Below are 57671 nucleotides of genomic sequence, written 5' to 3'. Positions count from 1 at the left end.
GCCTTGTATCTGGCTACTTTTGAGGCTACGAAAAAATGGACTACCACCATCCGTGATTGGGCTCAGGTTTATGGAGAACTGAGCATTATGTACGAGGGACGCTTACCCGAGTAAGCAAAAGAAAGGTTAAGAAGACAGGCGGGAAACCGCCTGCTCTTGACATGCTCGTAAGTAACTGTTATATATAAAACAAGAACGACAAGCCTGATTCACAAGCTTATCGCTCTTAATTATCATAGAAGAATCTTATTTACAGAGATTTTCTCATACTCTCAATAAAACCAGAAGATCCATAAATTAATTTCCTCCTTTTCCCATCTTTGCTGCCTGCTTCTGCTGATACTCTTTCTCCATAGCCTCCAAATCAATGGTCGGTTTGGAAGCGCCCAGACGTTTTTCATCCTCATGGATCAGCTTTTTGATATCTGCTAACAGTTTAATGGAAGAAACAATCAGAATGAACGGAATCAACCAGTAGGTGATTGCCTTCGGAATACCAAGAATCGGGGTTTTTGAGGTTCCGATACTTTTTATGAGTTCCAACAGCGGGAAAATCAGATACAGGTTAAACACAATAAAAATAACATCGCTGATAATCAGCAGCGCTTTTTTCACTTTAAACGGCACTACATTCAGTAATGCATCAATACGCAGGTTTTTCCGGTAGGTTACCGCACTGGAAACGCCGGTGTAGGTCATCCATACAAACAGAAGAATGGATAATTCCTCCGTCCAGGTGAAAGAATGATGGAACACATAACGGCTGACTACCTGCAAGAACAGCAATACCATAATCACAATGAACAATATTGCACTGATATACTGGTCAATGTTTACAAGAAACTTTTTCCAGTCTTTGTTTTCCCTATCCATAATGGTTTCCTTTCTTTTAGGAAGGCGGCAGCTTTTATTTACCGCTGCCGCCCTTAAAGCGTCTTACTTGCCAAGTACTTTCATCAGTGCATCATAACGCTCTGCACCCATGATCTCTTTTGCCTGATCCCAGCAGGAGCTTGCTGCATCCTGGAAGCCCTTCATCTCTTCGTCGGTAGGAGCATAGATGGTCATGCCGGCATCGGTCAGGAGCTTCTCATACTCATCATCTGCAACAGCTGCTGCATCCTTGGAAGCCTTCATAGCTGCCTCGTTTGCTTTCTCAACAGCTGCCTTCTGGTTATCAGATAACTTATCATAGACGTCTCTGTTCATGAATACGAAAGTGGAAGTATAGGAATGGTTGGTTAAGCAGCAGTACGGGTTTACTTCATAGAACTTGTTTGAGTAAATGGTGGAAAGCGGGTTCTCCTCTGCATCTACCATCTTGGTCTGCAGTGCGCTGTACAGTTCGCTGATCGGCACGGAAGTAACGGCACATCCCATAGCCTCCATAGCTGCAATCTGCAGTTTATCATTCATGGTACGGATTTTTAATCCCTTCATATCTGCAACTGTCTGAACCGGCTTGGAAGCAGTTACGTTACGGAAGCCGATATAAATGTATGCTAACGGTTTTACTCCGTTTACATCCTGTTCCAGACGGTCTTTCATCTGCTGGCCGATATCGCCCTCCAGTACTTTCGCAACGTCATCGTAGTTGCTGAATAAATACGGTACATTTAACTCAGCAAATGCGTTGGAATACTCACCCCAGTTACTGGTGGTGAAGTGAGCAACCTCAAATGCGCCGCTGGTAATACCATTTACAATGGCGTCGGTTCCAGATGCCAGCTGACTGTCCGGGAATAAGTCGATGCTAATGCTTCCACCTGACTCTTCCTGTACGGTATCGATCCAGGTCATCAGACCTGCTGCCATACCAGTTTTACGCTCATTTAACTCGTTACCGGATACAACAGAAGCCATACGGAGTTTTACCGGTGTATCATCAGAAGCAGCTGGTGCTGCATCATCTTTCTTTTCTCCTGATGCCTCAGCTGCTTTGGTCTCAGCTGTCTTGTTTGCACTACTGCTGCCAGAACCACCACATGCAGTCACAGATGCCATCATTGCTACACACATTCCTAATGATACAACACGTTTCATGCTTTTTCTCATAGTTTGTTTCTCCCTTTTTACATTTTTAAGTTTTGTTTTGGTATTACTTATTCTTGTTCTTGGTATTTCTTACGCTATATTTCAGTTGTATTCCTGTCTTCCTGTTATACAAGTACATTAACACCTTTCTATACAAAAATCAACATCATTTTCACAGAGTTTTTATATTTCTTCCATATTTCGGCATTTTATACGATTATCTTTTTGTAATTTTGACTAAATCTAACGATTGACTTCAAATTATCTGTATGATAGTATACTTGTACAATAACTTGTGTATGATTTCTATCCTGTCTTCCCTGTCAAAAAAATTAACAGGAGTGTACGATCATATGAAAATTACAAGTGTTAACGTTATTGAATGTAAACCGAATGTTATGGGCAAAGTTGTTTGCGTACGAATCAACACTGATACCGAGATTTACGGTTACGGAGAAGTAGGTCTTTCCTATGGAGTAGCTCACTACGCAGCAGTTGGTATCGCGAGAGATTACGGACAGCTTATTATAGGAATGGATCCGTTAAAACCGGAGCTGATCTGGGAGACCATCTTCCGATCCACCTTCTGGGGCATGGGCGGTGGTACCGTAATCAACGCTGGTATGAGTGCCATTGATACCGCTCTGTGGGATATTACCGGCAAAGCATACAACATGCCTGTATATCAGCTGTTAGGTGGCAAGACCACTTCCAAAATCCGCGCTTACGCTAGCCAGCTGCAGTTCGGCTGGGGGCCGGAACATTTATTTTTAACTGATCCGGATGATTATGCAAAAGCAACCGAGGATGCTCTGGCAGATGGCTACGATGCTATCAAGGTGGATCCAATGGGTGTTACTTCTGATGGTAAATGGGCTCGTGAAGCTATGAACCCGAACTGGAAGATGCGCGGTAAACTCAGTGAGAAGATGTTAGACACCTGCTACAAACGTACTGAAGCCATGAGAAAAGTTGGCGGTAAGGATCTTGATATTATCATCGAAACTCACTCCTACCCGGATATGAACACCGGTATTCAGTTGGGTGAGCGGCTTGAGCCTCTTGGCATCTACTACTACGAGGAACCATGCAACCCATTAAACGTTGACAATATGCTGGAAATTCACAAAGCACTTCCGCGTATTGCGCTTGCCAGCGGCGAGCGTATCTACACTAGATGGGGCTTCCGTCAGTTTCTTGAGAAACATGTCCTTCAGGTTATCCAGCCTGACCTTACCATCTGCGGCGGTATCTCCGAAACCAAAAAGATCTGTGATATGGCCAACATTTATGATGCAGCCGTACAGCTCCATATCTGCGGTGGCCCAATTGCTACTGCTGCCAGCCTGCAGGTTGAGGCTGTTATCCCGAACTTCTTAATCCATGAAGTTCACGAGGGTGCAATCAAGAAAGATATGCGTGACCTTGGTATGTACGAAGACATCAAACCGGTTAATGGTGCTTACGAGGTTCCAGATCGTCCTGGTATCGGACAGGAGCTTTCCAAGAAAGCACTGGATGAGGCAGTCAACGTTTACACCTGTCAGTAATCCATTTATTTCGTAACCCTTTAACATAGGAAGAAGTTCATGTAATATGTTAAGCCAACGCGCAAAAGATTTGTTCGCAAAACTAGAGCTGGAGTATGAGCCGGTTGCATTAAAATATGAAGCAGTTCGTCCGGTCGGCATCAAACAACACCCAGGGCACTATGCATTTTGCGAATACGTTAGAGAAGTTCAGAAAACTAAAGAAACATTCTATATTACCAAAGATAACGATGCATGCTACGGCAGAATGGCACTTGGCATGATCCCGAAGCCTCCGGTAACCGCCAGCGGCCAGGCCGGAAAAGACTTTGAAATGTACCGCACCACCTCTGCATGCAGAAAGCTTTACCAGGAACTGCCAGTCATTGAGCCAGGCACCATCAATTAAGTGATATTTTCCCCGGTAAAAGACTGTAATTTTGATCCAGATCTGATTCTGTGCATCGCAGGCACTGAAAAAGCAGACATCCTGATGCATGCCACCAGCTATATCAGCGGCGACTTTTGGGAGTCCAAATCGTCCCCCGTTATCAGCTGTGCATGGATGTATGCTTATCCGGTCATCACCGGCAAGGTAAACCACATTACCACTGGCTTCTATCACGGTTTAAGGCGCCGTAAAGCTTATCCAGCAGGCCTTCGCATGATTGCTATCCCGTTCCAGAAGATTGATGAGGTTGTACAGGCATTAGATGAGATGCCATGGACTGCGATTGCATTCCGTGAGGATGAAGAAAGCAAGGCTGAATTAAAGCGCAGAATGGATCATTGGCAGGAAATGGCACAAGAACTCAACAGTACGGTAGATTTGCACTAAGAAATCAAATGGGCTGCCACAAAATCATCTCGTATGGATGATTTTGTGGCAGCCCATTTTCAAATCTCTCTGTTAAGCACTAATAACCTGACGTTTCTTTTTTGATTTTTCTTTTACAAACACCTTATAATCATCTGTCATTGGTTTATAATCGAATCCTTCTGTGAATGACAATCCGTTTGCGCAACAGAGTTCTGTATTCCCAAAAGAAAAAATCCATGTTGCTTACGTTCACACGCAAACAACATGGATTTTTTCTTTTCTATTTTGTTTTTTAGAACACGTTATGCCTGCTCCGGTGCTTCCTGTGCCTCTGCCCGGTCTTTCAGGATCTTATCAATGCTTACGATCTTCGTACACAGTGCGAACAGATCCATTGCCAGGATCAGATCACTCAGCGGCGGATAGGACGGTGCAATACGGATATTGGTATCATGAGGATCCTTTCCATATGGATAGGTTGCTCCGGCACCGGTCATAACCAGACCGGCTTTCTTACAGCGCGCTACGATAGCCTTTGCACAGCCATCCAGGGAATCGAAGGCGATAAAGTAGCCTCCCTTTGGCTTGGTCCAGGTTCCGATACCAAGACCGCCAAGCTCACGCTCCAGGGTATCAATGACTGCCTCAAACTTCGGACGCAGGATATCCGCATGCTTGCGCATATGCTCTACCATGCCATGGATATCACCAAAGTAACGGACATGACGCAGCTGGTTTACCTTATCATGGCTGATGGTCTGGAATTTCAACTGCTTCTCAATATCCTCCAGGTTGTTGCGGGAGGTTGCGATGGCTGCAATACCGGAACCCGGGAAACTGATTTTTGAGGTGGAAGCGAATTTGTAAACCATATCCGGGTTGCCGGCACGCTTACACTCTGCCAGGATCTCGATCAGGTGGTCCTGATCGTGATCGTATAAATGATGTACGCCATAAGCATTATCCCAGTAGATACGGAAATCCGGAGCGGCCGGTTTCAGTCTTGCAAAACGGCGGACGGTCTCATCGGAATAGCTGGTTCCTGTCGGATTGGAATACTTCGGCACACACCAGATACCCTTAATGCTGTCATCCTCTGCCACAAGTCTTTCCACCATATCCATGTCCGGGCCATCCGGAGTCATCGGAACATTGATCATCTCAATGCCGAAATACTGGGTAATGGCAAAATGACGGTCATAACCCGGTACCGGGCAAAGGAACTTCACTTTATCTAATTTGCACCACGGAGTACATCCCATTACGCCGTGAGTCATGGAGCGGGATACGGTATCGAACATAACATTCAGGCTGGAATTGCCGTAAATGATGATGTAATCCGGAGCTACCTCCATCATGTCTCCGATCAGCTCTTTGGCTTCCCTGATTCCGGTCAGTCCACCATAGTTACGGCAGTCGGTTCCGTCTTCACAGGTTAAGTCATCGCTGCTGCTTAATACATCCATCATTCCCATGGAAAGATCCAGCTGCTCTACACTTGGCTTACCTCTGGACATGTCCAGTCTTAAATCCTTTCCCTGAAACTCTTTGTACTTGGCAGAAAGCTGCTTTCTGAGCTCCTGCAGTTCCTCTGTGCTCATCTCTGCATATGGCTGCATCTTCTTTTTCCTCCTCATCAGCTGTGTACTCCCTTTCTTCACCCAGGCGCTGACACCCGGGATTCTCGGTTTGCATTCCATTCTACACGATATATATCGGTATTACAATCGCATTTTTCACAAATTTAATAGAATATATATTCTATTTCTGTCTCTGGTTTCCCTGCAAAGACATCTGAGTGAAAACTGTCTTTTTTACCGGGACATGAGTTCTCTTACCAGCTGGTTTACCACAGCCGGGTCTGCCTTGCCCTTCATGGCCCGCATGGTCTGGCCCACGATGAAGCCCATGGCTTTCTCTTTTCCTGCCTTGAAGTCTGCAACGGACTGCGGGTTCTTCTCCAGCAGATCTTCAATGGTCTTTGACAGCGCGTCCGTATCATTGACAACCTTTAAGCCGTGTTCCTCAACGTAACGTTCCGGATCCACATCTTCCTTAAAGACAGCCTCAAATACATCCTTCGCCACCGTACGGTTGATGACGTTCTTCTCCACCAGGCTGATGAGCTTTGCCAGATTCTCCGGGGAAAACTTCATGTCTTCCGGCTCCTGTTCCTGCTCTTTTAACAAACGCATGGCCTCGGTCATGAGCCAGTTGGAAACCTCCTTCGGCTTGCCGCAGAGTGCTACCGTCTGCTCAAATACATCGGCCAGATGCTTGGAACCGGTCAGGATTTCCGCATCGTACTGTGGCAGTTCGTACTCGCTCTCATAGCGTGCCAGCTTCTCGGTGCGAAGCTCCGGCTGTGCTGCCTTCACCCGCTCAATCCACTCGTCCGGGATCCATACCGGAACCAGGTCCGGATCCGGGAAGTAGCGGTAATCCTGCGCGTCTTCCTTGGAACGCATGGCATGGGAGGATTCCTTGTTGTCGTCCCAGCGGCGGGTTTCCTGAATGACCTTCTTGCCATCCTCAATCAGCTCGATCTGGCGGGTACGCTCGCCCTCAATGGCACGGGCAATGGCCTTAAAGGAGTTTAAGTTCTTCATCTCCGTTCTGGTGCCGAACTCCGGCGCACCCACCTCGCGGACGGACAGGTTGACATCAGCACGCATGGAGCCCTCCTGCAGCTTGCAGTCAGACGCGCCCAGATACTGGATAATCAGGCGGAGCTTCTCCAGATAGGCAATGACCTCATCGGCACTGCGCATATCCGGCTCGGATACGATCTCGATTAACGGCACACCGCTTCGGTTGTAGTCTACTAAAGAGCAGTCCTCCCACTCGTCATGGACTAACTTTCCGGCATCCTCCTCCATATGGATCTCATGGATGCCAATCTTCTTTTTGCCTGCGGCGGTGTCAATCTCCACCCAGCCGTCATGGCAGATCGGCAGATATAACTGGGAGATCTGGTAGTTCTGCGGGTTATCCGGGTAGAAGTAGTTCTTCCGGTCAAATTTGCAGTACTGGTTGATGCCACAGTTGGTGGCAAGGCCTACGGCCAGCGCATATTCTACCACCTGTTTGTTCAGGACCGGGAGGGAACCCGGCATACCGGTGCAGACCGGGCAGGTGTGGGTATTCGGTGCTCCACCAAATTCGGTGGAACATCCGCAGAAAATTTTGGTTTTGGTGGCCAGTTCTACGTGAACCTCCAGACCAATGACGGTCTCATACTGTTTGCTCATGTTACTGTGCCTCCTTTTCTGCCCGTTTTGCCAGTTCCGGCTCTTCGTAAGTTCTGCTGCACTCGTAAGCGTAGCCTGCGCGGATGATATTTTTCTCCTTGAAGCAGTCTCCGATCAGCTGCAGGCCAATGGGAAGGCCCTTAAAGTCTTTCCCACAGGGAACGGTCATACCCGGAAGTCCTGCCAGGTTTACGGAAATGGTATAAATATCGCCCAGATACATCTGAAGCGGATCGCTTAAGGACTCGCCAAGCTTCGGCGCAGTGGTCGGAGCTGCCGGTCCAAGAATGACATCGTATTTTTCAAAGGCCTGATCAAAGGCTTTCTTGATGAGCGCTTTGGTGCGAAGTGCCTTTAAATAGTAAGCATCGTAATAACCGCTGCTGAGGACGAAGGAGCCCAGCATGATGCGGCGCTTTACCTCCGGGCCGAAGCCCTCGGAACGGCTCTTTTTGTACATGTTGTGAAGGCCTTCATATTCTTTCGTCCGGTATCCGTATTTCACACCGTCGAAACGGGATAAGTTGGAGCTGGCCTCTGCGGAAGCAATAACGTAGTAAGCCGGAATTGCATATTCTACCAGGCTTAAATCAAACTCCTCCACAATGGCGCCCTTCTCTTCCAGAACTTTGGCTGCCTTTAAGATGGCATCCTTTACTTCCGGATCCAGGCCCTCACCAAAGTAATCGCGCGGAATGCCGATGTGCATGCCCTTCACATCATCCACCAGGGCAGAGGTAAAATCACAGTCCTCACGCTGGATGGAGGTGCTGTCCTTTTTATCATAGGAAGCAATGGTTTCCAGAATGGTGGCACAGTCGGTTACATCCTTCGCCACCGGTCCGATCTGGTCCAGGGAAGAACCGTAGGCAATCAGGCCGTAACGGGAAACGGTTCCGTAGGTCGGCTTAATACCTGTGACGCCGCAGAAGGAACTTGGCTGGCGGATGGAACCGCCGGTATCGGAACCCAGAGCGAAGAAGCACTCATTGGCTGCTACTGCCGCGCAGGAACCGCCGGAGGAACCGCCCGGCACATGCTCGGTGTTCCAAGGGTTTTTGGTCTCGCCGTATGCAGAAGTCTCGGTGGTGCTTCCCATGGCGAACTCGTCCATATTGGTCTTGCCCAGGATGATGGCGCCTGCTGCTTCCAGGTTCTTGACAGCCTCTGCCGTATAGGTTGGCTTAAAGTTATAAAGGATCTTGGAACTGCAGGTGGTTAACAGTCCCTCGGTGCACATATTATCTTTGATGGCTACCGGAACACCAGCCAGAGGGCCTGTCAGGATTCCATCTTCAATCTGTTTCTGTACTTCTTCGGCACGCTTCAGTGCGCCCTCTTCATCTACGGTCACGTAGCAGTTTAAAATCGGCTCCAGAGCTTTGATCTGGGCCAGCGCTGCCCTGGTGGCTTCCACCGCCGTGATCTCGCCTGCTTTGATCTTTTTTCCAAGCGCTACCGCTGTTAAATCCAGGATACTCACGTTGTTTCCTCCATTCATGTCTGCTGTTTTCCACAGCTTTTTCTAAATCCATCCGGATTCTCCACAGTTTTTCGTTTTCTATCCGCTTATTCCACAGTCTTCGGAACCTTAAAGGCTCCATCCTTCTGCTCTGGCGCGTTCAGTAGGATCTTGTCCCGCTCATCTCCATTGGTCACCATATCTTCCCGGAATACGTTGGTCATCGGGAATACATGGGACATGGGCTCTACCCCGCTGGTATCCAGTTCATTTAACTTGTCAATGTAATCAAGCATCCGGCCCATATCCTTCTTGGCCGCCTCTTTTTCCTCGTCTGAGAGTTCCAGCTTTGCCAGAATTCCTACATATTCGATGGTCTCATCACTGATGATATTTGCCATGATTTCTTTCCTTTCCGTGTTCTTTTTCACTGCCCCGGCGGCGGGCCATGCTGCTGTGCTGCACGTGTCAACCGGCCCTGCCGCCTTCAAACAGGCATATTTTCATTTTCCTTACGGTTCCAGTCTGGTCACATCACGCGGGAACAGGGAAGTCTCGCGGACGTTCTGCTCATCTAAGAGGCGCATGGTCAGACGCTCCAGGCCAATGCCCAGGCCACCGTGCGGCGGCATGCCATATTTGAAGATCATCAGGTAATCCTTGATGTCCTCCGGATCCATTCCACGCTTTGCCATCTTCTCCAGGATCATCTGATAATCGTGGATACGCTGGCCTCCGGTGGTGATCTCCAGACCCTTGTAAAGCAGGTCAAAGCTTAAGGTAAAGCGGGCATCTGCCGGATCATCCATGGCGTAAAACGGTCTCTTCTTGGACGGATAATGAGTGACAAATACGAAGTCGCTGTCGTACTCTTCCTTGAAATAACGGCCAATCAGTACTTCCTCCTCCGGCTCCAGATCGAATGGGTTGCGAATCTTGCGGTTGTACTTTTCGGATACCAGCTGCTTGGCTTCATCGAAGCGTACCTGCGGGATCTGGCTGATAGACGGAAGGTCGATGCCCAGCATGGACAGTTCCTTTTTGTAATCCTTCTTTAACAGCTCCATGGTATATTTTAAGAAGCCGGTCTCCATGGCCATGACATCCTCAAAGCTGTCGATGTAGCCCATCTCGAAGTCCAGGCCAATGTATTCATTTAAGTGACGAGTGGTGTTGTGCTTCTCGGCACGGAACACCGGAGCCACCTCGAATACCCGGTCAAATACGCCTACCATCATCTGTTTGTAGAACTGCGGGCTCTGTCCCAGCTCTGCTTTTTTGTTGAAATAGTTTAATTTGAAGACGTTCGCGCCGCCCTCTGCGCCGCGGGATACAATCTTCGGCGTATGAACCTCGGTGAATCCCTGGGAGGATAAAAACTCACGGAATCCTCTTACGATTCCCTCCTGAATTTTGAATTTCGCACGTTCCCGGACGTTTCTTAAGGATACCGGGCGCAGGCTCAGTCTTGTCTCCAGGGAGGTGTTCATCTTCCATTTGTTGATGGCGATCGGCATGGTCTCCGCCGGCTGAGACAGCACCTGGATGCCGGTAAGACGGAGTTCAAAGCCCTGCGGCGCACGCTCTTCCAGCGCTACCACACCGGTGACTTCCACTGCGGATTCTTCCTTCAACTCCTTTAAATCGAAGTCGGTTTTGCCATCTTCATATACACACTGCACCAGGCCCTCTGCTTTTCTGAGGATCACAAACGCAAACTCGCCCATATCACGGATGTTATGGACTACGCCGTTCATTTTGACGGTCTTTCCCACATAATCCCCGCTTAAAATCTCGCTGACACTGACTGTTTCCTTCTCCTTGACACCTGTTAAAAATTCCATGCTGCTCTCTCCTTACCTGAATGTGAAGTTTTTCATATTCCGGGGTCTTTCGGGAATAAAAACAAAAATCCCGTCCACGGAATACGGTTACATATTCCGGGACGGGACACTCTACTCTTGTTATGTTCCGCGGTACCACCCGCATTGAGACCTGCCTCCTGCTCCCCTTTGAGCAAAAGCGGCTCCACTCTTTTAAGACACGTAACGTGTGCCTGACGGATACCCCTACGCACTCAGCCGATTCTTAAGCCTGTGTGTTTCGAAATACCGGCTCCGGAGTGTTCCCTGTGAGCCAGAGTCCAACCTGACGGCGCTCTCAGTCGGTGACGCCCTCTTCCTGTCGAAGTCCTGCTGGCAAGAGTCTCCTTCACTGCCTTTCTATGGTTAAGATTCAGAGATATCTCTCTGAAAATTGTCATCATAATAACACATGTTTTTTCGGTTGGCAAGACCCAAATTTTATTTTTTCTGCTGAATTTTTTTCAGAGAACAGCCATTAGCAGGTTCTTTTTACGCTCAGAATTCTCATGTCCAGGATAGATTTCCCTCCGGTTTTTCGCATAAAATTCCACGTTCCAGACAAATTTTCAGGATTTTTCTCCGAAGTCTCATCACCCTCATGGCAATGGCGCTTTCCCTAAGACGGCTCCGCTTTGCAATCTCCCGGTAGGGCAGTTTCTGTACAAAAACCTGACGCAAAAGTTCCTGTTCTTCGGTACTCAGAAGAGCGAACGTACCCGTCAGGTTATTCTCAAAGTCCAACTGTTCCACTACAATTGTTTCTGCGCTGCTGCTCTCTGTTTCCAGCCTTTTCTCATATCGTTTCTGCATTTCCAGATATGCCCTGCGGCGCTTTTCCCGCCGGACTACGTCGATCAGGCGATGCCGCAGGCAGGACGCAAAATACGCCTTTGCCTCCTGCTCCGTGAGGCCTTCAAACTTTGTCCGCTGTTTCTCGTCTGCTATCATATTCACCACAACATCGTGAATGATGTCTTCCGCATGAAACGCAAGTCCCATTCCACTTATGTTTCTGCTTAATTTCCGGTAATAATACTGCTTATGTTTCTCATAGAATTCGCCTAGATCCATAGCAAAACTGCCTTTCTTTTTCTCTGGCTCTGTGCCCTTTTTCTATGAAATCCAATATAACATTTCTCTTTTTTCTCAACTACAAAAGTGGCATATTCCACCGCAATTTTGGCGAAATATGCCACCAGGTTACAAAGCCAGGCTGCTGAGTGCCTTCTTAAACTGTCTCCGAAACAGCAGTGCCGTAAAGGTCACCGCCAGAAAATCTGCCACCGGCTCTGCCGTATAAACCGCAAAGGTCTGGTTGCCAGTCAGCACATGCGGCAGGATATAAATGAGCGGGAGCAGCAGGATAAATTTCCGGGTCACCGCCACAATAATGGACTCTTTCGCAAAGCCGATGGAGGTAAATGCCATCTGGCAGGCGATCTGAATGCCAAACATAAAGACACAGGCCATATAAATGCGGAGCGCCCTGGAAGTGAAGGCCAGGAGCTCTGCGTCCGAGGTAAACATTCCCGCAAAAGCCTGCGGAATCACCTGTACAAACAGCCAGATTAGGGTGGAATAGATCAGGCTGACTTTTAAAAGAAGCTGGAACGCGCCTTTTACACGCTCTGCATTCCGTGCACCGTAGTTATAACTGATGATTGGCTGCGCGCCCTGTCCAAGTCCCTGCAGCGGCAGCATGGCAAACTGCATGGCGCTGGTTAAGATCGTCATGGCTCCTACCGCAATATCTCCACCGTATTTTAACAGGGAAGAGTTAAAGCAGATGGAAATAATGCTCTCGCTGGACTGCATGACAAAGGTGGCCGCCCCCAGTGCCACGCACGGCAGAATAACAGACGGAGTCAGTCCCATATTGCGCAGACGGATTTTCAGGCGGGTCTTTTTGCCGGTCAGAAAGGCCAGCACCCAGATGGTGGAACATGCCTGGGAAAGAACTGTTGCAAGCGCTGCCCCGCGAACCCCCATGTGCATGCCAAAGATGAAAACCGGATCCAGAACGATGTTGCAGACTGCTCCGATCAGCACGGAAAGCATACCGGTTTTCGCAAATCCCTGAGCCGTGATGAACATGTTCATGCCCAGTGTCAGCTCCACAAAGATGGTTCCCAACGAGTAGATATTCATGTAGCTGACTGCATATTCAATCGTGTTTTCACTGGCGCCAAATGCCAGAAGAAACTTCCGGTTAAACAGGAACAATACCGCTGTGAGGATGGCCGAGATCACGACCTGCAGCATGAAACAGTTACCAAGAATTTTCTCTGCCTGGTCATAATCCTGTTTTCCCATGTGGATGGAAGCCCGCGGCGCTCCGCCGCTTCCCACCAGAGCCGCAAACGCCGATACGATCATAATCAGCGGCATGCAGACACCCACACCGGTCAGAGCCAGGGCTCCGGACTCCGGAATATGGCCGATATAAATCCGGTCTACAATGTTGTAAAGCATATTGATGAGCTGCGCGGTAATGGTCGGAATTGCCAGGGAGCGCAGCAGCTTTCCGATGGGTTCCTTCCCTAAAAAGTCTTTTTCATCGTTCATAACTGTTCCTTCTTTCTCTCATCTTTCATAGATAAATGCCTGACATTTGCCGCAATCCGCTCATGAAAACCAGTAAAACATTCCATCTCCTGCTCTGAAAATCCATCAAATACGCCAGTAAGATACTGCCGTTGGATTACATCGATGGAATCCGTTACCGGAATGCTTTTTTCACATAATATAAGGTGGATCCGGCGCCGGTCAGACGAATCCGGCTGCCTTTCAATCAGCCCTTTCTGAACCAGTGATTCCACAGCCTGGGAAACCTGACCTTTCGACAGCATGCGGAGTTCCACAATATCTGCCGCTGTATCCACACCGGGATTGTTTCTCAAAAATGTAATGATGGTGGCCTCCATCATAGTCAGCTGGTATTCTCTGCAGATGGTCTGAATACAGGCCTCATGGGATTTGGTGATGAACCGCATGAGACGCAGAAATTCTGTCGCCTGAAACATAGATTCTCCTTTCCGATATTCCCTTTTCCTTGATCTGTATTTAATTCAGAATAAAACAGTTCTTTTTAGAACTATTTATCACGTTTTATTATACACATTTTCCAAAGATCTGCAAGCATCACTTAAGAAAATTGTATTTTTCCGAAGAATCTTCTCCATTTTTTTAAAATCTACTTGCTTTTCTAAATCAAATCGACTATGCTTTCTCTCAAGAAGCAAACTCTGGAGAGTCTCATGTATGGAGCGCCGAAGGTGTACAGCACGCAAGTGCCAATCTCTCAGGCAAAAGGACAGAGCACATGATGCAGTAATGCATCCGTCTTTCCACACTCTTTAGAGGGAGTTTTTCATCTGCAATGGTGCAGCTGGAATACTTCCTTTTTTGTTTACAAAAAATCAGCTTTCACTGATTTTCATTCCCCCAGAGCTTCTATCAAACAAAACCCCCATGGGAGAAAGAGTGAGTATTATGTTAGGTAAAGTAAATGCGTTTCTGAACTGGCTGGACGGTTTCGTGTGGGGTGTCCCACTGATCGTCCTGATTCTGGCAACCGGAATCTTTCTGACCATCCGCCTGCGCGGAATCCAGTTCCATAAGCTGGGCATGGCCTGCAAGTACATGTTCCAGAATGAAGAAGAAGGCCACGGTGAGGTCAGCAGCTTCGCTGCCCTGTGTACCGCCCTGTCCGCTACCATCGGTACCGGCAACATCGTCGGCGTGGCAACCGCACTGGTAGCCGGTGGCGCCGGAGCGCTGTTCTGGATGTGGATCGCGGCACTGTTTGGCATGGCAACCAAGTATGCAGAGGGTGTGCTGGCCATCAAATACCGTACCATCGATGAAAATGGTCATGTACTTGGCGGACCGTTCTATTACATCGAAAACGGCATGGGCAAAAACTGGCGCTGGCTGGGCAAGATTTTCGCCTTCTTCGGCGCCGGAGTCGGTCTGCTTGGTATTGGTACCTTCACCCAGGTAAACGGCATCACTGCCGCTGCCGGAAACTTTTTTGACGCAAATAAAGAGCATGTGATCAACCTCTTTGGTCACGATTACAGCATTGCCGTTGTCGTAACCGGCATCATCCTGACCATCTGCGTGGCTCTGGTTGTACTGGGCGGCATTCAGCGTATCGCCAGCGTTTCTTCTGTCATCGTTCCGTTTATGGCTGTATTCTACATCATCGCCTGCATTGTCATCCTGGTGTTAAACGCATCCCATATTCCGGCTGCGTTTGCTGAGATCATTCAGAGTGCATTTGGCCTGCGAGCTGCCGCCGGCGGCGCTCTCGGTGCTGTCTTAATTGCCATGCAGAAGGGTATCGCCCGCGGCATCTTCTCCAATGAGGCAGGTCTTGGAAGCGCGCCGATTGCCGCCGCTGCCGCACAGACCAAAGAACCGGCCCGTCAGGGTCTGGTTACCATGACCGGTACCTTTATCGATACCATCATCGTATGTACCATGACCGGCCTTTGCATCGTGCTGACCGGTTCCCACACCGTTGGCCTGGAAGGTGTAGCAGTCACCACCCGCGCATTCCAGATGGGACTTCCGGTACCGGCACAGTTTTCCGCATTCCTGCTGATGATGTGCCTGATCTTCTTCGCCTTCACCACCATCATCGGATGGAACTACTACGGAGAGCGCTGCCTGGAGTACTTATCAAACGGAAGTCAGAAAGCCGTTATGGCATATCGTTTTCTTTACATTCTGGCCATCTTCATCGGACCGTTTATGACCGTGGAAGCTGTCTGGACCATCGCCGATATCTTCAATGCCCTAATGGCACTGCCGAACCTGATTGCATTGCTGGCATTAAGCGGTGTGGTTGTGGCAGAAACAAAGGACTACTGGACCAGAATCCTTGGAGATAAACTCAACTAAGCAAATTTTTATAACCACAATACAAAGAGCCCATAGAGGCTGCCTGCTGGCGGCTTCCATGGGCCTTTTTCTTTGCAGTTCTGCTGCCATCACGGTGTCATGCGGCATTTTCCGTTCAGAAAATTCCTGTCCGTGTGCAGGAGTATCACATCGCCCGTAAATGGACAATGCAATTTATCCGTCTTGTCATATCGTATTTTCGTTGTATAATAAAAACAGGCGCCGACAAGACTATGTTTCATCAGTCCTGCCTCGCCTGCTTATATATTCCTTCAATACCATATTGATGTACTGGCTGAATGAGCGGTCATCTTCTTCTGCGTAATCTCTGATCGTCTGTATGATGTCGCTGTCCAGCGTGATACTGACTTTTCCTTTTAGCGGTCTCATGTCGTGATCCTCCCTCTCTTTTGTACGGTTTACGGTGTCCGCAAACTTTTTTTGTACTATAGCATGAAGGCGGATTTGATATTGCTAAGTAAGATAAAGTATGATAAAGTAGGATAAAATTGAGGAAGGAGTTCTCCCAATGAAGCACAAATATGATTCAGACAAACGGAATTCTTCCAATAAAAAACTGTTATCCTGGGAAGAACTTCTGGACAAAGGAGCTCTTTTGAAAGATACGATTCAGAGTCTCTCCCTGACGCCTGGTATACCTTATCTTATCACAAAGAGCTGCACGGACGGTACCTTTCAGGAGGGAGACGTGATCTTTCTGGAAATTGGAAACGATATTGTCTGCCCGAAGACCGGCCGCCGTGTAAGTCCCGGAGCGTGCACGCATGAAAATCTGGATTTTATCTGCATTCCGTCAAAAACAAATTAATCTGGACTGATTCTGCTAGTGTGGATGGTGGATGTAGTGTCTGGGAAGTTGGCGCAGAAGTAAATGAATTACTGGGCACTCTGTATCATCATTACAAACGCATCTTCCCTTCCACCAGGTTCATAGCTCAGAGAATATGTGAATCCATCCTGCTGCCAGATGGCCAGACTGTACTGTCCGTTTTCCCCCTTTAGGGTCACGGCTGTCTCGTTTACCGCAATTTCTTTTACATCCGTATAGACATTGTAATCACCGGAAATATCATCGGTTCCCTTTGCCTTGCGAAACAATACTTCTTCTGATTCTGTCTGATTTCCGCCCTGATATTCTACCTGGGCGAATTCGTTCCAGCCGTTTGTATACACGGTGCTGGTCACTTCAAATGGGATGTTTTTTATCTCCGGGACAGAAAAGCCGAGTACCTGGGAGAGTTCCGCAAGGGAATCCACTTCCACCATGCCGTTTCCAACCATGGCTCCGGCCTGGCCGCCCAGTTCATCCTGATTTTCTTCAGCTCCAGGCTCTGCAAAACCCACCATGGTCTCACCGGGTTCCATTCCAACTGCCGCACTCGTTGAATCCGGCAAAAGTCCATTCCCCCGATGCAACAGCCGCGGCACAGTCAGGCCCCCCACGATCAGCATCATAATGCAGGCCGCAACGGAGAGATACCGGGAAGTCCGGCTGTAGCTCAGAAAGCGGCTGTGGATGATTTTTCCTGTTTCCGGTGTTTTCCCATACTCCTGCTCCTGAGCTTCCCCTGATTTGTGTTCCGATCCTTCGCTTTCTGCTTTTTCTCCAGCCGTTATATTCTCTTCCATCCGCTCTTTCACATTCTGAAGGACGCGCTGCTTCATCTCATCCGTCACCCGGACCTGATCCATGATTTCGTTATATTTCTTACTCAAAATCATACTCCTCCTTCAGAATTTTCTTTAACCGCTCCCGCCCTCTGCGCAGATCAGACCGCACCGTGCTTTCCCGGCGGTTTAAGATTGTTGCGATCTGGGCGGTGGGATATCCCTCATAATAAAAGAGATGGATCACTTCACGGTTTGCGTCCGGCAGTTGCTTCACCGCCTCCCACAGAAAAGAAAGATCCTCCCGCTCCTGGCTTACCAGGGTTTCTTCCAGCTCATCGGTATCCCGCAGGCGGTTGTAGTCCAGTCGGTTTTTGCTTAAGTTTGCCGCCACCCGGAGAAGCCAGGCTTTCTCATGCTCCGGGCCCTGAAGCTCCGGCTGTACGGTCAGGTACTTGATCAAAGTCTCCTGCAAAATTTCTTCTGCGTCACTCATATTGTGCAGGTAGGAATAGGCCATCCTCAAAACTGCGTTGCCGAAGGTGTCCAACAGGCGTTCTGCATTCCGGCTAAACTGCTCTGCATTCTGCGCTATATTCTCCTCCGCATTCCCAGATGCCGCTGCACGACCTCCAGCCGATACCACATTCCTGGTCTGCGCTTTTCGGGTTTGCACTTTTCGGTTTTCCGCTTCCCCGCTCAATCCTGCTTTTGCGAATGCCAGGAAGCATGCAGAAAGCATTCGCTTCCACCACGCCTCCGGATGGCATCGCATTCCAGTCCGATGCAGATTCGCCCAAGATAATATCATTTCCATACTCTTTTGTTTCTCCCGCAATCCTGTCACTTACCCATTATTTCACGACCTCAACCAGCGCTGTCATCTCCTCCAGGCTCACACCCTGCTCATCCACAGAGATGGAATAGCCGTATGCTCCGTCATTCCAGATTGCCAGAACAACCTTGCCATCATTTCCTTTCAGGGTTACATCCCGGTCACCGATTTTCTTGTTTTGAATCTCAGCATATCCCACATAATTGCCGCTGTTGTCCTTATTATCCAGGCTCTTGCGGATTCTTGCCACTTCCTGCTCGCCATTATAATAGATGACTTCCAGCATTTCCTGGCCTAAATTCCGGAACGCCGTCGCAGAAACTCCGTCAATTTTGTCCGGCACCTGAATGGAAAAGCCGGCATTTTTCTCGGCTTCTTCCAATGTATCATTGTCCGTAAACGGATTCGGCATGCCCACGCAGCCCTCAGACACCTGGCCGGTTTCCTGTACACCCGCCTGATCTGCCCCGGATGACGGAACCGGCATCTCCGACACCTTCGAATCATCATGGGGCTGGGTCTGTACCGTCATGGTCTCGCCAGTGCTTTTCTGACCGCCGCAGGCTGTCACAGAAACTGCCGCTGCCATCATTGCCGCCATCATCACTCCATACACACGCTTGTTCATCTTTCTCATCATAATCTTATTCTCCTCTGCATTCTGAATTTTTCACGGCTGTTTTATGCCGTTCTACCTTATATACAGATGAGCCCGGAGAAATGTTGCAGCAAAAGAAAAAATATTTTGAAAAAATTTTTTCCTGGCAGAGCCAATACAGTAGGAAGTGAAAGAGACCGGTCTCCGGTATTTTCCACATATCTGGTTGTTTGCCTCTCGATCACACGTGTCCGAATGCAGCGGATTTTCATCCGATGCAGGCGAACGCGTGTTGTAAGAGCAAGCAAACAACGATATGTGAAAATAAAGGAGAGCGGTCTCTTTTACTTCCGGACCTTATTTTATTTTTTAGCCCTGAATAAATCTGCTTAAGAACTCCTGGGTCTTTGCTTTCTGCGGATTGCCGAAGATATCTGCCGGCTTTCCTTCCTCCTCAATGACTCCGTCTGCCATGAATACCACATGGTTGGAGACATCGCGGGCGAAGGCCATCTCATGGGTTACAATGATCATGGTGATGCCTTCTTTTGCAAGGGTACGCATAACGGCCAGTACCTCGCCTACCATCTGGGGATCCAGCGCGGAGGTCGGCTCATCGAACAGCAGCACTTCCGGCTCCATGGCCAGGGCGCGGGCGATGGCCACACGCTGCTTCTGTCCGCCGGAGATCTGCTTCGGCTTTGCGTTGATGTACGGCGACATGCCTACCTTCTCCAGGTATTTCATGGCATTTTTCTTCGCTTCCTCTTTGGAGCGCTTTAATACCTTGGTCTGACCGATCATGCAGTTTTCCAGAACAGTCAGGTTATTGAACAGGTTAAAACTCTGGAACACCATGCCTACCTTGGAGCGGTAAGCCGGGACATTCACGCCCTTATCGGTGATGTCTTTCTCATGATAGAGGATTTCTCCGGTGGTCGGAGTCTCCAGCATGTTGATGCAGCGCAGCAGCGTAGATTTACCGGAACCGGACGCGCCGATAATACAGGTTACATCTCCGGTGTCTACTGTAAAGTCAATGTCACGCAGGACAACATGCTTGCCGAAGGATTTGCTTAAATGACGAATTTCCAGTACATGATTCTCTGCCATTGTTAGTCTTCCTCCTTCTTTTTCTCTTCATAACGGTACATGCCGCTGGTGTGGGCCAGGGTGTCCGTGGTTGCCAGGTCGTAGTTGTCGGAACCGTCCATGCGGTTCTCCAGCCACCGCAGGATGCGGGAGCAGGTAAAGGTCATGATGAAGTACACGATCATGGTGATGGTGTAGGTCTCAAAGTTCATGTACAGGGCGCCTGCTGCGGATTTGGTCTTGTAAAGCAGCTCTGCCACACCAATGACGGAAAGCACACAGCTGTCCTTGATGTTGATGATCAGGTTGTTGCCGATCTGCGGCATGATGTTTCTCAGTGCCTGCGGCAAAATGACGTAAAGCATGGTCTGTACATGGGTCATGCCGATGGCCTTTGCGCCCTCGGTCTGGCCCGGGTCAATAGAAAGGATACCGCCACGGACTGTCTCAGCCATGTAGGCACCGGTATTGATGGACAGGATGAAATATGCGGCCTGCCACATGCTTAAATTCAAGCCTAAAAGCGGAAGCATACCGTAGTAGATAAACATGGCCTGCGCCATCATCGGGGTACCGCGGAAAAATTCCACGTAGGCATTCATGATGAGCTTGATCACCCATAAAACTGCCTTTTTGATCGGATTGTCTTTTGCTTCAACCGGAATGGTCTGCACGATACCTACTGCGAAACCGATGATACATCCCACAATGGTGCCCACCAGCGCAATGCGGATGCTGACTCCGGCACCCTGCAGCATAGACATTCCGTATCTCTGGAATACGACCATCACACGGCCGAAAAAGTCTGTTGGCATAATACTTTCTCCTCTGAAAATTAAAACTGTAAATCAAGGGCGCGCCTGACGGTGCGCCCACATGGAATCTGAATTAGTTAGCCAGCGGCTGAACGGAAATTGCCTCGTCCATCATAGCAGAGAAATCATCTTTGGTCATCTTGGTGAGGACGCTGTCGATGGCTTCTTTTAACTCGGTGTTGCCCTTCTTCATGGAGATACCGATGTTGATATCCTCATCGCTTACCTGGAAGTCGTCATCGCCGCCACCAAACTCAAGCATCTTGAAGTTCGGGTAAGCAACCAGTGCGCCCTTACCGGTCGGCTGGTCAGTTACAACCAGGTCACACTTGTCTGCGTTTAAGGACATGAGCATATCCGGTGCGCTTGCGGTTGCAGCCAGGATGTTTGCGTCCGGGATCTGCGGCAGGCAGTTCTGATACCAGATGGTGCTCTGCTGGGAAGTACAGGTTGCGCCAGCCAGGTCTGCAACGCTCTTTGCGTCTGCGTACTTACCGTCCTGTTTTACCAGGGTAACGATGGTTGCGTAGTAGTACGGCTCAGAGAAATCGACTGCCTGAAGACGCTCCTCGGTAATGGACTGGCCTGCGATTACGCAGTCAACCTGACCGGACTGGATCGCCGGGATCAGGGAATCCCAGTCAAGGCGAACGATCTGCAGGTCATAGCCTAACTCGTCACAGATCTTCTTTGCCATCATAACATCGTAGCCGTAAGCGTACTCGTTGCTGTCTGCGATCGGAACCGCGCCGTTGGAATCATCCGGCTGGGTCCAGTTGTACGGTGCGTATGCGCACTCCATAGCTACCTTTAATACTTTCTTCTCACCATCTTTTGCAGCCTCGGTCTCGCCTGCTGCGGTGGTCTCTGCTGCGTCTGCAGCACTCTCAGCAGCGGTAGTATCTGCTGCTGCGGTGGTCTCAGTCTTGCTGCCGCCGCATGCGGTCATGGATGCTGCCATCAGGGCTGCCATAGCGGCTGCCATCAGTTTCTTTGCGTTCTTTTTCATAATGCTTCCTCCTCGTGTTTGCATAAAAAAGGTTCCTGAACAGTCACAAAAAAGTAAAGAAGCCCCTTGGTTGAAGGCTCCTTTGCTTTCTTTTTCACGCATATCTTGTTTTATAAGCTTTTTTAATCATACAACCCGTATGCAGCTTTGTCAATTGCTTTATTTTGTTAAGTAACTATCCCATTCCCGTCTCAGGCTCCGGGGCCAGGTGTCTGGGATACGCCCGGCGTGCTGCTCACACCGGAACCGGACAGACCACCGGAACTGCTTCCCGGACCACCGGGTGCGTTCTGAATGCCGCCGGATGTACCTCCGCTTCCCGGACCACCGGATGAAGAACTGCCGGATGAAGAGCTCTGGCCGGAACTGTTCTGTCCCGGATAAGCCTGCGCCTGACCGGAACCAGAGGAAGCCGCGCTGGTCGGCTGAGACGCTGCGGTGGTCGGCTGGGATGCCGGCTGTGCCGCGGTGGTTGGCTGAGGAGCTGCAGTCGTCGGCTGCGCCGCAGCGGATGACTGGGAACTTCCTCCGTTCTGGGCTGCCGTTGTCTCATGCGCCCCGGACGGATTATTTGAAGCGGCCTGACTCTGCTGCGGCTTTGTCTCCGCTGCCGGCTGGGTCTGCTGCGGTGTCGTCTCCGATGCCGCACCGCCATTCTGGGCCGTAGTGCTGGTCGTGCCGCTTCCCGAGCCATCCAGATGATAGCAGATCACCGGCATGCCTGCGGAAATATTCTCGTAAACGGTCCTGGCCACTGCCGGAGGCAGATTGATACAGCCGTGGGAACCATTTGTCTTATAGATTTTGCCGCCAAAGCTGGACCGCCAGTAAGCATCATGCATACCAATGCCGCCGTTAAACGGCATCCAGTAGGATACCGGTGTCGCGTAGTTCTCGCCTTTTAAAGTAGCATTGCGCTGCTTGTAGGTCAGCGGATATACACCGGCCGGAGTACTCCAGCCCCTGGACTCATTGCCGGACACAAAATCCGACTGTACCACAAGCTTTCCTTCCTTATAAAAGAACATGTGCTGAGCTGTCAGGTTGATCTCCGCGTAGGTATTTCCGTAGTCATTCCCATCATGCGAAGCTGCCGTCTGGCTGTAGACCGGCTCCCGCTCCTGACTCTCGCAGGAAAGGAGGATCTGTTTTAAGGCCGCAGTTTCCTCACTCTGATTAATTTTCCAGCCATACACACTTTTACTGATGGTAACCGTCTGTCCGTAAGAGGTTTTCAGGGTCTTTGGCTTGTAAGCCGTATTGTAGGTCTGTGCCAGCCAGGAAACATACTCGCCAATCTTTGCATCATCTAAGGATACACCGCCCTGCCCGTTGCTCACCAGCCAGGTATGGATCTTCTCACCATCCAGCACCTCGCTTTTGCTGCCAAAACGGTAGGTAATCGTGGTATGCACGTATTTGTTCCACGCCTCAAGCTCTGCATTCAGTGCTTCATTGTCCGCCGTAATCTGCGGTTTCTCGTAAACATCCGCATCCTCCAGAGAGAGGGATTCCTGGAAATTTAAGATTGCGTCATGCACCGCGCCGGAAAGAAGCTGTGGGTCCGGACTTGCTCCCTGTTCCTCCGGGACAATCTCATACCCTTTCCCGGAAATATAATCCGATATGTACGCGTCCTGCGGTGCCGCAGCCCGCTCCGGCGTTAAACAGTTAAGCCCTGACACCGCGTCGGAAAGCTTTGCGTCATCAAAAGCTGCCATGGTATCGATGGTATAGTCCACATACCGGCTAATATGAAAGCCCCAGGCCAGCGTATTCTGATTGTCCAGGATCTGCTCCAGCGTCCCGTCAAATTCCGGATGCAGGCCGATATCCACGCCCTGAATTGTTTCTGTCTCTCCTCCACGCTCCTGAATCGTCAGGGTATAGCCATTGGTCTCTTCGGTAATCCGCTGTTTGGTTTCCTCCGGTGTCAGGCCGGATACATTCAATCCGTTCACCGTGGTATTGGGGAAATAGACCCGTTTGTATTTCTGTCCCATTCCCACATAGACAGCGCCGGCAGCAACTGCCGCAGTCAGGACTGCTCCCCCGACTGCTACGGCAATTTTTCTGCCGGTTCTTTTTCGTTCCTGTCCCTGGTTTTCCGAATCCGGTGCTGCGTGATCCGGTGCGCCCTGATTCTGCGTATTCTCATTCAGCCTGCTCTGATGATTCTTTTCCACATTCTCCTTCCGTTTCTGCCTGTTCCATTTGCCACGGCTGCGCCCATGGCCAGCCCGCTGATTTTCTGTTTCCATAAATATCTTTCATTCCTTCTATATCATATCTTGTTAATTATAACAAATGACCGGGATTCCTGTATATACCAGGTCATAAAGTGCTGCTGCCTTCTCCGGCGGCAGGTTCACACAGCCATGGCTGCCACCATTCTGGTAAATGGTTCCGCCGAATTTGCTGCGCCAGTTCGCGTCATGAAGTCCGATTCCGCCGTTAAACGGCATCCAGTAGGAAACCGGTGTCTCGTACTCATACTTACCGTCCGCCTTCTTCTGCCCGCGCAGGACACGGTCACGCTGCTTGTAGGTGAGACTGTAAAGTCCCGGCGGTGTCGTGTAATTCTTGGAGACATTGCCGGTTACACACGGTGCGTCCCAGACAACCGCGCCATCTTTTGTCATGTATACATGCTGGCCGGAAAGGTCTGCTTCCACATAGGTGCTTCCCCATTCTGCCGCGCTGCGGTCCACCGCTCTGGATGCATAGACCGGCTCCCGGCTCTGGGACTGGGCGCTGCGGATCACATCCGCAAGAGCCTGGGCTTCTCCGTCCTGGTCAATCTTCCAGCCAAAGGGTCCTGTCACACTGACATCCCGGCCGGTGACGGTGTGGAAGATGCGGGCAGTTCCCGCCGTATTATATTTCGCAGCCAGAGTCTGTACATAGGCATTTACCTGATCCATATTCAGCTGAATCTGACCATTCGCGCTTCCTGTGATCCAGGAACAGATGGTTGCGGAATCCAGCACCTCGCTCTGCTCTCCAAACGTATAAGTAACCGTCATCTCCCGGCACCGGTTCATGGTGTCGCAGAGCGTTTTTAAATTTTCATCGTCCTGGGTCACAGACGGTGTATAATAGCAGCCTGCTGCCTCCAGATCCACCTCTGCTTCGCCTTTGGATGCTGCCTCCCGTATGAGCTGCGCGGTCTTTTCCCGGTCTACGTTATTGCCGCGCACCTCCGGGACAATGGTAAAGGGCTGGCCTTCCTGATAACCGGACACATAGGCATCTGCCGTTGTGACAATGCTGCTGCCGCTGATGGCATTTAAACTGCCAATCTTTGCATCCAGCGCCGCACTGTCAAAGCTGCCCGCCATATCAGAACGGTGCTTATTGTCCGCATCCGGGCCAGAGAGCCGTCCGGACGCATTCTGCTGATCCAGAATCTGCTGCAGGTATCCCTCCGGCAGTCCCACGGAGTAGCCAATTTCCGGTCCGGTGATGACCTCCGTCTTTCCGCCCTTTTCCTTTATGGTAAGTTTGTAATCGCTGGCGTAAAAATCCGCAATGCGCTGTGTGGCCTGATCCACCGTCATGTTGCTGATACCAAGGCCATTCACCGAGGTTCCGGACACAAAGGTCGTTTCATCTGCGTAGGCTGTGCAGGACAGCGCAAGGGCAAACCCTGCGGCAAACACCATGCATTTCACGTTCCGTCTCCAGTTTTTTTTCATATTCCATCCTCCCGACACGCGTCCGCATGTCTTATCTGCGCCGGCCTTATCTCCGGCCGGCAAAATCCGTTTTCGCAGCAATCGTATCTCCCATTATAGAAGCAGTCAGAAAAACCGTCAAGCACATGCACCTGACGGTTTTCTTACGGTTTTAGGAATTCAGAAGCCAGACAAAATACCCGGCATAGCAAAGCAGCATCAGGATTCCTGTTTTTCTGGTCAGTTTCTGGTTCCGGACGGTTCCAAGCAGCAAAAGAAGCGCTGCGCCGATTGCCACAAATGTATCCACCCGGAATCCGGGCTGAAAACTCACCGGCGTGATCAGGGCCGTAGTTCCCACCACAAACAGGATATTAAAGATATTGCTCCCCACAATGTTTCCGATGGCAATATCTGCCTTTCCCTTTAAAGCTGCTGACACCGAGGTAAACAGCTCCGGCAGCGAGGTTCCAAGCGCCACGATGGTCAGGCCTATGAAACGCTCACTCATTCCGATCATCTTTGCAATGGCTGTTGCCGCATCGACAGTTACATCACTTCCCGCCACTACCAGAACCAGGCCGATGACCGCACCGGCAAACAGCTTCCAAAGCGGCTGGAGCTCCTGCGCATCCACGTTGTCCTGCCGCCCGCTCATTGCCATATACAAAAGATAGGCCAGATAGATCAGAAACAAGATCCACAGCAGCGCGCCTTCTCCGCGGCTCACCACACTCCCGCTGAATCCAGCCAGAAGCAGAACAGCCGTGATAAAGATCATATACGGAATCTCAATCCGCACCGTAGACTTTGCCACGGCCAGGGTCACAATTGCGGATGTGATTCCCAGAATAATCAGGATATTTAAAATATTGCTTCCCACAATGTTTCCAATGGTGATCTCCGCGTTTCCCTTCAGCGCTGCCGTGATACTGACGGCGGCTTCCGGCGCGCTGGTCCCCATGGCCACAATGGTCAGGCCAATCACCAGCTGTGGGACCCCAAAGCGGTCCGCAATTCCAGAACTGCCCTCCACGAACCAGTCCGCTCCTTTTACCAGCATGCCAAAGCCAAGTGCTAAAAGCAATAGTTCCATGATGATTTTCATAAGCATATCCTCCTTCTGTCAGTAGCGGCCAGATTTTCGTTTTCCACAACATGAAAAGCGAGACTCCCACCGTACCATTGTCGTTGTACGGTGAAAGTCTCGCTGCTTAGTCGCAAACCGGATTTTCCACTGCTTCGCCGCGTCAGGCAAAACTGCTTCCAATCGTACTGACGGTTCTGCAAACATCTGCCTTTATCGGCAGCATGTCAGCTACTCCCTTTCCCTTAAATCCATCTTAGCAGATTTTCTCAATAACTGCCATGGATTTTCCTGTTTTTAACAAATTTTTAACTGCCTCAGGCCTCTTCGCTGTTCTTCTTCTCAGCAGCCTGTCTCTGAAGCGCTGCGGAAGCGGCTGCCGCAATGGCCTGGTCGGACGCTGCCTGAGCCCGCGCTGCCGGGTCCTGCTGTACCGGAACCGGACGGTTCACTGCCAGTGGAAGGTTCACGCCCATGATGTTTAAGACAACACCCTTTGCTTCTTTATCTAATACCTTTGGAAGCTGCGCCGCGTCTACAATCACCGGCTTAAATGCCTTGTTTCGGTTAAAACGGCTGAATTCCACGGCATCCGTGAATACCAGCTGGTATTTGTCACCGGTGTTCAGCTTAACTAACGGAGTTCCGTTGCCATCCTGCTGCAGCGCAAAGATAAATTTGCTCTTCATAAAGTCGGCAGACATCTCCTCCTGGAGCTGTGCCATGCGCTTTTCATCCTGAACTTCTTTCGGTCTGCGCACTTCCTGGGCAAAATACAGCGCCGTCAGATGAAGCTGCGGATTCTCAATCCACTGCTTGCCCTCTTCCAGCTGCGGATCTTCTCTGCGCTTTGCGAATTCATCGATCTGGATCAGATCCATCTTGTCATCATAATGGATTTCCAGCGCATTAACACCCATGGTGTAGAGGTTTGTAAAGAATAAAAGCATATGGCTGGAAAGAATCTTGGCAGCTCCTACCGGAATCTGCTTTTCCTTTAATTCTTCTGCTTTTGCTTTGGCCGTATCTTCTGCCAGATATACAAACACCTTATCATCATAGGTTTCTGCGTCACATTCCACATATGGTTCTTTGGTAAATCCGGATATCAGTACGTAAACTGCTCCCTCTGCCTCTTTCATCTGCAGCAGCAGTCTGTCTTTTCCCTCACTCATGTTACACTCCTGTCCGCGGTTCCACATCGTAGCTTCTGCGTTCCGCCTGTCTTTTTCCGTCAACCGCATTCCTGTCGCTTCACGGTCTGCACCTAATTATACAGGCTTTTTCCCGCTTTTTCAACCAATGTTTTCCTGCAGCCAGCCACTGTTTTCCATCCGGCACGGGAAATCAGTTCCAGTTCATCCGCCCATAGCGCAGGGTCATGCCGCGGATTTCCTGTTTTAAATCCTCCGTCAGATCAGACTCTGTCAGGCGCCATTTCCAGTTCGTTCCCACGGTGGACGGCTTATTGATCCGGCTCCGGTTGTCCAGTCCCATATAATCCTGCATCGGAATGACACAGAGAACTGACCTGCTGCGAAGGATCAGGCTGATAAAGGATTTTCCAAGTTTTGACTGCGGGGTATACTGGTCACAGAGATAATCCCGCGCCATCTTCTGCTCTTCCGGGGTAATGCTCTTCCACCAGCCCGCCAGTGTCTCATTGTCGTGGGTTCCCGTGTAGGCCACGGAATTTTCCGGATAGTTGTGCGGCAGATAGTCATTAGCACAGCCGGAATCCCGGGAATCGAAGGCGAACTCCAGCACCTTCATGCCAGGGAATCCGCTCTCCTGCACCAGACGGCGCACGGAATCCGTCACGTACCCAAGATCCTCGGCAATGACCTGCTTCCAGCCAAGGGCCTGCTCCACCTTCCGGAACAGATCGATGCCCGGCCCCTTCTCCCAGTGTCCGTTCACGGCAGAGGTATCCCCGTACGGAATGGAATAGTACTCATCAAATCCTCGGAAATGGTCAATGCGCACAACATCGTAGAGACGGAAGCAGTAAGCCAGTCTTGAGATCCACCACCGATACCCGGTCTCCCGGTGATAATCCCAGCGGTAAAGCGGATTTCCCCAGAGCTGTCCGTCCGCGGAGAAGCCATCCGGCGGGCATCCGGCTACCGCAAGCGGAACATTGTCAGCATCCAGCTGAAACAGCTCCGGGTGCGCCCAGGCATCCGCGCTGTCCATGGATACATAAATCGGAATGTCTCCGATCAGCTGGATTCCCCGCTCGTTGGCATACGTCTTCAGCTGGTTCCACTGGCGGTAAAACAGATACTGCAGATACTGCTGAAATTCGATATCAAAGTACAGCTCCCTGCGGTAGTAATCCATGGCATTGCCCCAGCGCAGGCGGATGTCTTCCGCCCATTTCGTCCACGCTGCACCGTCAAACCGGTCCTTGACTGCCATGAAAAGGGCATAGTCCGAAAGCCACCAGTTATTTTCGGCAACAAATTTCTGGTAATCCGGATTTGTATGGATATGGCTGCGCTCATAGGCCTTGCGAAGCAGCGGATAGCGCCCCAGATAAAGCTTTTCGTAGTCGATATCCCGCGCTTTCGTTCCAAAATCTACTGCATCACATTCTTCTTTTGTCAGAACGCCTTCCTCAATCAGCGCTTCCAGGCTGATGAAGTAAGGATTGCCCGCAAAGGTGGAAAAGGACTGGTACGGAGAATCCCCGTAGCTGGTCGGTCCCAGCGGAAGAATCTGCCAGTAACTCTGTCCGGCTTCCTTCAGCCAGTCCACAAACTCATAAGCGCTTTTTGAAAAACATCCGATGCCGTATTTCGACGGCAGACTGCTAAGCGGCAGCAAAATTCCTGCTGATCTGTTCATATGTTCAATACTCCCTTATTGTTTATCCTGATTTCAAAGGGTCAGACTATACTGACACCGTTACCATAACACCAAAATGATCGGACACCACCGGATACCGTGTTCCATTGCAGATGACTCTGCTGGAACCGATGCGGACCGGATTCCGGCTGAAAATATAATCCAGGCGGCAGCTCTCCCCTTCTGCCATCCTGTCTCTCCAGCCATCGATCACATGGTCCACGGTCGCGCCGTCATCTTTCTGCTCCGCCAGAACATAGCTGTCCAGCCACCCTGTCTTTCGGATGCAGTCATAGCCCTCACCGGACACCGCGGACGGGCTGTTAAAATCTCCCAGAAGCCAGACATTGGTTCCGCGTTCCAGTCTGCCCTTTTTTTGCAGGATCCGGTTTAACTGTTCCCACTGCCCTGCAAATGGATCTTCCGCATCGTCCCACCATCCCATGTGGACAGTGTAAAACCAGCTATCCGGGGCCGCCTCCGTGCGGATGCCAAGCATCCGCCTGGTCTTCCAGTAATGGTAATCTGAGGATCGGCTGATCTGAAACTGGTCCGTATCCGCGATGGGTGATAAGCTGAGCAGTGCCATGCCTTCATCGTAGCGGTCATAGCCCAGCTTTGCCGAGATCCAGGTCCAGGAATAGGAAAGCCCGGAGTCATTTAAAAGTTCTGCAAGCCTTGCCGCATGGTTTCCTCTCCGCACGGGGAGAGAAAAGCCGCTGCAGCGCACAAATCCAGGCAGCTCCTCATCCGGCCAGATTTCCCCGCCAGCCAGCTGATTCACCTCCTGCATGGCCAGAATGTCCGGTTTTTCTTTCCGGATGACTTCCGCAAACGCACGCAGTTTTTTCTCGTAATGTTCCTCAATAAGGCTGTGGGTATTCAGTGTGATCAGTTTCATGTTCTGTCCTCTTTTTCTCCCGGGGCTGTCGCACAATTGTCTCCAGAACGTATCGGAAACAATTGTGCGACAGCCCCTGTTTTCTTACAGGATATCGTTGATATCGGATTTCAGCACATCGGCCTTCGGTCCGTACACAGCCTGGATTCCCTGATCCTTTTTGATCAGTCCCAGAGCTCCTTCTGCTTTCCACTCCGGAAGCTCCGCCACTTTGGAAAGATCTTTGACTGTAACACGAAGGCGGGTCATGCAGGCATCCACCAGCACAATGTTCTCTCTTCCTCCAAGCAGCGCAATGATGCGTTCTGCCTGGCTGTTTTCCTTTTTAGTTCCGGCACCCGCGTCACTGCTTCCAGCCGTCTGCGTGCCATCCTCCTGAGCCGACTCATCGGTATAATTTCCAAGGCGTCCCGGAGTCGCAAAGCCGAATTTTCCGATCATAACGTAAGCAACCGCATAGCCGATGATGAAAAATACCACCACGCAAATCACAAAGTTGATGAGGTCACCGCCCAGGCCAGCCTTTAAGGACATGGGAATGCGGGTGATAAATTCCAGGTTTCCAAAGGAATGGAGACGCAGATGGATCACACCGGCCATGGCAAAGGCACATCCCTGCAGCACCGCATAAACCACATAGAGCGGCAGCGCGCAGAACATGAACATAAACTCTAACGGCTCCGTCACACCGGTCAGGAACACGGCCAGCACGGTGGAGAAAAACATGGAGCGGTAATTCTGGCGCTTGTCGGCATCGACACGGCGGTACATAGCCAGCGCGATACCAAGCAGCAGGCCGGTGGCTCCAATCATCTGGCCCACTTTAAACCGGGCCGGTGTTACCGTGGTAAGAAGGTTCGTGTAAGCTTCCATATCGCCCGCATTCTTAAAGTTGATCAGGTCCGTTGCCCAGGCCAGCCACAGCGGATCCTGGCCAAATACCTGGCTTCCCGCGTTCACACCGGTCGCAATGGTGTAGGTGCCGCCAAAGGAAGTGTAGTTCATCGGAATGGTCAGCATATGGTGCAGGCCGAACGGCAGCAGCAGACGCTCCAGAGTTCCGTAAATGAACGGTGCCAGGATTGGAGATGTGGAGGAAGAATTCGCGATCCACACACCAAACGCGTTGATTCCGGACTGTACAACCGGCCATACCAGGGCCAGGATCAGGGAAATGATCACGGACCAGGCAATGCAGACCATCGGCACAAACCGTTTGCCGTTAAAGAATGCCAGAGCATCCGGCAGCTTCCGGAAATTGTAGTAGCGGTTATAGATCACGCCTCCGGCAAAACCGGAAATGATTCCCACGAACACTCCCATGTTCAGCGCCGGAGCCCCCAGCACGGAAGTGAAGTATCCGTTTACCAGGATTTCCTGGCCAAACAGCGTGTGGGTAACCGCATCCGGATCGCTGAGCATAGCGGAGGTCACCCCGAAAATGGAACCGGTGATCTGGTTGATCAGGATAAAGGTAATGATTGCCGCGAAGGCGCCGCCTGCCCGTTCCTTTGCCCAGGAGCCGCCAATCGCAATCGCAAACAAAATGTGCAGGTTATTGATCACGGCCCAGCCGATGTTCTCCATCGTGCTTCCCACCGTCATCAGCACGGAGAGATCCGCTCCCGCCATCTGAACCAGCTTTCCAAGGCTGATCATGAGGCCTGCTGCCGGCATAACCGCAATGACGGTCATTAAGACTTTGCCAAGCTTCTGCAGAAAATCAAAGTTGAAATTCAGGCGCTGCTTCTGTGACGGCTTCCCGCCCGGGTTCCCCGCAGCCTTTTCTGCTGTTTTCGGAGCTGTTTCTTCACCATCCGCAGCCTTTTCTGCTGCCTTTGCAGCTGTTTTTTCGCTGTCTGCAGCTCTTTCTGTGTTGTCCGCAGCTGTCTTTGCGCTCTCTGGCACCTCCATCAGCACCGTTTCCCCTGCTTTCACCGGGCCCTCGGTGCTGTTTAACTGCTGTCCGTTGAAGCCGCCGCACACCAGAACCGGTGTGATGGGATTGATTCCGCGTTCCTTTAAATATGCCAGATTCACCTCAGACAGAAGGTCCCCGGCCTTTACCTGGTCACCTGGTTTTACAAAAACCTGAAAACATTCCCCGTTTAAATGTACGGTCTCCAGCCCCACATGGATCAGAAGCTCCAGGCCTTCTGCCGTACGCAGGCCAAAGGCATGCTTCGTATCTGCCACGGAAACAATCTCGCCGTCCACCGGACTGAGCAGTTTTCCCTCAGACGGGATCACTGCCATGCCATCCCCGATGATCTTCTGGGAAAATACCGGATCCGGAACTTCGCCAAGTCCCACGGCTTCTCCTGTCATCGGAGAAAGAATTTTGCTGCACTTCATAAAAATATCCCCCTCATATTTTTTGACCGGTTCTGCGCCCTGTGTGCTGTCCTGTAATTCTCCTGTGTTGTTTTGCGCAACTAATGCAACCGTTTGCATTAATTATATCTGTTCTGCACGAGGATTGCAATCTAATTTTGGTTTTCGCCGTGCTTTCTCCACTTTTCACAACTTTTTAGCGCCGTTTTTGTGCGTATTGTCCATGTGCCTGCGAACAATGTTCCATGCAACATTTGCATAAATTTGCACGCCATTGTTGACTTTTTTTCCGCAATCCCGTAAAATAAGAGGAAACTGACGAACCATCCGGTTCCATATTTTAACAAAGAAAGGAAGCTGGAATCATGTCCGTGACCATCAAGGATGTGGCTGCACTGGCTGGTGTATCTGCCTCTACGGTTTCCCGCACCTGCAAAGACAGTCCTTCCATCAGTGAAGAGACGAAACGCAAAGTAAGAAATGCCATGAAAGAACTGGGCTATGAACCCAATTTCCAGGCCAGCAACCTGGCATCCCGAAACACGCGCACCATCGGCATTATCCTGCCGGTATCCGCCCGTGAGGTCTACGAAAACTCCTTTTATCTGGAGGCAATCCGCGGCATCAGCCAGGTCTGCAACCAGCAGCATTACATCAGCACCATCGTGACCGGCCAGGATGAGGACGAAGTACTGGAAGCCGTCCGCTCCATGGCCCGCATCGGGCAGACTGACGGCTTTATCCTGCTCTATTCCCGCCAGAACGATCCCGTAATTGAATACCTGCACCGGGAAAAACTTCCCTATGTACTGATTGGGAAAGCCTGCCAGTACGCCAACCAGACCATTTACATTGATAACGACAACCTGCTGGCAGGAGATGAGGCCACCGAATATCTTTACCAGCTTGGCCACCGGAAAATCGCCTATCTGGGCGTAGACAACAGCCTCGTCTTTTCGGCTGACCGCAGAAACGGCTATCAGCTGGCGCTGAGCCGCCATGGTATTATGCCTAAGCCGGAATACTGTGTGGAGCTGCCGTCCATCACTGCCGATAAAGACACACCGGTACATACGCTGCTTCGGTCTGCCGACCGTCCTACCGCCATTGTCGTCAGTGACGATATCCTGGCCCTGACCCTGGAGCGTATCTGCATGGAAACCGGGCTTTCCATTCCGGGCGACATCTCCATTCTTTCTTTTAATAATTCACTGTTCGCACGGCTCACCTCGCCGCAGCTGACTTCCATCGATATCAATTCCTGTCAGCTTGGCATTGAAGCCGCCGCACAGATGATCAGCCATATCGAGCATCCCGGACTTCCTGCCACCAAGATCCTGGTGCCGCACCGGCTGATTGAGCGGGACAGCTGCGCGCGTCCTGCATCATGTTAGCAAAATAAGGGGATTTACCAATGAGTACGAATCGAAGAAGCGATATTGACATTGCCAAGGGCTTTGCCCTGTTTCTGGTGGTGCTGGGCCATGTGGTAACCATGCATCACACCATCTTCCGATGGATTTACGCATTCCACATGCCGGCCTTTTTCTTTCTCTCCGGCATGACATTCCGGCCGGAAAAATATTCATCCTGTCTGGATTACATCAAAAAAAGGGGGCGCACCCTCGTCCTTCCCTATTTTTTCATTACCATGACCGCGCTGGCCATCTGCACGATCCGGCCCTACTACCATCTGGCAATTGATGAATACGGCTGGAAGCACATTCTGAAATGGATTTTTTATTACGGCCAGCCCCAGCAGATCTACGTGGGCCAGCTCTGGTTTCTGCCTGCGCTGTTTTTTGCCGGACTATATGCCCTGATCTGGCTGCGGATCTTTGACAAAAAAAGCATTACGGTGCGCTGCTATGCCCTTGTTGCCCTGATACTGGCAGGGACTTATATCCGCCTGGCAGACCCGTTAATCCCAGTCATGAACCGCCTCCCCTGGAAGGTAGATTCCGCCCTCTGTGCTGCCGTATTCCTGATTGCCGGATACTACGCAAATCGCACAAAACTTCTGGAAAAAATGATGCCATACGCTGGTTTTCTGATTCCGTTTTTTGCGGTATTAAGCTTCTTTTTCGGTCCAAAACTCAGTGATTACGTAAATCTTTGCGACTGCCGCTACACTGCGCCGCCTTACTATTTTGGTGCTGCTTTTTCCGGTATCTTCGCACTGCTTCTCACAGCAAAGCTGGCCGCGCTCCCGGCTGTATCCGGCAGTGTATTTTCCCGGTTCTGGCAATTTTGCGGACGCCGCTCCATGCTTCTTTTCTCCATTCAGAGCTTCGCCCTCTACTTCTTTGTGGAGCTGATCCTGCGCACCACCGGAGTAGAATTAAAGCCCATGGAATGGATGCCCACCAGGCTTTCCACCTTTGCGCTGACCACGGCTACCTTCGCCCTGATCTGCCTCATTGGCTGGCCCAGGGACTGCTATAAACGAAAAATGGAACAGAAATAAAGAGCTGTAGTAACAAAAGCAGGCGCCTGATTTTTCAGGTACCTGCTCTTATTTTGCCGTTATTCATACCCTATATGATCTTTTTCCGTATCTGTTCAGTAGGTCTGCGCATTCACTGCGCTGACCGTATGAAAACATGGGCTTGCAGGCAAAAATCCCATTGCCGAAGGCAATTTTCAATGGATTTTTGCCCGTAACTGTGAGGGTACTGAACAGTTACCTTTTTCCTGTCTTTCAGTCCGGCTTTTATGCCATGATGCTTCCCAGCGATTTTTTCAGCTGCGCGATTTCTTTTTCCAGGGCCGCTTTTTTCTTCTGATCTGCCTCAAATTCTGCCATCTCCCCGGTCTGGCTTTCCTCACCGGCAAAGCTTAAAAAGCCCTGGGTAAATACAGATGGATACTTAAACTTCTTATCTGCTTTTTCAAAATGAACCAGCAGCGTGCCGTTGTCATTGGACTGGACCACTCCGGCTCCGTAGGTCTTATGACGCACCTGTTTTCCTACCACATCCGGCAGATTCACCGGCTTGTCCTGCAGCTCTTTCAGGCGTTTTTCTTTTAATTCGATTTCCTGTTTCAGCTTCTCCTGAGCCGCTTTGGCCTCTGCCGTTTTTGTGCGCTCTCTGGACGGAGTTTTGCGGATGTCCATGCCGGCATAGTAACGATACAGGCTGGCACAGTCCATGATATCATACACAAGAATATGCATCTGGTCATCGTAGCCGTCCAGTTCTTCCTCAAACAGGTCGCTATAAAGCCCCGTCAGTTCTTCATTTTCACGAATCGCATCCAGCAGCTCATCACACATCTGGTAATAGCTTTCCAGTGAAAAATTCTTGCTGCTGAAATCTCCATCATACTCAACACAGGCAGCCCAGCCGGAAGCAGAGGCCGCGTCAAACATATAGTTTTCTTCCGGTTTCCACAGATTCAGATAATAGAGCACATGGTCGCGGTTCTGAAGATACTTCCGGGTTCCGCGCTCATAATAACGGATACGCTCGTTGATCTTGTCCGCAAAGAAATCCGCACGGTCCTGACGTTTCTGAAGATCTCCGCCGTCATCACTGAATAAAAAGCGGCAGCACTCTCTCACGTACTCAACTTCATTTTCCCGCGCAAGAAGCATGCGAAGGCCTGCCACCGGCTGCATAGCCGCGTCATCCAGAAGGTTTCCCGCCTCACGCATGGCCTTCTCAAACATTCCGGCAAAATCCGCCGCATCCAGATTCCAGAATCGCTTAAAACACCCTACAGCGCGCCACTTGTACACCTGGTCGCTGTCATCTGCCTGCTCCAGTCCTGCCAGACGGCTGATATACTGTTCTAATACGGTTTCAAAATTCTTCCTGTTCATATTCCTCACCTGTTCGTTAAATTTGCAGTCTGTTTCCAGTTTCTGCATATTGTTTTCACTGGATTCTCATTATATAGCAGAGAAATTTCTCATTCAAGACTTGACTTCCCTTTCACAATATGCTTGTATGGACTGAGCGATTCCCTCTTTGCAAATCCAGCTTCCAGTTGGTATAATAGACGGAACAGATTCTGCTGATACAGATTTATTTCGGCGGACATAAAAACATTACCCTTTCAGGAGGAATCCATATGAAACAGCCGGTTGTCGTGAAACATACACGGATTGGAGAAGGAACTCCCAAAATCTGTGTCCCCATTGTAGAAAAAGATCCAGACTCTATTCTCGCTGCCGCCAGAAACCTGATCTCATCCGGCCCGGATCTTGTCGAGTGGCGCTGTGACCATTTCGATCAGGCCGAAGACCCGGAAGCCGCCGTGCACATTCTGCAGGCGCTCCATGAGGTACTGGGCGATATTCCTGTCCTCTTTACCTTCCGCACCAAAAAGGAAGGCGGGGAAAAAGAGATTTCCGCCGCGGCCTATGAACGGTTAAACTGCCAGGCAGCCGCAAGCGGCCTTGCAGACCTCATCGATGTGGAAATTTTTACTGGTGATGATACCGTCCGTTCCATTCTGACCGCTGCCCACCGCACAGGTGTTCCTGTAGTTGCCTCCAATCATCATTTTCATGAGACCCCGGACCAGGAAACCATCCTGGAAATCCTCACCAAAATGGACCAGATGGGCGCCGACATCTTAAAGATTGCCGTAATGCCCCAGTCCCGGAAAGATGTGCTGACTCTGCTTTCCGCTACAGAGGAGATGGACCGGCGCACCACAAAGCCCCTCATCACCATGTCCATGGGGCCAGTTGGCATGATCAGCCGTCTGTGCGGGGAAGTCTTCGGCTCTGCCTTAACCTTTGGAGCAGTCGGAAAAGTTTCCGCACCGGGACAGATTGGCGCAAAGGATCTGGCCCACGTGCTGAATCTGATCCACCAGAGTATGGAAAGCAGACAGAGCTGATATACCAGATGAATCGGGCAGAAAAGGAATGCATGGTTTTCGCTGCCTCGCATTCCTTTTTTGCATCATTCACTCCCGGTAATAGCAATTGCCGCTGCACCCTTTCGAAAATAAAGTCTGCTTCATTTTTTTCTGATATTCCTCTTCCGAATCGGACTGTTCCAGAATTTCCAGGGCTTTTCGCAGATTTCGGATGTCGCGTTCCATAAAGTCCGTGTAGTTTCCCCGGCCAACTAATTTCAGATGGGTGATGCCCGCCTGCTGAAGCTGGTACAGGGCGCAGAGGCCGCAGCCGGTGAAACCGCAGAGATAGCCGTCTTCGTCGTAAAGAAGCTGCTCTGCCCCCTCCAATGCACTTCCACTTTGATCCGCCATACAGTCACCGCCCTTTACCGGCCCCAGGCGATACGGCACCCGGCAGAGATAGCCCATCTCATCGCAGTGCAGGGAATTGCAGAATGCGCCGGTAAAATGGCATAGTTCATTTAATACAAAAGCTTCAAACTCCTCTCCATGCCCGGCCTGTACAACGCATTTCATATCATCAAAACGGTTTTTCCGATGGAAGATCAGGCGCCGGATTTTCTGCCGCTGAAATACAGAAAACATCCGGCTGTTCACTTCCGCATTTTCTCCGCTCAGATGGATTTCGCAGTCAATGTGCTCCCGTCTCAGATAACAGATCAGGGCCGGATCTGCCAGAATATAACTTTGAAATCCCAGTTCCATACACTGCCGGATGATCTTCGCAATTTCCGGATACTGCTCCGGAATATAATACAGGGCATTAAAGGTCAGATGCACTGGTTTCCCATATTTTTTCACCATCGCTGCCAGAATTTCCAACTCCGAAAAAGCCCCCAGCTGCACATTGCTGCAGAGCACTTCCCTACGGTTTAGCGGCAGTACGGTTCCATATTTCTTATTCCATTCATACGGCACATACCCGGCAAAAAACTCGTCCGCTCCGGCATCGCAAAACCGGATATATTCATCCAGAGAGCCAAGCCCGGCCACGATTTTCATCACATCCAACATGGCAGCACCAGCCTTCCCACTTGATTTTCTTTGCAAAATACTCTTGTCTTCTCCATATTATATGGCACAATTCCAGTCCGCTCCAAGATCTCAGAGTCCTTTCCAAACAGAGAATTGTAATGTCCCACCATGTTCAGATGACGCGGATACAGATACGCCTGCCATTCGCAGCGCCGGTCACAGCTGGTCACAAGTTGCTGCCTGCTCCGGTCTCCATAAACACTCCCTGCATACAGCGTGCAGTACTGGGAAGTGTTGGTCTGGTAAAAGGGCAGATGCAGGTGATTTTCCATCTTCCGTCCGGCGGCCGGCTCTGGGAATTTCTGCTCATAGCCGCAGCTTTCCCACTCAAAACGGTGGATTCCAAACTCCTGTTCCAGATACTCCCGGTAAAACTCTGCATTGAGATTGTTCTCCTGCAAAAGTTCCACATTGCCCTTTTTATATGGCATGCGCGGATCTTTTTTCCGCTTGTTTAACATTCTTCCATAACATGGGATCAGATCTGGCAGACTGTATTTCAGCATATCTGCCATAGCCCAGTCATTCACTTCAATTTCCAGTTTTGTGTTTTCTTCCCGGCACCACTGCTCCAGCTTTTTCAGCAGCTTCTCCATGTGTTTCAACTGATATTCCCGCACATAAGAGAAGGTAACCGTTATCTTAAGCCCCAGCTTACAGGCTTTGTCCAGCATAGAAAACAGCGTTGTTTCTTCTGGGAAAAGGAGATGGCAGAAGGCATTTCCAATATAGATCCGCTCCACTTTTCTCTCCCGAAACCAGTCCTGAAAAACCGGATACCGTTCCTGATAATCTGCCAAAAACTCGTCTATGCTCTGCTTTAAAAACTGTGTGTATACACTCGGGTGGTCCAGTTCCAGTGCCAGCGCTGGTTCCATCACTGCATATTTCCAAGTCTCTGCCTGCTCCGTTCCTTCACAATTTTCCCTGTTTTTGCCGTTTCCGAACCACGCATCCATCTGCTCCCGAAAAGAATCCGCAAAAATTTCATCCTCTTTTGCCGGATACCCGGTCATCTGCTCTGCCAGGCCGCCGTCATCCTCCGCCAGTTTCAGCCGGATATAGCGGTCATACTGACCAAACAGCATTCGCACTGCCTGCCGGTAGTCTTCCTGTTGTACTGCCACTGCATAACTGATAAAAAATTCTGTTTTCCGCTCTGTCTGCCAGGCGGCAGACATCACCGGAATTTCCCGATACCGGCCCTGCTTCAGATCATAAAAACAAAGACGGAATGACTTCTCCAAACTGCAAAACTTCTCCACACTTCGAAAGCAAAAACCATCCTCCGCCAGCTTCGTGATACGGACTTCCTTTTCACCATAAAAACCGGCCAGCAGGCCAAATGGGATCATCTCCACTGTGCTGTCTGTCCACTCCCACTTTATTTCTTGTTCCACCATCATCTCTCCCAAACAGAATTCTCGTTCCCGTGACGTTGTCACGCTCTTACACTCGCTACATTATAACAAAGTCTGAATAGAAATCATATGGCAATTTCTATTTGCCTTTTTTCTGAAAATACGTTATCGTTAAAGAAAAAACAACAGGAGAAAATAAGCTATGGCAAAAATTGACCATGCGGCAGTCCGCACCAGTTCTTATGAAGACGCCCAGAAATTTTTTGAAGATGTATTTGAAATGCATATGTGGCGGGAAATCGGTGAAAAGCCGGCCCGCAAATGTTGGTATAAAGAGGGGATTCAGCTCTGTGAAGTGGAGAACGTAAACACCGACGACCAGAACGGCTACGATCACATCTCCATCGCAGTAGACTCTGTAGAGGAAACAATGGAGAAGATCAAAGCATATCCAACCACCGCCATCAATGACCACTGGTTTTTCCTTCCAAACGGAACCAAAATCGAATTAAAGCTTCTGGAGAACTGGAAGCTGAATGACTAAAACCTGCAACACTATAATTCTATTAAAAAAGAAGCGGTATCTCCTCCGAGGCGGCGGCCCGCGCTGCGAAAAACGGCATGCCGGAGGCAAACAAACTAATTGAAAAACTCTTGGACGCCCGGAAACGCATGGATATCCTGACCTGCATCAAAAAGAAAGATTCCAAAAAGGCCAGAAAAGAGATGGAACAGCACATTGAACGGAGTATGGATAACATTCTGAAGAATTTCAAATTTCGATAAAACAGGGGTTAAAAACACATGGAACGAGACAGTGCACAGGAACAATATGACAAAATGACAAAAACACCGGTTCACCAGCTGGTGCTACGGCTGGGGCTTCCCACCACCGTCAGCATGCTGGTGACCAGCATCTACAACATGGCTGACACCTTTTTCGTCAGCCAGCTTGGAACCAGCGTCAGTGGTGCCACCGGCGTGGTATTCGCACTGATGGCCATCATCAACGCCTTCGGATTTATGTTCGGACACGGCGCGGGAAGCAATATCAGCCGGAAGCTGGGCGCCCACGATGTGGAGAGTGCCCGCGTATTCGCCTCCACCAGCTTCTTTCTGTCATTGCTGGCCGGGTCCGTCATTGGCGCGTTTGGCTTTTTATTTCACGCACCCTTCATGCGGCTTCTGGGCAGCACGGATTCTATTCTGCCCCACGCCATCGAATACAGTACCTGGATCCTTATTGCGGCTCCGGCCATGGCCTCCAGCTGTGTCATGAACAACATTCTCCGGTATGAGGGCAAGGCATTTTTCGCCATGCTGGGACTGGCTTCCGGCGGCATCCTCAACATCTTCGGGGATATGTTCCTGATTTTCGGGCTGAACCTGGGCGTGCGGGGCGCCGGAATCTCCACCGCGGTCTCCCAGTACATCAGCATGGCCATTCTCATCAGCCCGTTTCTCAGAAGAAAGGTACAGAGCCGCATCCACATCCGCTATGTGACCCGCAGCTTTGCCGATGTAAAAAACATCATCACCACAGGTTTCCCAAGCCTCATGCGCCAGGGCCTCAACAGCATTTCCGTGATGATCTTAAACCAGTGCTCTGCCCCTTATGGCGATGCCGCCATTGCGGCCATGAGCATTGTAACAAGAATCATCATGTTCCTGTTCTGTATTGCCCTCGGCATTGGCCAGGGTTTCCAGCCGGTCAGCGCCTTCAACTACGGCGCGAAAAAATACAGCCGCGTGCGGGAAGCCTTCTGGTTCAGCATCCGCAGCAGTCTCATTGTCATGAGCATTTCCGCCCTGGTCGGAATCGTGTTTGCGGCTCCCATCGTGCGTATGTTCCGGGATGACCCGACAGTCATCACCATCGGCATCACTGCCCTGCGGATTCAGTGCTTTGCCCTGTTCTGCATGCCATTCTCCCTGTGCGGAAATATGATGTTCCAGAGTATCGGGCAAAGTGGAAAAGCGACGTTTCTCTCCATGATCCGAAGCGGACTGATCTTCATCCCGGTCCTGTGGATTCTCAGCCAAACCATGGGACTTCTCGGCATCCAGACGGCCCAAACAATCGCAGATGCGGTTGCCGCAGCCATCACACTGCCAATGGTAGTGAAATTCTTCCGCGCCATGCCAGAGGATGTAGCGGACGCACAATAAAAATTTATTCCCGTACAGAAAATGCCAGGTGGCGTCAATTCAGCGCCCCTGGCATTTTCGTTACTTTATAATATTGCTATTTCAGCTTCAGCACTGCCACCTGCTGCAGCATCTCCCCATTCAGTTCGATGGAATTTCCCGCATACTCTACAACGCAGTCGCAAAGATTCGTGAACTCATCCAGGGTTCCGATGACATCGTAGCCAAAATCTGCCCCGCGGTAGTGCATGGGAATGGTAACCCGCGGCTGAATCTGATCGATAAGGACTTTGGCCTGCTTTGCATCGATGGTGTAGAAGCCGCCCACCGGGATCATCACCGCGTCCAGCCCTTTTAACTGCTCAATCTGCTCCGGCTCCAGTTCGCATCCAAGATCTCCCAGATGAGCCACGCGGTAGGTTCCGTCATCGAAAATACGAATGCAGTTTTCGCCTCGTTTTGCGCCCTGCACCTCGTCATGCCAGGTATGAATTTCCGTGATGGTAAATGGTGACGGTGTCTGGTCCTGTTTCAGAGTCACAACCGCTCTTGCATTATGATCTTTATGCTCGTGACTGCAGAATACCGCGTCTGCGGTCTCCCGCACCGGCGCAAGTCCCGGCACATAGTCATCCTCATACGGATCCAGAATCACTGTGTATCCGTTCGATTCCATCTTAAAGCAGGAATGTCCAAGCCATGTAAGTTTCATCATATCCTCCTCACAAAAAATATTTTTTCTGCTTACTTAATTTTCATCATCAGCATCCAGGTTCATTTCTAACCTATAATAAATATCGATATCCCGAATAATACCATCAATATCTTCATTGCCTAAATCATCCATCCACTCATGCAGTTCATTGATTGTTATGATTTCCTCTATTGCATTTCTGTAGCGCTTTTGTATAATTTCCATGCCATTTGCACGAGCTTCAATATATTCTTCCAGCTCCTTCTTAACTTTATCTTTTGAATCTTGCGTCTTAATTACAAAAGTTACTGGATAATGCATAACTTTATCTATGTCCAAAAGATACTTGTCATAATTATTCACTTCCGTAACCTGAAAGAATCGTCCAACAGGCCGCATAACAAAATCAATTCCGCCGTCATTTGCATTGGTTCTCCCTGTTTTATACAATTGAAGCCGTTCTTCCTTCACATCATCACGCGTATAGCCAAAATAAACTTTGATATTTTTATAATGATTTTTTAATATCGCATAGCTGATAATTTCAAAAATCCTTGCCTCTGCATCTTCCGAAAGCAGTTTTTGAATCTGTGCTTTTTTATCGGTATAATTTGTAAGCATATGAATGTTTTCCAGAATTTGAAGAAGCATATGATCTTTCGCAGCCAGAAGATCTATGTATTTTTCTATAATTCTACAGCAGGTTTTACTAATATCGATATTTCTCACATATAAATAGTCAATATGAAGTAAGTATTTTCCATTATCAACCACAATTAACAAGTTGACTGTGGATGGAAACTTGTTTTTAAATTCTGCGTTCACGCGTGAATTTAATGCGTGATTTTGTAATTTGCTTCCACCATACAATCCACGATAATAGTTAAACAAATGCATATAATCATAACCGTCAAACTTGCGATATTGATCTGGTTTATTATAAAAATCTGCCTTATAATAATGCAAAATGGAATAAATGGCATAAATATTCGCCAGACTTCTTCTTGTCTTGCTGTTTCCATGAACAGCTTTCATTTTTTTGTCCAGATACTGTAACAATAAACTCCCGTCATAGATTTCCTGATAATCATCCGGAAAATCTTCCTTCAAAATTTGCAATATAAATGGCTCTGTTATTCTCATTTTTATCCCCTGACATACTTTGATTTTGCATTTGTCTTACGCTTTTTTTCTTTTACAAGTGTTTTCCCGTTATATTCTTCAGCTACTCCCGTTCTCCGCAGTCCTATCTCAAAATACTCTTCATTCATATCAATGCCTATACCAATCCGGCCCAAACGGGCAGCAACTGCAGATGTAGTAAAGGAACCTGCAAATGGATCTAACACAATATCCCCTTCATTCGATGAAGCTTTAATGATTCGTTCAAGCAATGCTTCTGGTTTCTGCGTTGGATGATTTTCGTATTCCTCCATTTTAAATCTCACGCGATTGAAATTCCAAACATTTCCAGGAACCTTTTGTGTATTATACGGCTGAGGTGGATTTTTTCTATAATCGATCAATTTTCTCCTTGCTCCTGTTTTTGCCTCCACTAAAATATCCTGATAGTTAAATGTATAGGATGATTTGGATGATTTATTTATCATCAAAATAGGTTCGTATAAAGATCCATATATTCTTTTCGATTGTACCCCAGAACTGTCATAGGACCAAATAATACGGGACAAAACATTGTAATGCTCAGACACATAAACATCAAGATATGGCATATGCTGTGTTGCCGTCATAAAATACATAGTTCCTGTATCGCATAAAATGCGCAGGCACTCATCAATCCATGATCTGCACCAGCTAATATAAGATTGAACATTATCCCATTTATCCTGGTTATTGCCAAAATCTTTGCCTATATTATAAGGCGCATCTGCAAAGATAAGATTCACAGAATTACTTTTTATCTGTTTCATTACCTCCAGACTATCGCCTAGTATCACCATAGAATTTTCATTGTGAAGTTCTTCCAGTCCTGTCCTGTCTGTAAATAATGTTTCAAATTGATATGGTTCCCTTTCTATAACCGGAAGTGAATTTTCCACTACAGCTTCTACTAAGTGAAAATCATCAAGTGTCATTTGATGAATCATTTTTTTCATACTTTTATTCTACTTTCTTTTTCATTGCCCTGAATGCGACATCTTCCTTAAGCATTATATCATAAGCATATCAGTCTAACCATAAAAAATCAGCATATCATCCATTTTGGATCATATGCTGATCTTTCATTTCACAAATCATTTCTTTTTCTCTTTTTTAAACATCCCCGTCAGCTTCTCCATATATGGCTTCGTCCACGGAATATTGCCAAGCAGCACCCAGGCAATGCAGATCACCAGAAGAATGGTCTGCCAGTGTCCGAAGGTAGACATGAGCGGGTGGTCGGATGAGGAAGCCAGGGACACGGCCTGACGGAAATTGGAATCCATCATCTGTCCCAGTACCATAGCCAGAATCAGCGGTGCTACCGGATAATCGAACCGGCGCATCAAAAAGCCGATCAGGCCAAACAGGAACATCAGCGCCACGTCAAACAGGCGGTTGTTGCAGGAAAAGGAGCCAATCACGCAAAGGCTGGTTACCACCGGGATCATGACATTTTTCGGAATAGTGATCACACGGCTGATATGCGGTGCCACCAAAAGTCCCAGAAGGAGCAGCGCAAAGCAGGCAATGATACCGGCCACCAGAATGGCGTGAAACGCTTCCGGATTCTTGCGGATAAACATCGGGCCCGGCTGCAGTCCGTGTACATAGAACACGGAAAGAATAATAGCCGTAACCGCGTCACCCGGAACAGCCAGGGTCAGCATCGGGATCAGCGCACCGCCAATGCAGGCGTTGTTGGAGGACTCGCTGGCCATGATGCCTTCCACCGCACCCTCGCCAAAGGGCACATCCGGATTCTTCACAATACGCTTTGCCTCATTGTAGGCAATGAAGGACGCCACCGGACCGCCCGCGCCCGGCAGGGCACCCACCAGCATTCCGATAGTGGAAGTGTAAAGAGACAGCTTCCAGTGCTTTAGCACTTCCTTTAAACTGACCTTTGTTTTCTCCATAGTCAGGACGTTCTGCTCCTGGCCCATATTGTATACAACACTTAAGACTTCCGCGAAACCAAAGAATCCAACCAGGGCCGGAACGGTGCTGATGCCGCCCGCCAGATTCTGAATGCCAAAGGTCAGGCGCTTGGTGCCCATGAGCGGGTCCAGGCCGATCATACTGATGACAAGGCCGATCATAACGCTAACAAGGCCCTTCGCATAATTTCTGGTGCTGACAGAGCCAACGGTCACCAGACCAAACAGCGCCAGCAGAAAGTAATCCATCTTGGTGAACTTGATCGCAATGGCGGATACCGGCTGCGCCAGAAGTCCCAGGGCAATAAAGCCGAATACGCTTCCCAGGAAGGAATAAATGGTTGCGGTGAACAGTGCCTTATAAGACTGTCCTTTTTTAGACATCGGGTAGCCGTCCAGCGTGGTTACCACGGAAGACGGAGCGCCCGGAATATTGATCAGGATTGCGGAAACCGCGCCGGAGAACACGCCGACCACATACACGCCCATGATCATGGCCAGAGCATCAGAGTGATCCCAGGTATAGGTGATGGAAACTAAAAGCGCCGTTGCCATGGATACGGAAAGGCCCGGAATGGCACCGACAAACAGTCCTGCCACAGATCCCAGAAGGACCATCAGGAGGAACCGCAGATCTACGATCGATAACATTTCTAACATCGGTTTTTTCTCCTTTCTATGGCAGCATCACATGCAGGCATGTGCGGAACGCAATACTCAAAAACAGGGAAGTGCACACCGGCACCAGAATCAGCACTGACACCTTCCGCACACCCATGAATGCCATCATGGCAATCAGGAATACCACGGTTGCCACCTCAAAAATAGAGATGGTAATGCTGAAGGATAAAATACCGATGGTGACGCGCGGGATGGATACCTCGCCCAGCACCAGATAATACAGCACGCAAAGAATCAGGACCACAAGAACCGAAAGCAGTTTGCTGCGCGTTTTCACAGTATCCTGTACCGGCTGCCCGGCAGCTTTCTGCGCTGTTCCGGCTGCGGCCCGCTTCATCTCCAGGACACCCTGACCCATGATCCAGACAGAAAGTCCGATCAGAGCCGCCCCTACGAGGGTCGGGAACAGATACGGAGACTGGCTCCAGGCTTTATTAAACGATTTTGCATAGGACATAAGAGAATACGAGAGCAGCAAAATGCCGCTCCCGCAAAATAAGATACCCTCTGCAATTAACGAAGATACTTTGTTTTTCATGGATTACTCCTCAATTCTCGCAATACCGAACTCTTCCGGGCTCTTCTCTGCTACACCGTTATCGTACTGCAACCAGCAGATGACAGATTTCCAGTTATCGTAGAATTCTTTGATGGATGCCTCGTCGGTGTATTTCTCAAATACCGGATCTGCTGCGTTCTGTTTTACAAAATCAGTCCACTCCGGATCTGCGAATACTTTCTTGGTAGCTGCCTTTAATACATCCACAACCTCCTGCGGGGTGTCATTGTTTACAACAAAGCTTAACAGGGTATACGGAATGTTTAAGTATTTCTCGGATTCCGGAACCACCTCGGTGAAGGACGGGATATCCGGGTACGCTTCCATTCTCTCATTGGAGAATACTGCTAACGGTTTTACATCACCGCTCTCAATGTAACCGCCCAGAGTGGAGATGTTCGGGTTGGTGAAATCTACCTGTCCGCCGATAACGCCAAGCAGGGCATCGTTGCCGGAATCGAAGCTGGTCATTGCGACATCGTAGCCAAGCTCTTTTAATACAAGTCCCTGATTGTGGCCGCTTCCGCCAGGGCCGGAATGAGACATGGTTACTTTTCCAGGATTTGCCTTGATGTCATCCAGCAGTTCTTCCAGGGTGTTGTACTTGGAATCCTTGCCGACTACCAGTACCTTTGGGTCACCAACTAACGGAGAGATAACGGTAAAGTCCTCATAATCCAGGTCACAGATGTTCATGGTGCGATAAGTACCCATGGTCTCTGCGCAGACTAACAGGGTGTAGCCGTCAGACGGCTGCTCCTTTACGGACTGGCAGCCAATAGAACCGGATGCGCCGCCCTGGTTGGTAACGGTGATAGACTGGCCTAAATATTTCTCAAGAAGGGCTGCAAGCTTTCTGCCCCACACATCGGTGGTACCGCCTGCGCCGTAAGGAATGATCATGTTGATCGGTTTGGTCGGATAATCTGCAGTTGCAACCAGATCGCTGTCTGCTGCCTCACTGCTCTCTGCTGCTTCTGCCGCAGTTGTCTCTGCCGCAGACTCTTCTGCCTTCGTGGTCTCGGATGTGGATACGGAAACGCTGCATGCCGTCATGGACAGGCACATTGCGGCTGCCGTAGCCAGTGCAATGATTTTTCTCATAAGTTACTACGCTCCTCTTTTTATTTTGTTACGTTCTTCCCCACAGCACGGTGTCCTCCGGATACGTACAGAACATATATCCGCGCCATGCAGTGCCAGATTCGATTATAGCACAGGAGAATGCCGGATTCAACAAAAGCTTTGTCGAGTTAAAGCTTTAAACTATAATAGTTAGTTATAGCAGTTATTCGTTCGCGTTCTCAAAACTTCAGACAGAATCCGGGGGATTGTATTCTTTCCATAAAAATGTTATGATTTTTCATGACTCTAAAACAAAGCGAGGAATCGTGTCATGATAACAAAACCGGTTTTTCTGTGCGGCTATACCAGCAGCGGAAAAACAACTGTGGGAAAGGAACTGGCAAAACAGCTTGGCGTCCCTTTCTTTGATACCGACAAACTGTTAGAACAGCAAGCCGGACAGACGCCCCAGCAAGTCTTTGCAGAAAAGGGAGAATCTTATTTCCGGGATCTGGAACATGAGATTGCCCTGCAGACTGCCGACTATCCCCCCTGCGTCATCTCTACGGGCGGCGGCATGCTGACCTCAGAGCGCAATGGAACACTGCTCTCTCAGGCAGGAACCATTGTCTACTTAAACCGGCCATTTGAAGCCTGTTACCGCAGTCTCATGCAGAACCCAGACCGGCCGCTCATCAAAAACAATACCAAAGAGGAGCTGCGGGAACGCTACGAAAAACGCGCGGTTTCTTACCGGACTTATGCAGACTTTACGGTAAAAAATGACCGCACACCACAACTGACCGCGCAGCGGATTATGGAATTCCTGAAAGCGAAACAAACCACAAAGCAGACATGATATCCACATCTGGCTGATTTTGGGCTTGCATTTTTGTCTCGGACATACTATAATACGCTTTAACGCGTCAACGTGTGAATTCATCCGCACGGTCATGATAACAAACGAACTGCCGCACAGCCTGTTGCGGCGCATTATTTACAAAACGAGGAGAACAATTATGGCATTCGAATTCATAAACAAGCTGCCGACCCCGGCAGAGATCAAAGAGCAGTTCCCGCTTCCGGCGGAGTTCGTAGCTCGCAAAGCAGAACGTGATGAAGAAGTAAAAAAAGTCATCAGCGGAGAAAGTGATAAGTTCCTGGTACTCATCGGACCGTGTTCCGCAGATAACGAAGACGCAGTTTTGGATTACACCAGCCGCCTGATCGATGTTCAGGAAAAGACCAAAGACCGTCTTGTCATTGTACCGCGTGTCTACACCAACAAACCGCGTACCACCGGTGACGGCTACAAGGGCATGCTCCATCAGCCGGATCCGGAGAAGCGTCCGAGCATGGCTGAGGGTCTTCACGCCATCCGCCATCTGCACATGCGCGTCTTAAAAGAGACCGGTTTCTCCACCGCAGACGAGATGCTCTACCCGGACAACGTCAGCTACTTAGATGATATCATGTCCTACATCGCAGTCGGTGCCCGCTCCGTAGAGAACCAGCAGCATCGTCTGGTATCCAGCGGCTGTCACGTTCCGGTCGGCATGAAAAACCCGACCAGCGGCGACTTATCCGTTATGATGAACTCCGTTCAGGCCGGCCAGCACAGCCACGAATTCATTATGCGTGACTGGGAGGTAAAAACCGACGGAAACCCGTACACCCACACCATCCTGCGCGGCGCAGTCAGCAAGCACGGCCAGTGCCTGCCAAACTACCATTACGAGGATCTGATGCTGCTCCACGAATTATACGCAAAACGTGACCTCATCAATCCGGCCTGCATCGTGGATGCCAACCACTCCAACTCCAACAAGCAGTACATGGAACAGATCCGCATTGTCAAGGAGATCCTGCACAGCCGCAGACACTCCGCAGACTTAAACAAACTTGTCAAGGGCGTTATGATTGAAAGCTACATTGAGCCGGGCAACCAGAAGATCGGCGAGCACTGCTACGGCAAATCCATCACGGATCCATGCCTTGGCTGGGAGGATTCCGAGCGTCTGCTGTACGAAATTGCAGAGCAGGTATAATATCAGCAAAATGCAAAAAGATTCGGAAGAAGCTATGATCTCATGGCCTCTCCCGAATCTTTTTTATTCTTTTGCATGTTCTGACTCTGACTTATCCCAGGTTCAGTTCCTTCTGATTCACAATATGTCCCGGTGTTTCTCCTCCGGAAATTTTCTCAATATCTTCCCAGATCATCGCATAACCGCGGCGAAAGCTGCTGCCTGTGATGCCGCCGATATGCGGACTGAATAAGATCTTTTCTTTTATTTCCTGCGGCCAGGAAAGGATCAGATGATCCTTCTGCACCGGTTCATGATCCAGCGTATCCAGTCCGGCCATGCCAATGGTTCCGTTCTCCAGAGCTTCACGCAGCGCCTCATCGTCCACCAGTTCCCCTCTAGAAGTATTGATGAAATAGCTTCCCTTCCGGCACTTTGCGAAAAACTCACGGTTACACATTCCCATGGTTTCTCCGGTTACCGGAACGTGAAGGCTTAACATATCACAGGTCTTCAGCAATTCATCCATCGGAAGATACTGCACCTGATACCGGGCTTCCTCCTCCGCATCCAGACGGTGACGTTTCGTGTAATACACCGTCACACCAAAGGCATGCAGCATATCCGCCGTTGCTTTGCCGATGGCCCCAAAACCAATCAGGCCGACCTTGCAGTCTGCCAGTTCCTTCAGGCTTCCGGCTCCCATGTAGCCCATCTTGACTTCCATCTGGCGGCCATCCCGCACAGCCCGGTCACCGAAAACCACGTTTTTGACTACACCAAGCATCAGAAGAAGGGTCTGCTCCGCCACTGCCCTTGCGTTCATGCCTGCGCAGTTGCAGACGTAAATGCCGCGCCTTCCGGCTGCTGCCAGATCAATTTTATTGAATGCGACACCTTCTGAATGAACCATTTTCAAGGCCGGAAGTTTTTCCATCAGCCCTTCGGAGATTTCTGTGATTGCGTCTACAATGATCACCTCGGCGTCCGGTGCCATCTGCGCATATGCGTCATCCGTCAGTCCCAGCGGTGCGTTCACTACCTCCGCGGTTTCCGTGAAGGGTGTCTTAGCTGTGTAATTCTCCACATTTTTTTCATTTCCGATATGCAGTATCTTCATAATATGTCAGACCTCATTTCCCGTACTACCCGAATCTTTCGTTTTATCTGCTGTGTTCAGTTAAAACTGGAATACAGCTTTCCTGCCTCCAGTGTCTTTCCTTTTGCTGCCGCCATCTGGCTTACAGTCACCATCTGGAATCCTCGGTTATGCAGTTCCGGCACAATGCGAGCGACCGCGTCTCCGGTTGCGCCGTAAAGTTCATGCATCAGGATGATGTCTCCGTCTTTTACATGATTTAACACGGCTGCCACCGTCTTATCTGCGTTTCTGGTCTTCCAGTCCAGAGTATCAACATTCCACTGGATCATCGGCATACCAGCATTTGCCACAACCATAGAGTTATGGTTTCCTCCCGGAAGCCGAAGCAGGGTCGGACGTACGCCGCAGGCTGCCTGGATAGCATCGTTTCCCTGATTTACCTGAGCCTGGATCTGGGCTGCGCCAAGCTTCTGCAGATATTTGTGATTCATGGTATGATTGGCTACCTCATGGCCTTCCGCCACCATACGCTGCACTTCTGTTTTATAAGAGCCGACACGCTCACCTACCATAAAGAAGGTTGCCTTGCCTCCATACTGGGCCAGACAGTCCATAATGCGGTTTCCGACAGACGGCTGCGGGCCGTCATCAAAAGTCAGGGCCACCATCGGTTTTGACGGATCAATGCCGCCTGTGCTCTGGGCTGTGGACTGCTGGGTGCCTGCCGCCTGGGCTGCTTCCTGTGCCGCAAGCTCTTCCGGCGTGACCGGGTCCACCGGCTCACTCTTGATACCGCCCGGGCCCTCCGGAATGCCGGTCACCTCGCCGTTCGATGTGGGAGCGCCGCTGCCACTGTTGCCGCTTCCCGGTGCGTTCTGGCCCTGACCGGAAACGACCGTCGGTGACTGTGCCGCAACTGCCGTTTCGGAGGATGCCGGATCCTGGCTGCTGCCCGGCGCCTGAGTCACAGTTTCCTGCGCCTGCTGCTCCCCTGCAGTCTGTGTACCTTCCGTTCCAGGGGCACCAGCCCCCGCTACGATCACCGGAGCCGCGTAAACCGGCTGCGCGGTAAACAAAAATGCCAGTGCGGCACCTACTGTCATCCATTTTCTGTACTTCATAATAGACTCTCCTTTTTCCGAAATTCCCCTCTAATTTTCTGGTTGATTTCTAATCTCTATCTTAATCGAAATGATAGCATTCCGCAAGCACTGAAAAAAGGCATCCTGCGAATCCGCAGAATGCCCCTGGCAAAAATTGAATCTCACTATAACATTATTCTCCCTTCAGATACCCAATCACCGCCGCTGCACTTTTCTCCCGCACCTTCAGCTTCCACTCTGCCTCATGGATATGCTCCAGATAGTGGGCATCGGAATCGCAAATGATGCGGCACTGTTCAAGATAGGGATTGCTCTTTTTCAATTTCGATAATGCTGCCATGTCGTGCAGCTCTGCCGTCCGGAATTTACTCTCCGGAGGCACAAAGCCCAGATTGGAAATGAGGCTGTTGGCGTTTTTGTCGATGTGGGCCGGGATCATAACACCGCCGTACTGCCCGGCTACTATATCCCACAATTCATCAAAAGAAAGTTCTGTGCTGTTGATCAGCAGGTTCGGCTCCGTGCCGATGCAGATATCTTCCTCGTTCATGATCTGCTGCTTTCCAAAAATCTCTTCCCGGTTTGGAAATTTCATGAGTTTTTCGTAAACGAACCGGTCAAATTCCATCGCCGCGGAAAGTTCCGGGAACAGGCAGACCGCGTGGACTTCCTCCACGGTCGTCAGCTCCATGCCCGGTATGGCAAGCACACCGTACTGCCTGGCCAGCTTCATCACCGCGGGACAGTTGCGGCAGGAGTTGTGGTCCGTCACCGCAATCACATCCAGGCCTTTGATGGCCGACATCCCCACAATATTTCCCGGAGTCATGTCGTCATCCCCGCAAGGAGAAAGGCAGGAATGGATGTGCAGGTCATAACTTAATTCCACAATTTCCTGGCGGTCCGGCTGCAGGTCCTCATGTTCCTGTCCCAAGTCCCGCTGCATAGCATTTCGTTTACACTCCATGCGCTTCTCCCTGCATCTGCTGCCACACCCACAGCGCCGCCTCAAACACCGGCTCCTCGGTGGCCAGCACCATGATATCCTGCTGCTCTGCCTTTTTCCCGGCGGTCTCATCCAGCGCAGCGCCTTCTGCCAGAATGATGCAGGCGGCATCTGCCAGCGTTGCAACCGCCAGCGTATTCATGTTCCCCATGACCGTGACCCAGGCACAGCCCGCCGGGGCTTTTCCCATGGCCACGCTTAAGAGATCACAGCAGAACGGGGTTGTAATTTCCCGATCCGGGTCCTCCCCCGCGTGGATCACCTGAAATTTTCCACTGTCCAGAAGTTCTTTTACCTTCACGTTTGTCCTCCTTTTTCCTGCTCCAGCAGCCGCCGGATCCGCTCCTTCATAATATAAACACAGTCCTCTTCCTTCGCCTCGCCCCGGGCGATATCCTCCGCCAGCGCTTTGCAGGACGGCGCGCCGCAGGCTCCGCAGTCCAGGCCAGGAAGCTGCTTGCTTAAGGCTTCAATCCGGCTTAACCGCACAAAACTCTCCAGCATAGTCTCACCCAGATTGTAGACCGGCTCATACTCCACGCTCTCAGTCCATGTCATCAGTTTCTCTGCTTTTTCCTCTGTTTCCGCATCCATGTGGCTTCTTGCCACCGGCATGTACTTGCGCAGATGCTTCAGTTTAACTTCGGCCACATAGGGATTTTCCACCGTCAGCACACCGCCCACGCAGCCGCCGCTGCAGGCATCCAGCTCCACAAATTTCAGATTGGTAAACTTCTGGTCCTCCATATCTTCCAGAACCCGGATCACATTCTCGATACCATCCGCCGCCAGATAGCTCTCCGTAAAAAGTCCGCCTGCCTCGCCGCCGCTGTGCCCCCAGCTGATGCCGATCTTGCCGGAAATGCTGATATTCTCCGGGTCTTCGTCTACCTGCTTCATATATTTCAAGAGCTGTGGGTACACATCCTTAATGGCAAGCACACAGTCAATTTCACTTTTTTCCGTTCCAATCGGTGATCTCGCGTAAGTCACCTTGGACGGGCACGGAGAGATAAAGCAGATGCCGATGTCCTCTCTGGGAAGCCCCGTCTTTTCCATAGCCCTTTTCACGGCCAGGCCAGCCGCCACCTCCACCGGCGGATTTAAGGGAAGCAGATGCGGGATCAGGTTTGGAAACCGCACTCGGATGAGCCGCACCACGCTGGGACACGCCGTGCTGATCAGAGGCAGCTGTTCCTCATGCTCCGTCAGATATGCGCGGGTAGTCTCGCTGACCAGCTCCGCTGCCGCACTTACCTCAAATACATCGTCAAAACCCATGAGCAAAAGCGCATGGAGCACGATGTTGATGTCGTCCAGGTTGTTAAACTGGCTGTATAACGAAGGAGCCGGAAGCGCCACCTTGTAGCGGAAGCGTTCCATTTCCTCCATCTGGTCATAGACTGCGTGTTTTGCGTGATGGGGGCATACCCGGATGCACTCGCCGCAGTCAATACAGAATTTTTTGTTGATCCGGGCTTTGCCATCCTGCACGCGGATTGCCTGGGTGGGACAGCGCTTCAGACAGTTGATACAGCCTTTGCATAATTCCTCATCCAGCCGCACGGAATGGTAAAACTTATCCATACCGCCTTTCACCTCCAAATGTCATTTCCTGGTGCCTGGGAATTCCGGCTTTCGCCAGCCCAGTCCCATACATACTCACATCAGATTCACTTCCATCGTGATCTTCGTGCCTACACCAAGTTTGGTCTCTATCTTCATGTCATCGGTATATTTTTTCATATTCGGCAGGCCCATTCCGGCCCCGAATCCAAGATTTCGCACTTCATCCGGCGCTGTGGAATAACCGGCCTGCATGGCAAGATCAATATCCGGGATGCCCGGTCCCACATCGTCCAGGACCATCCGCACCTTTTCCGGTGTAATTTCCACCGTAATTTCTCCTCCATTTGCGTGAATCACCATGTTGATCTCGCCCTCATACATGGCAATGGCTACCTTGCGCACGGCCTCCGGACTGATGCCAAGCTGCTTTAATTTCCCCTTTACATCGCTGCTGGCTTCCCCTGCCCGGGTAAAATCATCGGCCGAAACATGATACTGTAGTACGATCGCGTTTTCCATCAGACTGCACCTCCACCAAGTCCTGCGCTGTAGAGCATGCCGCAGGTAGAGAACATCCGGTGTCCCGTTTCCATGACAATCAATTCACGTTCTTTTGCCATAGTAAGAATGGTTTCATCCGGATGTTTTCTCCGTACAAAGATCACACAGACAATGTCTAACATCTCCGCCGTGCGGATCACCTGCGGATTGCAAAGCCCTGTGATCAGAACCGAATGATCCTTGGAAAAGGCCAGCACATCGCTCATCATGTCGGATGCGCAGGCACTTGTGATCTCGCGGTCCAGAAATTCTTCCCCTGTAAGCACCCGGGCACCGATGATCTTCTGAACATCTCTTGCTGTCATAGGCAGATTCCCCCTGTCATAAAATAAATGAAACATGGCTTTCGCATTATTGGTTGAGCCATTTTTACCGTTACTAATTTCGTCATACTTTTGTCAAACCATACAGTTTTATAGGGTAATGATAACATTATTTCTGTTCATAATCAACAAAAACATTTATTGTGTCTTTAAATTAACGGAGAAAAAATGTAGATTTTTTCTCGTCTTCATGTTAATATATTATAAGTATTTTACAAACGCAATAAAGAGGAGGGTTCACATGGCTTGTAAAAAAGAGACGGTTCCTTTCAGCGGAACACCGGAGCAGGAAGCTGCGCTGAAAAAGGTGATCGCGGAACTGAAGGACACCAAAGGCGCGCTCATGCCGATCATGCAGCAGGCACAGGACATTTACGGCTACCTGCCAATTGAAGTCCAGACTATGATTTCCGATGAAACCGGAATCCCGTTAGAGAAAATCTACGGCGTTTCCACATTCTACTCCCAGTTCGCGCTGCAGCCCAAGGGCAAGTACCAGATTTCCGTATGCCTCGGTACTGCCTGCTATGTAAAGGGCTCCGGCGCCATCTTTTCCAAACTGGAGGAGCTTCTTGGCATCACCAACGGAGAATGCACCCCGGACGGACGTTTCTCGCTGGATTCCTGCCGCTGTGTCGGCGCCTGCGGACTGGCCCCCGTCATGATGATCAACGACGAAGTTTACGGACGGCTCACCCCGGACGACATTCCTGGCATTCTTGCCAAATACAATTAGCCTATGATGCCGGAAATTTCTTTAAACATCCTTGACGTAGCAGAAAATTCCACCCGCGCCAACGCATCCCTGGTGCAGATTACGGTAGATGTACAGCCGAATGCGGACAGACTCACTGTCATTATCACGGATGACGGCTGCGGCATGACAAAAGAACAGGTTGAACGGGTCACCGACCCCTTCTACACCAGCCGCACCACAAGAAAGGTAGGCCTGGGTGTTCCGTTTTTCAAGTTCGCTGCCGAAAGTACCGGCGGAAGCTTTTCCATCGAATCGGAACCCGGAAAAGGAACCACGGTCACAGCCATCTTTACGCTGAACCACATAGACCGGATGCCCCTTGGCGATATGACCGCCACCATCCACACCCTGATCCAGGGCCACCCGGACACCGATTTTCTCTACGTTTACCGCTGCAGCGAAAAGGAATTTTCCCTGGATACCCGCGAAATGCGCGCCATTTTAGGAGACGTTCCTTTTAACACACCTGAAATTTCCAGTTACATCAAAGACTATCTGACCGAAAACAAACTCGAAACCGACGGAGGAACCGTTTACTGACCATTTTCCATGACTGCAGGATCTGCGCTGTTTTCCAGCACAGTATTTCATGCCAGAAGCCGGAAGGCGAACAGAAACCACCGTCAGAACAGGAGGACGAACATAACATGAAAAGTCTTGAAGAATTAAGAGCGATCCGCGAGAGAATGCAGAGTCAGGTCAGCATGCGTGCGGAAGACCACACCCACACCCGCGTTGTGGTCGGCATGGCTACCTGTGGCATCGCCAGCGGTGCCAGACCGGTTTTAAACGCCCTTTCCACTCTGGTTCAGGAGAAGGGCCTGACCGGTAAAATTTCCGTTACCCAGACCGGCTGCATCGGCCTTTGCCAGTACGAGCCTATTGTAGAGGTCATGGAACCGGGCAAACCGAAGGTCACCTACATCAAAATGAATGCGGACAAGGCTGCCGAAATAGTAGAACGCCATCTCATCGGCGGACACATTGTCGAAGAATATACCTTAA

55 protein-coding genes, 1 pseudogene and 1 riboswitch (2 of these 57 cut by a window edge) are annotated in these 57671 nt (G+C 50.1%); of the genes and pseudogenes, 16 read left to right on the top strand and 40 right to left on the bottom strand.

The features are described 5' to 3' along the window. The coding region annotated (locus tag WMO41_RS04870; protein WP_349228796.1) for a transposase crosses the window boundary (this coding region is incomplete at its 5' end): on the top strand, nucleotides 1-114 show 114 of its 244 nt. Its footprint begins 130 nt before the window's first position. Nucleotides 115-297: 183 nt separating this feature from the next. Here the strand turns inward: WMO41_RS04870 and WMO41_RS04865 are convergent. Both WMO41_RS04865 and WMO41_RS04860 read right to left on the bottom strand, forming a co-directional pair. Further along, the gene (locus tag WMO41_RS04865; protein WP_349228795.1) at nucleotides 298-873 is read right to left on the bottom strand and encodes a TRAP transporter small permease; all 576 of its coding nucleotides are present in this window, start codon (nucleotides 871-873) and stop codon (nucleotides 298-300) included. Nucleotides 874-936: 63 nt separating this feature from the next. Beyond that, nucleotides 937-2055, bottom strand: a complete 1119-nt coding sequence (locus tag WMO41_RS04860; RefSeq protein ID WP_349228794.1) for a TRAP transporter substrate-binding protein — start codon at nucleotides 2053-2055, stop codon at nucleotides 937-939. Nucleotides 2056-2387: 332 nt separating this feature from the next. Between WMO41_RS04860 and WMO41_RS04855 the strand changes: the two genes are divergently transcribed. Further along, nucleotides 2388-3584, top strand: coding sequence for a mandelate racemase/muconate lactonizing enzyme family protein (locus WMO41_RS04855; RefSeq protein WP_349228793.1), 1197 nt, complete (start codon nucleotides 2388-2390; stop codon nucleotides 3582-3584). A 46-nt stretch (nucleotides 3585-3630) separates the two neighbouring features. Continuing rightward, nucleotides 3631-4401, top strand: a pseudogene (locus tag WMO41_RS04850) (DUF169 domain-containing protein). Between the two features lie 284 nt (nucleotides 4402-4685). Here the strand turns inward: WMO41_RS04850 and WMO41_RS04845 are convergent. From WMO41_RS04845 to WMO41_RS04810, 8 genes are all read right to left on the bottom strand, one after another. Further along, the gene (locus WMO41_RS04845; RefSeq protein ID WP_349228792.1) at nucleotides 4686-6002 is read right to left on the bottom strand and encodes an aspartate aminotransferase type Ic; all 1317 of its coding nucleotides are present in this window, start codon (nucleotides 6000-6002) and stop codon (nucleotides 4686-4688) included. 195 nt (nucleotides 6003-6197) lie between these two features. After that, complete coding sequence (gene gatB, locus WMO41_RS04840; RefSeq protein ID WP_349228791.1) at nucleotides 6198-7634, bottom strand: Asp-tRNA(Asn)/Glu-tRNA(Gln) amidotransferase subunit GatB; 1437 nt, start codon at nucleotides 7632-7634, stop codon at nucleotides 6198-6200. A gap of 1 nt (nucleotide 7635) precedes the next feature. Next, nucleotides 7636-9117 (bottom strand): Asp-tRNA(Asn)/Glu-tRNA(Gln) amidotransferase subunit GatA, encoded by a 1482-nt coding sequence (gene gatA / locus WMO41_RS04835; RefSeq protein ID WP_349228790.1) that lies wholly within the window; start codon nucleotides 9115-9117, stop codon nucleotides 7636-7638. A gap of 86 nt (nucleotides 9118-9203) precedes the next feature. Next, nucleotides 9204-9497 carry an Asp-tRNA(Asn)/Glu-tRNA(Gln) amidotransferase subunit GatC gene (gene gatC / locus WMO41_RS04830; RefSeq protein WP_349228789.1) on the bottom strand — a complete coding sequence of 98 codons (294 nt, stop codon included), beginning with the start codon at nucleotides 9495-9497 and terminating at the stop codon, nucleotides 9204-9206. 111 nt (nucleotides 9498-9608) lie between these two features. Further along, on the bottom strand, nucleotides 9609-10940 hold the full coding sequence (aspS, locus tag WMO41_RS04825; protein ID WP_349228788.1) for an aspartate--tRNA(Asn) ligase: 1332 nt from the start codon (nucleotides 10938-10940) through the stop codon (nucleotides 9609-9611). Nucleotides 10941-11465: 525 nt separating this feature from the next. Next, nucleotides 11466-12032: an RNA polymerase sigma factor gene (locus WMO41_RS04820; RefSeq protein ID WP_349228787.1), complete on the bottom strand. Its 567-nt coding sequence runs from the start codon at nucleotides 12030-12032 to the stop codon at nucleotides 11466-11468. Between the two features lie 129 nt (nucleotides 12033-12161). Beyond that, on the bottom strand, nucleotides 12162-13526 hold the full coding sequence (locus WMO41_RS04815) for an MATE family efflux transporter (RefSeq protein ID WP_349228786.1): 1365 nt from the start codon (nucleotides 13524-13526) through the stop codon (nucleotides 12162-12164). After that, nucleotides 13523-13984 (bottom strand): MarR family winged helix-turn-helix transcriptional regulator, encoded by a 462-nt coding sequence (locus WMO41_RS04810; RefSeq protein WP_349228785.1) that lies wholly within the window; start codon nucleotides 13982-13984, stop codon nucleotides 13523-13525. The genes WMO41_RS04815 and WMO41_RS04810 overlap by 4 nt, the downstream gene beginning before the upstream one ends. 212 nt (nucleotides 13985-14196) lie before the next feature. After that, nucleotides 14197-14288: riboswitch (glycine riboswitch) on the top strand. Nucleotides 14289-14453: 165 nt separating this feature from the next. On the opposite strand from WMO41_RS04810, the gene WMO41_RS04805 reads away from it, so the two are divergent. Beyond that, nucleotides 14454-15869 (top strand): alanine/glycine:cation symporter family protein, encoded by a 1416-nt coding sequence (locus tag WMO41_RS04805; RefSeq protein ID WP_349228784.1) that lies wholly within the window; start codon nucleotides 14454-14456, stop codon nucleotides 15867-15869. 231 nt (nucleotides 15870-16100) lie between these two features. On the opposite strand, the gene WMO41_RS04800 is transcribed toward WMO41_RS04805, so the two are convergent. Then, complete coding sequence (locus tag WMO41_RS04800) at nucleotides 16101-16259, bottom strand: toxin-antitoxin system protein (RefSeq protein ID WP_349228783.1); 159 nt, start codon at nucleotides 16257-16259, stop codon at nucleotides 16101-16103. 139 nt (nucleotides 16260-16398) lie between these two features. Between WMO41_RS04800 and WMO41_RS04795 the strand changes: the two genes are divergently transcribed. After that, nucleotides 16399-16698 (top strand): hypothetical protein, encoded by a 300-nt coding sequence (locus tag WMO41_RS04795; RefSeq protein ID WP_349228782.1) that lies wholly within the window; start codon nucleotides 16399-16401, stop codon nucleotides 16696-16698. A 68-nt stretch (nucleotides 16699-16766) separates the two neighbouring features. Here WMO41_RS04795 and WMO41_RS04790 read toward each other — a convergent pair whose 3' ends face one another. The 13 genes from WMO41_RS04790 to WMO41_RS04730 all read right to left on the bottom strand — a co-directional run bounded on the left by WMO41_RS04790 (nucleotide 16767) and on the right by WMO41_RS04730 (nucleotide 32717). Next, the gene (locus WMO41_RS04790) at nucleotides 16767-17606 is read right to left on the bottom strand and encodes a hypothetical protein (RefSeq protein WP_349228781.1); all 840 of its coding nucleotides are present in this window, start codon (nucleotides 17604-17606) and stop codon (nucleotides 16767-16769) included. Next, nucleotides 17599-18315 carry an RNA polymerase sigma factor gene (locus tag WMO41_RS04785; protein WP_349228780.1) on the bottom strand — a complete coding sequence of 239 codons (717 nt, stop codon included), beginning with the start codon at nucleotides 18313-18315 and terminating at the stop codon, nucleotides 17599-17601. Before WMO41_RS04785 ends, WMO41_RS04790 begins: the two co-directional genes overlap by 8 nt. Before the next feature lie 37 nt (nucleotides 18316-18352). Next, nucleotides 18353-18973 carry a hypothetical protein gene (locus WMO41_RS04780; RefSeq protein ID WP_349228779.1) on the bottom strand — a complete coding sequence of 207 codons (621 nt, stop codon included), beginning with the start codon at nucleotides 18971-18973 and terminating at the stop codon, nucleotides 18353-18355. 327 nt (nucleotides 18974-19300) lie between these two features. Continuing rightward, nucleotides 19301-20044 carry an amino acid ABC transporter ATP-binding protein gene (locus tag WMO41_RS04775; RefSeq protein ID WP_349228778.1) on the bottom strand — a complete coding sequence of 248 codons (744 nt, stop codon included), beginning with the start codon at nucleotides 20042-20044 and terminating at the stop codon, nucleotides 19301-19303. A 2-nt stretch (nucleotides 20045-20046) separates the two neighbouring features. Then, entirely contained in the window at nucleotides 20047-20838 is a 792-nt protein-coding gene (locus WMO41_RS04770; RefSeq protein ID WP_118533592.1) for an amino acid ABC transporter permease, read from the bottom strand. Nucleotides 20839-20911: 73 nt separating this feature from the next. Next, nucleotides 20912-21847: a transporter substrate-binding domain-containing protein gene (locus WMO41_RS04765; RefSeq protein WP_177291925.1), complete on the bottom strand. Its 936-nt coding sequence runs from the start codon at nucleotides 21845-21847 to the stop codon at nucleotides 20912-20914. 191 nt (nucleotides 21848-22038) lie between these two features. Beyond that, a complete protein-coding gene (locus WMO41_RS04760) occupies nucleotides 22039-24033 on the bottom strand; it encodes a L,D-transpeptidase family protein (RefSeq protein ID WP_349228777.1) in 1995 nt (664 codons plus the stop codon). A 108-nt stretch (nucleotides 24034-24141) separates the two neighbouring features. Next, a complete protein-coding gene (locus WMO41_RS04755) occupies nucleotides 24142-25545 on the bottom strand; it encodes a L,D-transpeptidase family protein (protein ID WP_349228776.1) in 1404 nt (467 codons plus the stop codon). Nucleotides 25546-25696: 151 nt separating this feature from the next. Then, nucleotides 25697-26632 (bottom strand): calcium/sodium antiporter, encoded by a 936-nt coding sequence (locus WMO41_RS04750; RefSeq protein WP_349228775.1) that lies wholly within the window; start codon nucleotides 26630-26632, stop codon nucleotides 25697-25699. A gap of 296 nt (nucleotides 26633-26928) precedes the next feature. Further along, nucleotides 26929-27786 carry an SseB family protein gene (locus tag WMO41_RS04745; protein ID WP_177291447.1) on the bottom strand — a complete coding sequence of 286 codons (858 nt, stop codon included), beginning with the start codon at nucleotides 27784-27786 and terminating at the stop codon, nucleotides 26929-26931. A 172-nt stretch (nucleotides 27787-27958) separates the two neighbouring features. After that, nucleotides 27959-29461, bottom strand: a complete 1503-nt coding sequence (gene malQ, locus WMO41_RS04740; RefSeq protein WP_349228774.1) for a 4-alpha-glucanotransferase — start codon at nucleotides 29459-29461, stop codon at nucleotides 27959-27961. Nucleotides 29462-29507: 46 nt separating this feature from the next. Then, nucleotides 29508-30362, bottom strand: coding sequence for an endonuclease/exonuclease/phosphatase family protein (locus tag WMO41_RS04735; protein WP_349228773.1), 855 nt, complete (start codon nucleotides 30360-30362; stop codon nucleotides 29508-29510). Nucleotides 30363-30446: 84 nt separating this feature from the next. Continuing rightward, complete coding sequence (locus WMO41_RS04730) at nucleotides 30447-32717, bottom strand: PTS transporter subunit IIBC (protein WP_349228772.1); 2271 nt, start codon at nucleotides 32715-32717, stop codon at nucleotides 30447-30449. 344 nt (nucleotides 32718-33061) lie between these two features. Here WMO41_RS04730 and WMO41_RS04725 point away from each other — a divergent pair, with 344 nt between their 5' ends. After that, nucleotides 33062-34090 carry a substrate-binding domain-containing protein gene (locus tag WMO41_RS04725; protein WP_177291451.1) on the top strand — a complete coding sequence of 343 codons (1029 nt, stop codon included), beginning with the start codon at nucleotides 33062-33064 and terminating at the stop codon, nucleotides 34088-34090. 20 nt (nucleotides 34091-34110) lie between these two features. Next, nucleotides 34111-35163: an acyltransferase family protein gene (locus WMO41_RS04720; protein ID WP_177291452.1), complete on the top strand. Its 1053-nt coding sequence runs from the start codon at nucleotides 34111-34113 to the stop codon at nucleotides 35161-35163. A 246-nt stretch (nucleotides 35164-35409) separates the two neighbouring features. On the opposite strand, the gene WMO41_RS04715 is transcribed toward WMO41_RS04720, so the two are convergent. Then, on the bottom strand, nucleotides 35410-36522 hold the full coding sequence (locus tag WMO41_RS04715) for a hypothetical protein (protein ID WP_349228771.1): 1113 nt from the start codon (nucleotides 36520-36522) through the stop codon (nucleotides 35410-35412). Between the two features lie 251 nt (nucleotides 36523-36773). On the opposite strand from WMO41_RS04715, the gene aroD reads away from it, so the two are divergent. After that, nucleotides 36774-37550, top strand: a complete 777-nt coding sequence (gene aroD, locus WMO41_RS04710) for a type I 3-dehydroquinate dehydratase (protein WP_349228770.1) — start codon at nucleotides 36774-36776, stop codon at nucleotides 37548-37550. A 69-nt stretch (nucleotides 37551-37619) separates the two neighbouring features. On the opposite strand, the gene WMO41_RS04705 is transcribed toward aroD, so the two are convergent. After that, a complete protein-coding gene (locus WMO41_RS04705) occupies nucleotides 37620-38588 on the bottom strand; it encodes a U32 family peptidase (protein WP_349228769.1) in 969 nt (322 codons plus the stop codon). Next, nucleotides 38576-40015, bottom strand: coding sequence for a hypothetical protein (locus tag WMO41_RS04700; RefSeq protein ID WP_349228768.1), 1440 nt, complete (start codon nucleotides 40013-40015; stop codon nucleotides 38576-38578). The genes WMO41_RS04705 and WMO41_RS04700 overlap by 13 nt, the downstream gene beginning before the upstream one ends. Nucleotides 40016-40172: 157 nt before the next feature. Here WMO41_RS04700 and WMO41_RS04695 point away from each other — a divergent pair, with 157 nt between their 5' ends. From WMO41_RS04695 to WMO41_RS04685, 3 genes are all read left to right on the top strand, one after another. After that, nucleotides 40173-40514, top strand: a complete 342-nt coding sequence (locus WMO41_RS04695) for a VOC family protein (RefSeq protein ID WP_349228767.1) — start codon at nucleotides 40173-40175, stop codon at nucleotides 40512-40514. A gap of 77 nt (nucleotides 40515-40591) precedes the next feature. Beyond that, nucleotides 40592-40756 carry a hypothetical protein gene (locus WMO41_RS04690; RefSeq protein ID WP_349228766.1) on the top strand — a complete coding sequence of 55 codons (165 nt, stop codon included), beginning with the start codon at nucleotides 40592-40594 and terminating at the stop codon, nucleotides 40754-40756. An 18-nt stretch (nucleotides 40757-40774) separates the two neighbouring features. Then, nucleotides 40775-42139, top strand: a complete 1365-nt coding sequence (locus tag WMO41_RS04685; RefSeq protein WP_349228765.1) for an MATE family efflux transporter — start codon at nucleotides 40775-40777, stop codon at nucleotides 42137-42139. Nucleotides 42140-42215: 76 nt separating this feature from the next. On the opposite strand, the gene WMO41_RS04680 is transcribed toward WMO41_RS04685, so the two are convergent. The 6 genes from WMO41_RS04680 to WMO41_RS04655 all read right to left on the bottom strand — a co-directional run bounded on the left by WMO41_RS04680 (nucleotide 42216) and on the right by WMO41_RS04655 (nucleotide 48257). Beyond that, nucleotides 42216-42833 (bottom strand): MBL fold metallo-hydrolase, encoded by a 618-nt coding sequence (locus WMO41_RS04680; RefSeq protein WP_349228764.1) that lies wholly within the window; start codon nucleotides 42831-42833, stop codon nucleotides 42216-42218. A 33-nt stretch (nucleotides 42834-42866) separates the two neighbouring features. Next, nucleotides 42867-43955: a hypothetical protein gene (locus WMO41_RS04675; RefSeq protein ID WP_349228763.1), complete on the bottom strand. Its 1089-nt coding sequence runs from the start codon at nucleotides 43953-43955 to the stop codon at nucleotides 42867-42869. Between the two features lie 2 nt (nucleotides 43956-43957). Then, nucleotides 43958-44929 (bottom strand): adenine-specific DNA-methyltransferase, encoded by a 972-nt coding sequence (gene yhdJ / locus WMO41_RS04670; RefSeq protein WP_349228762.1) that lies wholly within the window; start codon nucleotides 44927-44929, stop codon nucleotides 43958-43960. A gap of 138 nt (nucleotides 44930-45067) precedes the next feature. Further along, entirely contained in the window at nucleotides 45068-46573 is a 1506-nt protein-coding gene (locus tag WMO41_RS04665; RefSeq protein WP_349228761.1) for a tripartite tricarboxylate transporter permease, read from the bottom strand. 16 nt (nucleotides 46574-46589) lie between these two features. Then, nucleotides 46590-47051 (bottom strand): hypothetical protein, encoded by a 462-nt coding sequence (locus WMO41_RS04660; protein WP_494338426.1) that lies wholly within the window; start codon nucleotides 47049-47051, stop codon nucleotides 46590-46592. Between the two features lie 84 nt (nucleotides 47052-47135). Further along, the gene (locus WMO41_RS04655; RefSeq protein WP_349228759.1) at nucleotides 47136-48257 is read right to left on the bottom strand and encodes a Bug family tripartite tricarboxylate transporter substrate binding protein; all 1122 of its coding nucleotides are present in this window, start codon (nucleotides 48255-48257) and stop codon (nucleotides 47136-47138) included. A 292-nt stretch (nucleotides 48258-48549) separates the two neighbouring features. On the opposite strand from WMO41_RS04655, the gene WMO41_RS04650 reads away from it, so the two are divergent. Then, nucleotides 48550-49077, top strand: a complete 528-nt coding sequence (locus WMO41_RS04650) for a shikimate kinase (RefSeq protein ID WP_349228758.1) — start codon at nucleotides 48550-48552, stop codon at nucleotides 49075-49077. Nucleotides 49078-49237: 160 nt separating this feature from the next. Next, a complete protein-coding gene (locus WMO41_RS04645) occupies nucleotides 49238-50266 on the top strand; it encodes a 3-deoxy-7-phosphoheptulonate synthase (protein ID WP_349228757.1) in 1029 nt (342 codons plus the stop codon). 91 nt (nucleotides 50267-50357) lie between these two features. On the opposite strand, the gene WMO41_RS04640 is transcribed toward WMO41_RS04645, so the two are convergent. The 7 genes from WMO41_RS04640 to WMO41_RS04610 form a co-directional block, all read right to left on the bottom strand. Then, nucleotides 50358-51365, bottom strand: a complete 1008-nt coding sequence (locus WMO41_RS04640) for an NAD(P)-dependent oxidoreductase (RefSeq protein WP_349228756.1) — start codon at nucleotides 51363-51365, stop codon at nucleotides 50358-50360. A 56-nt stretch (nucleotides 51366-51421) separates the two neighbouring features. Beyond that, nucleotides 51422-52468, bottom strand: a complete 1047-nt coding sequence (locus WMO41_RS04635; protein WP_349228755.1) for a polysaccharide deacetylase family protein — start codon at nucleotides 52466-52468, stop codon at nucleotides 51422-51424. A gap of 154 nt (nucleotides 52469-52622) precedes the next feature. After that, nucleotides 52623-53342, bottom strand: coding sequence for a PHP domain-containing protein (locus WMO41_RS04630; RefSeq protein ID WP_494338427.1), 720 nt, complete (start codon nucleotides 53340-53342; stop codon nucleotides 52623-52625). Nucleotides 53343-53406: 64 nt separating this feature from the next. Then, complete coding sequence (locus tag WMO41_RS04625) at nucleotides 53407-53757, bottom strand: hypothetical protein (protein WP_349228753.1); 351 nt, start codon at nucleotides 53755-53757, stop codon at nucleotides 53407-53409. Continuing rightward, nucleotides 53754-55043 (bottom strand): [Fe-Fe] hydrogenase large subunit C-terminal domain-containing protein, encoded by a 1290-nt coding sequence (locus WMO41_RS04620; protein ID WP_349228752.1) that lies wholly within the window; start codon nucleotides 55041-55043, stop codon nucleotides 53754-53756. The genes WMO41_RS04625 and WMO41_RS04620 overlap by 4 nt, the downstream gene beginning before the upstream one ends. Nucleotides 55044-55118: 75 nt before the next feature. Further along, nucleotides 55119-55544, bottom strand: coding sequence for an ATP-binding protein (locus WMO41_RS04615; protein ID WP_349228751.1), 426 nt, complete (start codon nucleotides 55542-55544; stop codon nucleotides 55119-55121). Next, complete coding sequence (locus WMO41_RS04610) at nucleotides 55544-55891, bottom strand: DRTGG domain-containing protein (RefSeq protein WP_349228750.1); 348 nt, start codon at nucleotides 55889-55891, stop codon at nucleotides 55544-55546. Before WMO41_RS04610 ends, WMO41_RS04615 begins: the two co-directional genes overlap by 1 nt. Nucleotides 55892-56150: 259 nt before the next feature. Between WMO41_RS04610 and WMO41_RS04605 the strand changes: the two genes are divergently transcribed. The 3 genes from WMO41_RS04605 to WMO41_RS04595 form a co-directional block, all read left to right on the top strand. After that, on the top strand, nucleotides 56151-56645 hold the full coding sequence (locus WMO41_RS04605; protein WP_177292853.1) for an NAD(P)H-dependent oxidoreductase subunit E: 495 nt from the start codon (nucleotides 56151-56153) through the stop codon (nucleotides 56643-56645). Between the two features lie 3 nt (nucleotides 56646-56648). Then, a complete protein-coding gene (locus tag WMO41_RS04600) occupies nucleotides 56649-57206 on the top strand; it encodes an ATP-binding protein (protein ID WP_349228749.1) in 558 nt (185 codons plus the stop codon). Nucleotides 57207-57313: 107 nt separating this feature from the next. Continuing rightward, nucleotides 57314-57671: the 5' portion of a (2Fe-2S) ferredoxin domain-containing protein gene (locus WMO41_RS04595; protein ID WP_349228748.1), read on the top strand. The gene runs 20 nt beyond the window's last position; the window shows 358 of its 378 coding nt (coding positions 1-358); the start codon lies at nucleotides 57314-57316; the stop codon falls past the right edge of the window.

It is taken from the genome of Ventrimonas faecis, assembly GCF_040096075.1.
GTDB classification, from domain to species: domain Bacteria; phylum Bacillota; class Clostridia; order Lachnospirales; family Lachnospiraceae; genus Brotaphodocola; species Brotaphodocola faecis.
This window is presented reverse-complemented; position numbering and strand designations above follow the sequence as displayed.

Bases quoted from the DNA above. Each gene is read 5' to 3' on its own strand.
- WMO41_RS04865 (WP_349228795.1), bottom strand. From the start codon at position 873: ATGGATAGGGAAAACAAAGACTGGAAAAAGTTTCTTGTAAACATTGAC.
- WMO41_RS04860 (WP_349228794.1), bottom strand. From the start codon at position 2,055: ATGAGAAAAAGCATGAAACGTGTTGTATCATTAGGAATGTGTGTAGCA.
- WMO41_RS04855 (WP_349228793.1), top strand. From the start codon at position 2,388: ATGAAAATTACAAGTGTTAACGTTATTGAATGTAAACCGAATGTTATG.
- WMO41_RS04845 (WP_349228792.1), bottom strand. From the start codon at position 6,002: ATGCAGCCATATGCAGAGATGAGCACAGAGGAACTGCAGGAGCTCAGA.
- gatB (WP_349228791.1), bottom strand. From the start codon at position 7,634: ATGAGCAAACAGTATGAGACCGTCATTGGTCTGGAGGTTCACGTAGAA.
- gatC (WP_349228789.1), bottom strand. From the start codon at position 9,497: ATGGCAAATATCATCAGTGATGAGACCATCGAATATGTAGGAATTCTG.
- aspS (WP_349228788.1), bottom strand. From the start codon at position 10,940: ATGGAATTTTTAACAGGTGTCAAGGAGAAGGAAACAGTCAGTGTCAGC.
- WMO41_RS04820 (WP_349228787.1), bottom strand. From the start codon at position 12,032: ATGGATCTAGGCGAATTCTATGAGAAACATAAGCAGTATTATTACCGG.
- WMO41_RS04815 (WP_349228786.1), bottom strand. From the start codon at position 13,526: ATGAACGATGAAAAAGACTTTTTAGGGAAGGAACCCATCGGAAAGCTG.
- WMO41_RS04810 (WP_349228785.1), bottom strand. From the start codon at position 13,984: ATGTTTCAGGCGACAGAATTTCTGCGTCTCATGCGGTTCATCACCAAA.
- WMO41_RS04805 (WP_349228784.1), top strand. From the start codon at position 14,454: ATGTTAGGTAAAGTAAATGCGTTTCTGAACTGGCTGGACGGTTTCGTG.
- WMO41_RS04800 (WP_349228783.1), bottom strand. From the start codon at position 16,259: ATGAGACCGCTAAAAGGAAAAGTCAGTATCACGCTGGACAGCGACATC.
- WMO41_RS04795 (WP_349228782.1), top strand. From the start codon at position 16,399: ATGAAGCACAAATATGATTCAGACAAACGGAATTCTTCCAATAAAAAA.
- WMO41_RS04785 (WP_349228780.1), bottom strand. From the start codon at position 18,315: ATGGAAATGATATTATCTTGGGCGAATCTGCATCGGACTGGAATGCGA.
- WMO41_RS04780 (WP_349228779.1), bottom strand. From the start codon at position 18,973: ATGATGAGAAAGATGAACAAGCGTGTGTATGGAGTGATGATGGCGGCA.
- WMO41_RS04775 (WP_349228778.1), bottom strand. From the start codon at position 20,044: ATGGCAGAGAATCATGTACTGGAAATTCGTCATTTAAGCAAATCCTTC.
- WMO41_RS04770 (WP_118533592.1), bottom strand. From the start codon at position 20,838: ATGCCAACAGACTTTTTCGGCCGTGTGATGGTCGTATTCCAGAGATAC.
- WMO41_RS04765 (WP_177291925.1), bottom strand. From the start codon at position 21,847: ATGAAAAAGAACGCAAAGAAACTGATGGCAGCCGCTATGGCAGCCCTG.
- WMO41_RS04755 (WP_349228776.1), bottom strand. From the start codon at position 25,545: ATGAAAAAAAACTGGAGACGGAACGTGAAATGCATGGTGTTTGCCGCA.
- WMO41_RS04750 (WP_349228775.1), bottom strand. From the start codon at position 26,632: ATGAAAATCATCATGGAACTATTGCTTTTAGCACTTGGCTTTGGCATG.
- WMO41_RS04745 (WP_177291447.1), bottom strand. From the start codon at position 27,786: ATGAGTGAGGGAAAAGACAGACTGCTGCTGCAGATGAAAGAGGCAGAG.
- malQ (WP_349228774.1), bottom strand. From the start codon at position 29,461: ATGAACAGATCAGCAGGAATTTTGCTGCCGCTTAGCAGTCTGCCGTCG.
- WMO41_RS04735 (WP_349228773.1), bottom strand. From the start codon at position 30,362: ATGAAACTGATCACACTGAATACCCACAGCCTTATTGAGGAACATTAC.
- WMO41_RS04730 (WP_349228772.1), bottom strand. From the start codon at position 32,717: ATGAAGTGCAGCAAAATTCTTTCTCCGATGACAGGAGAAGCCGTGGGA.
- WMO41_RS04725 (WP_177291451.1), top strand. From the start codon at position 33,062: ATGTCCGTGACCATCAAGGATGTGGCTGCACTGGCTGGTGTATCTGCC.
- WMO41_RS04720 (WP_177291452.1), top strand. From the start codon at position 34,111: ATGAGTACGAATCGAAGAAGCGATATTGACATTGCCAAGGGCTTTGCC.
- WMO41_RS04715 (WP_349228771.1), bottom strand. From the start codon at position 36,522: ATGAACAGGAAGAATTTTGAAACCGTATTAGAACAGTATATCAGCCGT.
- aroD (WP_349228770.1), top strand. From the start codon at position 36,774: ATGAAACAGCCGGTTGTCGTGAAACATACACGGATTGGAGAAGGAACT.
- WMO41_RS04705 (WP_349228769.1), bottom strand. From the start codon at position 38,588: ATGTTGGATGTGATGAAAATCGTGGCCGGGCTTGGCTCTCTGGATGAA.
- WMO41_RS04700 (WP_349228768.1), bottom strand. From the start codon at position 40,015: ATGATGGTGGAACAAGAAATAAAGTGGGAGTGGACAGACAGCACAGTG.
- WMO41_RS04695 (WP_349228767.1), top strand. From the start codon at position 40,173: ATGGCAAAAATTGACCATGCGGCAGTCCGCACCAGTTCTTATGAAGAC.
- WMO41_RS04690 (WP_349228766.1), top strand. From the start codon at position 40,592: ATGCCGGAGGCAAACAAACTAATTGAAAAACTCTTGGACGCCCGGAAA.
- WMO41_RS04685 (WP_349228765.1), top strand. From the start codon at position 40,775: ATGGAACGAGACAGTGCACAGGAACAATATGACAAAATGACAAAAACA.
- WMO41_RS04680 (WP_349228764.1), bottom strand. From the start codon at position 42,833: ATGATGAAACTTACATGGCTTGGACATTCCTGCTTTAAGATGGAATCG.
- WMO41_RS04675 (WP_349228763.1), bottom strand. From the start codon at position 43,955: ATGAGAATAACAGAGCCATTTATATTGCAAATTTTGAAGGAAGATTTT.
- yhdJ (WP_349228762.1), bottom strand. From the start codon at position 44,929: ATGAAAAAAATGATTCATCAAATGACACTTGATGATTTTCACTTAGTA.
- WMO41_RS04665 (WP_349228761.1), bottom strand. From the start codon at position 46,573: ATGTTAGAAATGTTATCGATCGTAGATCTGCGGTTCCTCCTGATGGTC.
- WMO41_RS04660 (WP_494338426.1), bottom strand. From the start codon at position 47,051: ATGTCCTATGCAAAATCGTTTAATAAAGCCTGGAGCCAGTCTCCGTAT.
- WMO41_RS04655 (WP_349228759.1), bottom strand. From the start codon at position 48,257: ATGAGAAAAATCATTGCACTGGCTACGGCAGCCGCAATGTGCCTGTCC.
- WMO41_RS04650 (WP_349228758.1), top strand. From the start codon at position 48,550: ATGATAACAAAACCGGTTTTTCTGTGCGGCTATACCAGCAGCGGAAAA.
- WMO41_RS04645 (WP_349228757.1), top strand. From the start codon at position 49,238: ATGGCATTCGAATTCATAAACAAGCTGCCGACCCCGGCAGAGATCAAA.
- WMO41_RS04640 (WP_349228756.1), bottom strand. From the start codon at position 51,365: ATGAAGATACTGCATATCGGAAATGAAAAAAATGTGGAGAATTACACA.
- WMO41_RS04635 (WP_349228755.1), bottom strand. From the start codon at position 52,468: ATGAAGTACAGAAAATGGATGACAGTAGGTGCCGCACTGGCATTTTTG.
- WMO41_RS04620 (WP_349228752.1), bottom strand. From the start codon at position 55,043: ATGGATAAGTTTTACCATTCCGTGCGGCTGGATGAGGAATTATGCAAA.
- WMO41_RS04615 (WP_349228751.1), bottom strand. From the start codon at position 55,544: ATGGAAAACGCGATCGTACTACAGTATCATGTTTCGGCCGATGATTTT.
- WMO41_RS04610 (WP_349228750.1), bottom strand. From the start codon at position 55,891: ATGACAGCAAGAGATGTTCAGAAGATCATCGGTGCCCGGGTGCTTACA.
- WMO41_RS04605 (WP_177292853.1), top strand. From the start codon at position 56,151: ATGGCTTGTAAAAAAGAGACGGTTCCTTTCAGCGGAACACCGGAGCAG.
- WMO41_RS04600 (WP_349228749.1), top strand. From the start codon at position 56,649: ATGATGCCGGAAATTTCTTTAAACATCCTTGACGTAGCAGAAAATTCC.